The organism is Paenibacillus sp. 22594 (genome assembly GCF_052044425.1).
Classification (GTDB): domain Bacteria; phylum Bacillota; class Bacilli; order Paenibacillales; family Paenibacillaceae; genus Paenibacillus_AQ.
Genome location: NZ_JBQENA010000002.1, coordinates 861,743 through 915,129 on the forward strand (window position 1 = coordinate 861,743; position 53,387 = coordinate 915,129).

The 53,387-nt window shown below is 49.1% G+C and carries 39 protein-coding genes and 2 pseudogenes (1 of these 41 cut by a window edge); 31 read left to right on the top strand and 10 right to left on the bottom strand.

Features of this window, described 5'->3' with window-relative positions; all coding sequences use genetic code 11:
- From map to ACTJKB_RS10690, 8 genes are all read left to right on the top strand, one after another.
- Positions 1 to 30, top strand: the 3' portion of a protein-coding gene (gene map / locus ACTJKB_RS10655) for a type I methionyl aminopeptidase (protein WP_074087755.1). 717 nt of this gene lie to the left of the window's left edge; the window shows 30 of its 747 coding nt (coding positions 718-747); the start codon falls outside the window, past its left edge; it ends in the stop codon at positions 28 to 30.
- Between the two features lie 231 nt (positions 31 to 261).
- Positions 262 to 1,422: a type III polyketide synthase gene (locus tag ACTJKB_RS10660; protein WP_440833793.1), complete on the top strand. Its 1,161-nt coding sequence runs from the start codon at positions 262 to 264 to the stop codon at positions 1,420 to 1,422.
- Entirely contained in the window at positions 1,409 to 2,137 is a 729-nt protein-coding gene (locus tag ACTJKB_RS10665; protein ID WP_440833795.1) for a methyltransferase domain-containing protein, read from the top strand. The genes ACTJKB_RS10660 and ACTJKB_RS10665 overlap by 14 nt, the downstream gene beginning before the upstream one ends.
- A complete protein-coding gene (locus ACTJKB_RS10670; protein WP_440833797.1) occupies positions 2,131 to 3,282 on the top strand; it encodes an NAD(P)/FAD-dependent oxidoreductase in 1,152 nt (383 codons plus the stop codon). The genes ACTJKB_RS10665 and ACTJKB_RS10670 overlap by 7 nt, the downstream gene beginning before the upstream one ends.
- Positions 3,283 to 3,470: 188 nt before the next feature.
- Positions 3,471 to 4,901 carry a PP2C family protein-serine/threonine phosphatase gene (locus ACTJKB_RS10675; RefSeq protein ID WP_440833799.1) on the top strand — a complete coding sequence of 477 codons (1,431 nt, stop codon included), beginning with the start codon at positions 3,471 to 3,473 and terminating at the stop codon, positions 4,899 to 4,901.
- A gap of 15 nt (positions 4,902 to 4,916) precedes the next feature.
- Positions 4,917 to 5,309, top strand: coding sequence for an ATP-binding protein (locus ACTJKB_RS10680; protein WP_440833801.1), 393 nt, complete (start codon positions 4,917 to 4,919; stop codon positions 5,307 to 5,309).
- 21 nt (positions 5,310 to 5,330) lie between these two features.
- Entirely contained in the window at positions 5,331 to 7,340 is a 2,010-nt protein-coding gene (locus tag ACTJKB_RS10685) for a methyl-accepting chemotaxis protein (protein WP_440833803.1), read from the top strand.
- Complete coding sequence (locus ACTJKB_RS10690) at positions 7,333 to 7,620, top strand: STAS domain-containing protein (RefSeq protein ID WP_440833805.1); 288 nt, start codon at positions 7,333 to 7,335, stop codon at positions 7,618 to 7,620. Before ACTJKB_RS10685 ends, ACTJKB_RS10690 begins: the two co-directional genes overlap by 8 nt.
- Positions 7,621 to 7,708: 88 nt before the next feature.
- Here the strand turns inward: ACTJKB_RS10690 and ACTJKB_RS10695 are convergent, their stop codons facing one another.
- The gene (locus tag ACTJKB_RS10695) at positions 7,709 to 8,113 is read right to left on the bottom strand and encodes a CBS domain-containing protein (protein ID WP_440833807.1); all 405 of its coding nucleotides are present in this window, start codon (positions 8,111 to 8,113) and stop codon (positions 7,709 to 7,711) included.
- Between the two features lie 183 nt (positions 8,114 to 8,296).
- Positions 8,297 to 8,731, bottom strand: a complete 435-nt coding sequence (locus ACTJKB_RS10700; protein WP_440833809.1) for a VOC family protein — start codon at positions 8,729 to 8,731, stop codon at positions 8,297 to 8,299.
- A gap of 246 nt (positions 8,732 to 8,977) precedes the next feature.
- On the opposite strand from ACTJKB_RS10700, the gene ACTJKB_RS10705 reads away from it, so the two are divergent.
- The 11 genes and pseudogenes from ACTJKB_RS10705 (at position 8,978) to ACTJKB_RS10755 (ending at position 26,261) form a co-directional block, all read left to right on the top strand.
- Entirely contained in the window at positions 8,978 to 10,066 is a 1,089-nt protein-coding gene (locus ACTJKB_RS10705; protein ID WP_440833811.1) for a winged helix DNA-binding domain-containing protein, read from the top strand.
- Positions 10,067 to 10,076: 10 nt separating this feature from the next.
- Positions 10,077 to 10,589 carry a hypothetical protein gene (locus ACTJKB_RS10710; RefSeq protein ID WP_440833813.1) on the top strand — a complete coding sequence of 171 codons (513 nt, stop codon included), beginning with the start codon at positions 10,077 to 10,079 and terminating at the stop codon, positions 10,587 to 10,589.
- Between the two features lie 41 nt (positions 10,590 to 10,630).
- Positions 10,631 to 11,110, top strand: coding sequence for a heme-degrading domain-containing protein (locus ACTJKB_RS10715; protein ID WP_440833814.1), 480 nt, complete (start codon positions 10,631 to 10,633; stop codon positions 11,108 to 11,110).
- A 213-nt stretch (positions 11,111 to 11,323) separates the two neighbouring features.
- Positions 11,324 to 12,490 carry a small-conductance mechanosensitive channel gene (locus ACTJKB_RS10720; protein WP_440833816.1) on the top strand — a complete coding sequence of 389 codons (1,167 nt, stop codon included), beginning with the start codon at positions 11,324 to 11,326 and terminating at the stop codon, positions 12,488 to 12,490.
- A gap of 13 nt (positions 12,491 to 12,503) precedes the next feature.
- Entirely contained in the window at positions 12,504 to 17,951 is a 5,448-nt protein-coding gene (locus ACTJKB_RS10725) for a diguanylate cyclase (RefSeq protein ID WP_440833818.1), read from the top strand.
- Positions 17,952 to 18,109: 158 nt separating this feature from the next.
- Positions 18,110 to 19,498 (top strand): annotated as a pseudogene (locus tag ACTJKB_RS10730) (amino acid permease).
- A 201-nt stretch (positions 19,499 to 19,699) separates the two neighbouring features.
- A complete protein-coding gene (locus ACTJKB_RS10735) occupies positions 19,700 to 20,359 on the top strand; it encodes a hypothetical protein (RefSeq protein ID WP_440833819.1) in 660 nt (219 codons plus the stop codon).
- Positions 20,360 to 20,369: 10 nt separating this feature from the next.
- Positions 20,370 to 22,076: a GMC family oxidoreductase N-terminal domain-containing protein gene (locus tag ACTJKB_RS10740; protein ID WP_440833902.1), complete on the top strand. Its 1,707-nt coding sequence runs from the start codon at positions 20,370 to 20,372 to the stop codon at positions 22,074 to 22,076.
- Between the two features lie 342 nt (positions 22,077 to 22,418).
- Positions 22,419 to 23,936: a spore germination protein gene (locus tag ACTJKB_RS10745; RefSeq protein WP_440833821.1), complete on the top strand. Its 1,518-nt coding sequence runs from the start codon at positions 22,419 to 22,421 to the stop codon at positions 23,934 to 23,936.
- A 9-nt stretch (positions 23,937 to 23,945) separates the two neighbouring features.
- A complete protein-coding gene (locus ACTJKB_RS10750; RefSeq protein ID WP_440833823.1) occupies positions 23,946 to 25,124 on the top strand; it encodes a Ger(x)C family spore germination protein in 1,179 nt (392 codons plus the stop codon).
- Between the two features lie 27 nt (positions 25,125 to 25,151).
- The gene (locus ACTJKB_RS10755; protein WP_440833825.1) at positions 25,152 to 26,261 is read left to right on the top strand and encodes a GerAB/ArcD/ProY family transporter; all 1,110 of its coding nucleotides are present in this window, start codon (positions 25,152 to 25,154) and stop codon (positions 26,259 to 26,261) included.
- Positions 26,262 to 26,437: 176 nt separating this feature from the next.
- Here the strand turns inward: ACTJKB_RS10755 and ACTJKB_RS10760 are convergent, their stop codons facing one another.
- The gene (locus ACTJKB_RS10760) at positions 26,438 to 27,475 is read right to left on the bottom strand and encodes an asparaginase (protein WP_074114078.1); all 1,038 of its coding nucleotides are present in this window, start codon (positions 27,473 to 27,475) and stop codon (positions 26,438 to 26,440) included.
- Positions 27,476 to 27,619: 144 nt separating this feature from the next.
- Here ACTJKB_RS10760 and ACTJKB_RS10765 point away from each other — a divergent pair, with 144 nt between their 5' ends.
- Positions 27,620 to 28,465: a GNAT family N-acetyltransferase gene (locus tag ACTJKB_RS10765; protein ID WP_440833827.1), complete on the top strand. Its 846-nt coding sequence runs from the start codon at positions 27,620 to 27,622 to the stop codon at positions 28,463 to 28,465.
- 86 nt (positions 28,466 to 28,551) lie between these two features.
- On the opposite strand, the gene ACTJKB_RS10770 is transcribed toward ACTJKB_RS10765, so the two are convergent.
- Complete coding sequence (locus ACTJKB_RS10770) at positions 28,552 to 29,307, bottom strand: PIG-L deacetylase family protein (protein ID WP_440833828.1); 756 nt, start codon at positions 29,305 to 29,307, stop codon at positions 28,552 to 28,554.
- Positions 29,308 to 29,363: 56 nt separating this feature from the next.
- Positions 29,364 to 30,701 carry an MFS transporter gene (locus tag ACTJKB_RS10775; protein ID WP_440833830.1) on the bottom strand — a complete coding sequence of 446 codons (1,338 nt, stop codon included), beginning with the start codon at positions 30,699 to 30,701 and terminating at the stop codon, positions 29,364 to 29,366.
- A 200-nt stretch (positions 30,702 to 30,901) separates the two neighbouring features.
- Between ACTJKB_RS10775 and ACTJKB_RS10780 the strand changes: the two genes are divergently transcribed.
- Positions 30,902 to 31,075: a hypothetical protein gene (locus tag ACTJKB_RS10780; RefSeq protein WP_440833904.1), complete on the top strand. Its 174-nt coding sequence runs from the start codon at positions 30,902 to 30,904 to the stop codon at positions 31,073 to 31,075.
- A gap of 85 nt (positions 31,076 to 31,160) precedes the next feature.
- Here the strand turns inward: ACTJKB_RS10780 and ACTJKB_RS10785 are convergent, their stop codons facing one another.
- Complete coding sequence (locus ACTJKB_RS10785) at positions 31,161 to 31,514, bottom strand: hypothetical protein (protein WP_440833831.1); 354 nt, start codon at positions 31,512 to 31,514, stop codon at positions 31,161 to 31,163.
- A 567-nt stretch (positions 31,515 to 32,081) separates the two neighbouring features.
- On the opposite strand from ACTJKB_RS10785, the gene ACTJKB_RS10790 reads away from it, so the two are divergent.
- The 3 genes from ACTJKB_RS10790 (at position 32,082) to ACTJKB_RS10800 (ending at position 35,148) form a co-directional block, all read left to right on the top strand.
- Positions 32,082 to 33,524: a cellulase family glycosylhydrolase gene (locus ACTJKB_RS10790; protein WP_440833833.1), complete on the top strand. Its 1,443-nt coding sequence runs from the start codon at positions 32,082 to 32,084 to the stop codon at positions 33,522 to 33,524.
- Positions 33,525 to 33,686: 162 nt separating this feature from the next.
- Positions 33,687 to 34,247: a hypothetical protein gene (locus tag ACTJKB_RS10795; protein ID WP_440833834.1), complete on the top strand. Its 561-nt coding sequence runs from the start codon at positions 33,687 to 33,689 to the stop codon at positions 34,245 to 34,247.
- 139 nt (positions 34,248 to 34,386) lie between these two features.
- On the top strand, positions 34,387 to 35,148 hold the full coding sequence (locus ACTJKB_RS10800; RefSeq protein WP_440833836.1) for a CPBP family intramembrane glutamic endopeptidase: 762 nt from the start codon (positions 34,387 to 34,389) through the stop codon (positions 35,146 to 35,148).
- Positions 35,149 to 35,224: 76 nt separating this feature from the next.
- On the opposite strand, the gene ACTJKB_RS10805 is transcribed toward ACTJKB_RS10800, so the two are convergent.
- Entirely contained in the window at positions 35,225 to 36,916 is a 1,692-nt protein-coding gene (locus ACTJKB_RS10805) for a methyl-accepting chemotaxis protein (RefSeq protein WP_440833838.1), read from the bottom strand.
- Positions 36,917 to 37,872: 956 nt separating this feature from the next.
- Between ACTJKB_RS10805 and ACTJKB_RS10810 the strand changes: the two genes are divergently transcribed.
- The gene (locus ACTJKB_RS10810) at positions 37,873 to 38,391 is read left to right on the top strand and encodes a winged helix-turn-helix transcriptional regulator (protein ID WP_440833840.1); all 519 of its coding nucleotides are present in this window, start codon (positions 37,873 to 37,875) and stop codon (positions 38,389 to 38,391) included.
- Positions 38,384 to 39,484 (top strand): hypothetical protein, encoded by a 1,101-nt coding sequence (locus ACTJKB_RS10815; RefSeq protein WP_440833841.1) that lies wholly within the window; start codon positions 38,384 to 38,386, stop codon positions 39,482 to 39,484. The genes ACTJKB_RS10810 and ACTJKB_RS10815 overlap by 8 nt, the downstream gene beginning before the upstream one ends.
- On the opposite strand, the gene ACTJKB_RS10820 is transcribed toward ACTJKB_RS10815, so the two are convergent.
- The 3 genes from ACTJKB_RS10820 to ACTJKB_RS10830 all read right to left on the bottom strand — a co-directional run bounded on the left by ACTJKB_RS10820 (position 39,465) and on the right by ACTJKB_RS10830 (position 41,133).
- The gene (locus ACTJKB_RS10820) at positions 39,465 to 40,475 is read right to left on the bottom strand and encodes a serine hydrolase domain-containing protein (RefSeq protein ID WP_440833842.1); all 1,011 of its coding nucleotides are present in this window, start codon (positions 40,473 to 40,475) and stop codon (positions 39,465 to 39,467) included. The genes ACTJKB_RS10815 and ACTJKB_RS10820 overlap by 20 nt on opposite strands.
- A 65-nt stretch (positions 40,476 to 40,540) precedes the next feature.
- The gene (locus ACTJKB_RS10825; protein WP_244169865.1) at positions 40,541 to 40,669 is read right to left on the bottom strand and encodes a hypothetical protein; all 129 of its coding nucleotides are present in this window, start codon (positions 40,667 to 40,669) and stop codon (positions 40,541 to 40,543) included.
- A 29-nt stretch (positions 40,670 to 40,698) separates the two neighbouring features.
- Complete coding sequence (locus ACTJKB_RS10830; protein WP_440833845.1) at positions 40,699 to 41,133, bottom strand: sigma-70 family RNA polymerase sigma factor; 435 nt, start codon at positions 41,131 to 41,133, stop codon at positions 40,699 to 40,701.
- 205 nt (positions 41,134 to 41,338) lie between these two features.
- On the opposite strand from ACTJKB_RS10830, the gene ACTJKB_RS10835 reads away from it, so the two are divergent.
- From ACTJKB_RS10835 to ACTJKB_RS10855, 5 genes and pseudogenes are all read left to right on the top strand, one after another.
- Positions 41,339 to 41,743, top strand: coding sequence for a hypothetical protein (locus tag ACTJKB_RS10835; RefSeq protein WP_074087014.1), 405 nt, complete (start codon positions 41,339 to 41,341; stop codon positions 41,741 to 41,743).
- 93 nt (positions 41,744 to 41,836) lie between these two features.
- Positions 41,837 to 49,099 (top strand): HYR domain-containing protein, encoded by a 7,263-nt coding sequence (locus tag ACTJKB_RS10840; protein WP_440833846.1) that lies wholly within the window; start codon positions 41,837 to 41,839, stop codon positions 49,097 to 49,099.
- 121 nt (positions 49,100 to 49,220) lie between these two features.
- Positions 49,221 to 49,487: a hypothetical protein gene (locus ACTJKB_RS10845; protein ID WP_074114091.1), complete on the top strand. Its 267-nt coding sequence runs from the start codon at positions 49,221 to 49,223 to the stop codon at positions 49,485 to 49,487.
- Between the two features lie 46 nt (positions 49,488 to 49,533).
- On the top strand, positions 49,534 to 50,328 hold the full coding sequence (locus ACTJKB_RS10850; protein WP_440833848.1) for a glycoside hydrolase domain-containing protein: 795 nt from the start codon (positions 49,534 to 49,536) through the stop codon (positions 50,326 to 50,328).
- A 198-nt stretch (positions 50,329 to 50,526) separates the two neighbouring features.
- A pseudogene (locus tag ACTJKB_RS10855) lies at positions 50,527 to 53,387 on the top strand (HNH endonuclease); the annotation flags it as partial.

Consider the following 53,387-nt stretch of genomic DNA (forward strand, 5'->3'; position numbering starts at 1 on the left):
CAAGGCACAATTATCCTTACTGAACTGTAAACCGATGTACCCGAACCCCGGGCGATTCCCTTCTTCTAAGGGAACGTCCGGGTTTTTTACTATAATTAGCACCATCTGGAGAGTATAGAATACATATCCTAGTGGAAGCGGTGACCTGTGGATAATTCGGAAGACTTATGCTTCAACGAATCCGCCCAAGATTACAATGGGGTTATTAAGGGTACAAATGGGTAATCTGCGCGATACACATTCGTTACAGGAGGTTCAAATATGAAACAACCGATCAGCAGCTCCAAGACGGCTATCCTGGGGATTGGGACGGCATTGCCGGTCCATTCCATTTCACAGGCAGACGTTGCCGATTTGATTGCTTCGTCTCTGCAGGACAGCCCGGATCTGGCCCGCTTTGCCAGACGGATCTTCAGAAGCTGCGGAGTGGAGATGCGATACACCTGTGAACCCAGCTACCTGGGCTCCCCGGAGGACTGCCGTTATTTGCCCTCGGGAGACAAGTCTAACATTCCTACAACCGGGGAACGTATGAAAATATATCAGAAAGAGGCGCTGCCCCTTGGATTAGATGCTGCCCTGAAGGCTTTGAGCGATGCCCAAATGCTTCCTGAACAAATAACACATCTTATTACTGTGAGCTGTACAGGCCAATATCTCCCGGGTCTGGATGTGTTGCTGATCCGGCAGCTGGGACTGTCGCCGCGGGTCAACCGGCTCCCTCTTATCTTTCAGGGCTGCGCCGCCGGTCTAAAAGCGATTCAGATGGCTCGTGATGTAGCAGAGGGAGCGCCGGGGGCTACAGTCCTCGTGGTTTGCGTAGAGCTGTGCACTCTTCATTTTCAACCTGCCAAGGAAAAGGAAGCGCTATTCGCGGCTTCGTTTTTCGGTGATGGAGCATCTTCCTGTGTCATCGGCAAACCTGAACCCCGCCACAGCCATTATCTGAGTCTGGGTTCGGGTTACTCCGTATTGCTCCCGGAATCCACAGAGGACATGACCTGGGAAGTTGGCAACACTGGTTATGATCTGTATTTATCTCCACGAATTCCAAAGCTGCTCGGAACGCATCTGGAAGAAGAACTTCAGGTCCTGCTGGAGGGTGGACAATATCCGGAACTATGGGCTATACATCCCGGCGGACGGGGGATAGTAGATTCTGTACAGAATGTACTGCATTTGACAGATGAACAAACCAGGTACAGCCGGGAGATTTTACGGAATGCAGGTAATCTTTCCTCTGTTACGATTATGTTCGTGCTGAATGCCATGCGGCTGAATATGATATCCCAGATTAAGGCTCCCACAGAGGGAGTAGCCATGGCCTTTGGGCCGGGACTGACCGCCGAGCTTATGCGGTTTGCTTATGTTCCGGCCTATTCTCCGTCATCTGTAGAGGAGCAGCCGTATGCCGTTCTTTAGAATGCTGTCCATGCGGGCACAGGAAGATGAACTGATGGATGATTTTTCGATGGGTGGAGATGAACTGCGTGAAGCGCTCAGGCATCTGCGGCGGCTTAATACAATATTTGCAGCACCGGGTCCCACCAGAGATGGAGTGGAAAAGCTGTGGAAGGCGATGGGCAGTCCTAGAACCCTTAGTATTCTGGATGTTGGCGCAGGTTCGGGAGACGTTAACCTGAAGTTGCTGCAGTGGGCGGATCAACGGAAGGTTCAGCTTGAAATTACGCTAGTCGATATGACGCAAGAGGCCTGTAGGGAGGCGGAACAGTTATTCCGGTATGAATCCAGGGTGAAGGTCATGCAGGCGGATGTCAGGGACCTGGCTGATGATTCTGCGGATATCGTTACAGGCTCCCAGTTCGTTCATCATTTTGACGGGCAGCAACTGGTTGAGATTGTATCCCATATGCTTAGGACTTCTAAATGCGGTGTGGTGATCAATGATATTCACAGGCATCCGGTGTCCTATACGGCGGTATGGATCACGACTAGGATGATTTCCCGCAACCGCTATATCCGGCATGACGGGCCACTGTCTGTTGCCAAAGGATTCAAGAGCAGGGATTGGCGGGAATTGCAGCAAAGTCTACAATCTGAACAAATGACGTACAACTGGAAGCCATTATTCCGGTATTCTGTCGTCATTCCAAAGGCTGGTGCTCTCCCATGCTGAAGCTGGCAGACGCCGTAGTGATTGGAGCCGGAATCGCCGGAAGCAGTACTGCCCTTCAGCTTGCCAGACAAGGCTTCCTGACCGTACTTATCGACCGGCAGGGATTTCCGCGTCACAAAACCTGCGGAGAGTTCATGTCTCCGGAGACAAAAGAAATGCTGGAGTATCTGGGCGTGGATCTTCTGAGCCAGGAGGTTACTCCCAGCAGAATGAATAAAGCCAGGATCATTATGCCTCACGGTGGGGAGATTGAAGCTCCTTTTCCGGGAGAGGCGCTTGGCATCAGCCGTTATGAGCTGGACCGTCTCCTTCATCAGAAAGCTGTGGCGGCTGGCGTCGAAATCGTTACCCAAACTACAGTTACCGGCATTCACAAGCTGGATAGCAACCAGTATGAAGTGGAAGCAAAACAAGGGGACCAGCAGATCCGGTATCGGGCGAGGGCTGTTATCGGCGCTTATGGAACGAAGAAGCCGAGAGGGGTAAAGGTATCAGGCGTGAATCGGGAGGATACAGTGTATGTTGGCGTGAAATCGCATTACAGCGGGATCGCGGTTCCTTCGCAGGTCGAGCTGTATTTTTGTGATGGGGGTTATGTCGGTGTATCCCCGGTCGAAAAGGGTCTAGCGAATGTTGCCGCACTCCTGGCTTTGAATACCATACGGGGCAGCGGAAAATCAGTGGCGGATATTCTCAGTAAGGCTTCTCGCACCAATGCGAAATTGGCTGCAAGGCTTAATGAGGGAACCCCAGTCCCGGGGACCCAGGTCTCTGTGGCCCCGGTTCACTTGTCGGATGTGCCGGAACCCTGGTCTGAGTTTCCGCATGTAGGGGATGCGATGCTGATGATTCCTCCGTTGTGCGGGGACGGGATGTCCATCGCTCTGCGGTCCTCACTGTTGTGTGCGGATTCAACCGGCAAGTACCTTAAGGGAGAAGCAAGCTTCGCTGAATGGCAAAGTGAATATTCGAAGAACGCGGAATGTGAATTTACTCAGCTGCTTAGGAGAGCAAGGAGGGTCCAGAAGCTGGCTTTCGCCAAAACCAACCGTCTGTATCCGGGCATCGCACGGATTTTCCCCGGTTTGGCCTCTTATTTGGTAAAAGCTACAAGGTTATCTGAAACGGATATTCTCCATAAATAGGACAAGGGCCCCGGGATACAAACTTATCAGAAAATATGCTGGCATTCGTGTTTTTTTAATTTTCTTTGACACGGATCGAGCTTCTGATAGGTTTTTTTGCTGTGTGTGTGTCGGAATTCACGGCTGAATGAAAAATTAATGCATATAATGGTAAGGTTTCAAAGCTGAATCAGAATAGAGGACGAAGAATGGCAGTAGATAAACATTGCAAAAATCTGCACAGGGTACCCAGCCCCGAGCAGTGCATGGACCATTATGGCTGCATTTATGAAAACAACCATCTGATTACTTTGCTGGTGGATCCGGTAGACGGATCGATTACTGATGCCAACAGGGCAGCCTGTGAATTCTACGGATACCCTATTCGCATCTTTCGGAAACTTCATATTACGGATCTGCAGGCTGACCCGTATGTCAGATTGGAAGATTTCATTGCGCAAGGAATGCCCGGTGCCGAACATGGGGCTAACAGGGTCTTTATGGACAGGCATCTGCTCGCGGGGGGGCAGGTGATCGATGTAGAGATCCATACCGGCATGATGTCCATGCTCGGGAGGTCAAGCATCTACACGGTTGTTCATGACATCAGCGAGCGGGTCCGCTCGGAACAGCGGCTTCGTGAGAGTGAAGAGAGATACAGGGATCTGGTTGAGCTCTGTCCCGAAGCCATCCTGGTCTACAGCGGAGGTACTATCCTGTTTGCCAACAAGCAAACCGAAAAAATGTTCGGCAAAAAGAAACAGGAGCTGATCGGACAGAGAATTGAGTCCTTTTTTAGCGAGCAATACATAAGGAGCGCCAAATATAACAAGCTTATGACCTGGGGCTCCATCGCCAAGGAGAGATTTCGCTTTGAACAGCGGTTCATCCGGCATGACAACCGTATTTTCGATGTTGAGATCTCAGGTGTACCGATCATTTATGAGGAAGAAAAGGCGTTGCAGCTGGTGCTGAGGGACATCACGGAGAGCAAAAAGGAAGTGGAGCGGGCAGTCAAGCTGCAGGATCACCGTCATGCTGTAGTTTTTCCGCTGGAGGACAAGGCAGAACTGGAGAAGCTGTATATTCCGGCCCGGACGCTGAGCGGCGATTTCTTCATTTTTCATAAGATTGATGAGGAAAGGGTAATTGGAATGATCGGTGATGTGACAGGCAAGGGAATCACCGCCGCGTTGAACATCTCTGCCCTAAGGGTGCTGTTTGCAGATTGTATGGAGGTTACCGATGAACCGCTCCAGGTGATGAAGGAACTGAACCAGAAAGCCATACTGCATCTGGGCGAGGATTATATTGCGGGCTGCTGCTTTCGTCTGGATTTTGGAACGGGCTTGCTGGAGGCAGCGGGTGCAGGAATCAATGAATTTATCTATGTGCCAAAGAACGGGGAGGGAAAGTGCATTACCGTCAAAGGCGCGCCGCTGGGCATGTTCGGAGACAGTGAATTTGAGGAGAAATTCATATCCTTTCAATCCGGAGACCGTTTTTGCTTCTACAGCGACGGGATGGAGCTTCTCTTTGACAGCCAGGAACTGAGCGGCAGCTATGAATATATGTCCGACCGGATTGCGGGAGCTTTATTACAGGATGACTGCACCTGGCTCAGCCTATCTATTAAGTGAATGAAGGAGCGGATTATGGAAGCTGTTCAGAAGGAAATTAGAATCCATGGTTTGGAGCAGCATCAGCGAATTATTGACGGAATTATAGAAGAGCTTCATCTGGAGGCTTATGCGTTTGACATTCGGCTGATTCTGATCGAAGCCATTACCAATGCTTATTACCACGGTAATCATAGCGATGCTACCAAGCCGATTATTATCAGGTATTTGCTGAGCGGCGAGCAGCTTGAACTACAGGTGGAAGACTCCGGGGAAGGAGCGGGTACTTTGGTATTCCCGGACATGATCAGCGGTGACGAGCTGCTTGATGAAGGTGGAAGAGGTCTGTACCTGATCCGCTGCTTCTCCGATCAAGTGGACATGATTCAGAACACGATGTACATCAGCAAATGCGTAAATCCCTCGTAGTCAGAAGAAGGAGAGAATCCCGTGAAGTTAAGTCTAAAAGTTAAAATGAGTATTCTGCTGTTTTTGATTATTAGTGTGCCTTTGTCCATTTCGGGAATCATTTCTTATAATCAAGCCTCTAACGCGCTGCAAAAAACGATCGAAGAGGAATTGCGCGATACCACTGCCTCAGCTGCCCAATCTGTCGATTCGGAGCTAACGGCCGTAAGTAATTATCTTGAGATTGCTGGTCAAAATGATACGCTGGCAAGCTTTGCGGGTAATCCGGCAGGCAAGACAGCGAAAAGCTTGGCGTATTCTTATATCTCCGGCTTACACAAGGATCATTCGAAGCTGCTGGAATCTATCATCATAGCCGGCAATGACGGACAAGTATTGCTGACCAACAGTTCTGTGAATCCGGATCTTAGTGTTCAGGACCGGGATTATTTCAAGCAAGCCCTCCAGGGAAAAGAAACAGTGAGTGAAGTTCTCGTCTCTGAGGAAAGCGGTCATAATATTGTGGCTATTGCCCGCCCGCTGGAGCAGAATGGACAAATTACAGGGGTGCTGATCGGAACTGTTGTGTTCGATAACCTTACCGCTCCAGTAGCCAAGGTCAAGGTTGGAGACAGCGGATATGGATATATGATCGACCGCACTGGCCTGATTATATATCATCCCAAGAAGGAGAAGATTCTGAAGGAGACGCTTGACGGTAACAGCAATAAGGAACTGAGTGCAATCTTTGAGGTTATGAAAAACGGCAAGGCTGCCGACGGCTTCTACACCTATGAAGGTGTTCATAAGTACGTATCCTTTCAGCCTGCCGGAAACTGGATAGTGGCCACTACCGCCAATGTTCAGGATTATATGGCTCCAGCGATTAATATCCGCAACATGACTATAATTATCACTCTAGCCTGTATAGTCATCGCACTGCTTGTGGCCTATCTTTTCACCACCCGCAGTATTGTCAATCCGATTATCAAGCTGGAGAAGGCGATGTCTCTTGCGGGAGAAGGGGACCTGACTGTTCACACCTCCATCCGCACTGGAGACGAATTGCAGGAGCTGAGTGAGGCATTCAATACGATGATTGACAAACAGGATTCCATCATCGAGAAAGTAAGGGCAGGTTCGATCTCCTTGACTTCCATGTCGGAAGAAATGGCGGCCTCTTCAGAGGAGATTAGCGCATCAATTCAGGAGATCAGCTCGAGTACTCAGGAAATTGCCGCCGGTGCAGAGAATAACAATCAGTCCGTAGTCAATGCCTCCCAGGTACTTGTACAGCTCTCCAGTCTGGTGCAGCTGGCCCAGAGCAAGGCGTCTGCTACTTCCGGTAATGCAGATCTAACCAATCAGGCTGCCCAGCGCGGAAGAAAACAGGTGATGAATACGGTGGAAGCCATGAACATTATCAGCAGCAGCACACAGGAAACCGAGGATCAGCTGCAGGAGGTGAGTGAGCTCTCTGGTAAGGTTTCGTCGATTATTGGTACGATCAACGCTATCGCCGGTCAGACCAACCTGCTGGCCCTGAATGCAGCCATTGAAGCCGCCAGAGCCGGTGAAGACGGCAGGGGTTTCAGTGTGGTAGCTGAAGAAGTGCGGAAGCTCGCCGATGAAACCCACAGGCAAGCCAGTGAAATTTCAGTCCTGGTGAATGATATGGTCACACGGATTACTCAGGCAGTGGCTTCCATGAGAGGAGCTTCGGAGGCGGTTGAAGGCGGTGTTCGGGAAGTGACGGAGACGGATCACGTCTTCGTGCATATTATCAATTCCGTAGAGCTCATTACGGACAGTGTCCGCGAGATTCTGGATATTACCCGGGACGAAGTAGCTACCTCAGATCAGATTATCAAACTGATTGATTCGATGGGGACCATTTCGGAAGTGGCGGCAATCAATAGTGAGAACGTATCAAGTGCTACAGAAGAACAGGCGGCAACGGTCACAAACTTTGCGGCTTCTGCCCAAGAAGTAAGTGCCATGGCGTATGAACTGGAAACGCTCGTAGAGAAATTTATAATCAGGGGTGAATAGCTTGAGCGAGATTACAATCAAAATGCCGGAGATGTTCTCCGTGGAAGAAGCCAGCGACTTCAGGGAAAAGGTTAAAGAGTATATTGATATGGGAACCTACAGCTTTGTTCTTGATTTCAGTACATGCGCCTTTATCGACAGCACCGGGCTTGGAGTGATCGTTAGCTCCTACAAGAAATGTGTGGAGAACGGCGGCACAATCAAGCTTAAGTCACTGAATGCCAATGTGCGGAAGATATTCGAACTTACCCGTCTGACTCATGTGTTTGAGATTCTCTAAGAAAAGCTATTCACACAAGCAGCGGCTGTGCTCTCCCACCGGGACTGCACAGCCGCTGCTTGTGTATAATGGGGTACATGAATGTCTGCTAATCGGTAATATTCCTGGTGTAATATTCAATAATGTCCTTCCGGCGGATAATGCCCAGGAAGATACCCTTGTCATCGACAACCGGGACAAAATTCTGATCCGCGGCCAGCGTCAGCATATCCTCCATCTGAGCTCGAATCTCGACACTTTCGTTGTGAACATGACGCTGAATATCGCTTACGGTCACTTCCCGCATGTTCTCAAAGCTTAAACCTGCCGTATCCTTCAGCTTCCACAGCAAGTCCCCTTCGGATAAGGTCCCCACATACTTACCTTCCTCATCAATGATGGGGATGGCAGAATAATAATGATTCTCCAGTTGTACCAGGGCCTCCAGCATGGTGATGGAGGAGGTAATATACGATACCTGGTCCTTAGGCAGCAAAAAGGCGGATATTTCCATTAGTGTAGGCTCCTTTACAGAGGGATTTGCCGATAACGGTATTCTTATTAAAACACAGATTGGGATGTAAGCGCATAAAAAAATGGTATTCCGATACTTTTATACATGAAAAAAGGATACAGCTCTCCAGAATCACTCAGAGATCTATATCCTTAACAGTATTTGGATGACCGGGGTGGGAGGTTAAGCGTTGTCGCCGCCTTGGCCGCCATCATGGCTTAGCTGCCAGATGATCCCGAATTTGTCCTTCAGACTGCCGTAACATTTGCTCCAGAAGGTCTCCTGCAGTTCCATGATAACAGTACCGCCTTCTTTGAGCTTGTCGAACCATACTTTGATTTTACCGGTATCGGTATTCATCAGGGTGAGATTTATGTTATTTCCTTCAGTATAAGGCATGCCGGGGAAGACATCCGAGAACATCACTGGACTTCCGTCAATGAACATCATGGCGTGCATGACCAGATGCTTGGCTTCCTCGGGAAGAGGGTGGGAAGGGTCCGGAGGTGCCTCACCAAAAGTCATGATCTGCGGGGGCTCTGTTCCAAACACTGTTGCATAAAACTCTACAGCTTCACGTGCGTTTCCGTTAAAATTGAAGTACACATTAATCGCCACAGGCTTCACTCCTCTAAAGTGGTTAATGTAAAAGCAAACGCTTTATTTTCACATTGTATCATGTACTTGTCCATTTAGAAATATACGGTGAACCGATGGATACAGTTATCCTTGGGGCTCCTGATATTATCCCGTCTATTCAGTCATTCTTGCCGCCTTTCTGTCTTCAGATGGACAACCTGCGGATGGTTTCAATATACTGGAGGAAAGTATTGGGGCTTATGTTGTGACCTGAGGCAAAGGAGGATGGAAATCGTGTATACAGACATCGCGGGCCGGAGGCTGGCTAATCAGCTTATTCACAGCTCTGCCTCTATGGAGCCGGAGGAGGTTGTCCGGAGATTAGGGGCTCTGCAGGCCCAGGATTATCTGCAGGCTGTGTGGGCGATTGGCCTCCGGACGCCTTCCGCCACGTTGGCCCAGGTTGAACGGGCAGTAGCAGAGCGAAAGATTGCGCTGACCTGGACGCTGCGGGGAACGATTCATTTCGTGCCGCCTGAGGATGTGAAATGGCTGCTGCAGCTATGTGCTCCGCGTCTCTTCAGGCAGGCTGTGCGGAGAATGGAGCAGCTGGAGCTGGATGAGAAGACCCTGGGACGGGCCAGAAAACTCATCTATAACGCACTCAAGAATGGCGGAAGTATACGGCGCCCGGATGTGCTTGCGCTGCTTGAGGCAGAAGGTATACGCACCGAAGGGCAGCGCGGTTATCATATTTTGTGGCATAGCGCTTATAGTGGGTTGATCTGCTTTGGTCCGCGCAGCGGCAAACAGCAAACCTTTGTGCTGCTCGACCAGTGGGTGGAGTATTCCCGGGAGCTGTCCTTCGAGGAATCGCTCTCCGAGCTGGCCTTGCGCTATTTTACAGCCCATGGACCGGCTACCGTACAAGATTTTGCCTGGTGGGCCGGATTAACGCTAACCGAAGCCAGAGCCGGGCTGGACGCGGTGAAGAGCAGACTTGTGACCGATGTATTCTCAGGCACCGAGTACTGGAGTCCAGCTTCATCCGGGGGACACATGCCAACATCCTCTGAGGTTCATTTGCTTCCCGGTTTCGATGAATACATTCTTGGCTATAGTAACCGCAGTGCTGTGCTTGAACCTGAGACCGCCCCGCTTATCGTACCGGGTAATAATGGTGTGTTTTTACCGACGATTGCTGCAGGCGGGCAGATCATCGGTACATGGAAACGAACCGTCAAGACCAAAGGGGTTGACCTGAAATTCAGTCCCTTTACCAAGCTGGAACAGGACCAAAAAGAGAGGCTATTGTTGGCCGCTGAGCGGTATGCTGCTTTTCTTGGACTTCCTGTCCTTACAATAATGAGATAGAGGTGTAGTGATGAGTGAATTCAGCGAAAGCTATCATCTGCGTTCGTCAGACCGGGAAGATGTTGTGAAGCTGCTCCGGGCATCCGGAAATACAGGGTATGTTTTTCCCGAAGCCAACGGCTGGATCACCTTCGTCATTGAGGGCTCTGATTTTGATCTGAACCAGCCGCTGCTTGAACATAATCCTGCGACGCTGGTGCATTACATATACGCCGAGGATCATGGCTTCGAGGTCGGTGTACTTTGGAAGAATGAAGTTGTTTTTGAATTTGAGTGTGATTGGAACGATGACATTGAGATCAGTAAGTACACCGGAAATCTTGATGTTATTAAAGAACTGGTCCTGCTGCAAGGCAACTCCATTGCTGGTATTGAAGAATTATTCAAAGCGGAGAGCATGTTCTCCGATATTACACCTGCCTATGAGCTCGCTGAGCGGATCGGACTGGTTCATTACGCTTGGCTGTCAGCAGATTATGCAGAGACCAACGATACAGAAGCGGACATTCTGCCTGTCAAGTAGAACCAGAAGCAGGACAACCCTACGAAGAGGAAGTGTGGACCTTGGAAGAGTATACTTTATTATTAGAGCAGCTTTTGCAGCAGGAAAGGGATTTGCAGTTCAGCACATTTACCAATCAGACAGCCATCCGGCTGGGCAATGCCATTGTGGAGAGAGCAGTGGCGATGGAGAAGCTAATCGTGGTGGATATCCGCAAGAATGGGCAAGTTCTATTCCATGCCAAAATGAATGACACGGGCCCGAACAACGACCGCTGGATTACCCGCAAAATAAACACTGCCAACCATTTCGGCCACTGCACTTACTATATGCATGTACTATATAAATCATGGAACACTACGATTCAGGACAATGCCTTCGTTGATCCGATGGAGTATGCCGCCGAGGGTGGATGTTTCCCTGTATATATCAGGAACGCGGGTCAGGTCGGAACGATTTCGGTCTCGGGATTATCCGGTGAAGAGGATCATGAGATGATAGTCAGTGTGCTTGAGCCCTTCCTTAAAGCGGAGCAGGATTAATCTATTATAAAATAAATTACAGTATTTCCATACCAAACGGGCGTTCCACAGCCATATCCCTGGCCGCGTGAGCGCCTTTTGTATGTGAACTTCCGGGTTGGTACGAAAATGGTGGAAATGGCAATAAACAAAGCAGGAATAATCTGGACTGATATCGAATAGTTTCGTTCATCAACAAAATTCGACTTTTCAATTATAAGAGGGGTTATCGCCATGTTTAAAAAAAATAAAACGTTCTTCCTGATCCTGACTTTTGCTCTGATTTTTCTGCTTCCCTTGATTGGGAGCCTGGTCAAGTGGAAGGGGCTGCCGCCGGGGTATGGCGATTTTCCCGCTCAAAAAGTAGAGGCGGACCCTGGATTCAGCCTGCTGTACTTTTCCCTGGCCTGCATTGTCGCGCTGCTGATTACACTGATTCTGGTTTTTCCCCGGTGGTTTGGCTTCAAAAAGGTCCAGGAAACACCAGTACCGAAAGACGGGACCACTCCTTTTCCTGTCTGGTTCTGGTGGAGCCTGCCCGTGCTTGCCGTCAGCTGGTTTCTGATGTGGGCCCGGGTCAAGCTATTCATTTCGCTGGAATATTACACTTTTGTACCATTATGGTGGTCGTTTATATTAATTCTGGACGGATTGGTGTATAAAAGAAATAAAGGCGCTTCGATCATTTCGCGCAAACCGCATGTGATGCAACTGTTGGCTGTAGTGTCCTGCTTCAGCTGGTTTGCATTTGAATATCTTAATTTCTTTGTGCTTGAGAACTGGTATTATCCGAATAATGAGGTGTTCTCGAACTTTGGCAATGTGTTCTGGTTCTCGCTGTCGTATACGACCGTGCTTCCGGCAATCTTTGAATGGTACCTGCTGCTTAAGACTTTTAGCGCGTTCAGGAACCGCTATCGTAATGGTCCAAAATTTAACGTCTCCCGGATTTTTCTGATCATCTACTATGTGATAGGGCTGATATTGGCTTTTGGGATGGGTTATTATCCATATCTGCTGTTCTGGGTGTTGTGGGTGGCGCTTGTCCCGATGCTCTCCGCGGCAATGGCACTTGTGGGATTCTGGACGCCTTTTACTCCGGTTAAGAACGGAGACTGGTCCAGTGTGATTCTCATTGGGCTTGCTACACTATTTAATGGATTCTTCTGGGAGTTCTGGAATTTCGGCAGTGAGTGGTTCCATGATTCTCTGCCAACTAATCCCAACTACTGGAAGTACTCCGTGCCTTATTTAGACAAATTTCATATATTCTCAGAGATGCCCGTCCTGGGGTATTTCGGTTATATCTTTTTTGGGCTGAACTGCTGGATTATCTGGCTGATTGCTGCCTATATCTTTAAGTTTGATGCGGACATTGAAGTGACGGGAGAACAGAGCTAAAGGTGGAGTGGGTATGGTTGTGTTTGACCGATATGAGGTACTGGAGACGATTTCCGATCAATATATAAAATCCGTATACAGAAGTATCGATTCTGTAACGGGTGAATCGGTCATTCTGAAAGTACTTAAGCCAGAATATGCCGGAACGGAAGCTGTGATGAGGCTCAAGCAGGAGTACAAGCTGCTCAAGGAGCTGAGCGAGAACACAAGCGGTGTCATCAAGCCATACAGACTGGAGGAGCAGAATAATTCCTACATTATGGTGCTGGAGGATATTCACGGACGTTCGCTCAAAAGAATCATGGCGGAGGATCAGCCGGAGCCAGAGGTACTGATACAGCTGGCGGTTCGGATCGTAGATATTCTGGGGGCGATTCATGAGCGGAATGTCATTCACAAGGATATCAAGCCTTCCAATATCATTTGGAACAGGGATCAGGATATTGTACAAATTATTGATTTCGATCTTGCCGTGAAGCTGTCCAGGGAGAAGCGGGATTTTCAGAACAACGGTGTACTGGAAGGCAGCCTGCTGTATATTTCACCCGAGCAGACCGGCAGAATGAACCGCAATGTTGACTACCGGAGTGATTATTATTCCTTGGGCATAGTCCTCTATGAGATGATGACGGGCAAGAAGCCTTATGATGCTGGAGAGATGCTGGAGCAGATCTATTCCATTATCGCCAAGGAAGCAGTTCCTCCTTATAAGGCAACTGGGGGAAGGGTCTCAAGCAGTCTGTCAGCAGTAATTATGAAGCTATTGGAAAAGTCCTCGGAGGATCGGTACCGCAGCGCATACGGAATCAAAGCGGACTTGAAGAAATGTTTGGCTGGCCAGGAGAACTTTGTGGTCGGTGCAGAAGACCGGCTGAATATCTTTCGGATTCCGCAGCGGTTATATGGACGCGAGCAGGAGCTTGGTCGCCTCGTGGAGTCGTTCCGCAGAAGTGTCAAGGGCAATACACAACTGATGCTGGTTACCGGTGAAGCCGGGGTGGGTAAAACCGCACTGGTGCATGAGCTGCACAAGTACATAAGTCAGGAGAAGGGGATTTTTGCAGAAGGAAAGTTCGATCAGTATAACCAGAATATTCCTTACAGTGCCATTATTCAGGCGTTTCGGCGTTTGATCAGCCAGTTGATGGAAAGTCCCGATGAGAATCACAAGGCTTTTATGAAGGAGACATTGGACAAAGCTCTGGACGGAAATGGCAATCTTATTGCCGGTCTGATTCCTGAACTGGACAGCTGGATTGGCATTCAGCCGGAGATGGATACGCTGAATCCGGCAGAAGAAACCAACCGGTTCTATCTTACCTTTGCCAGGTTCATCGAAGGGATTACGCATAACGAGAAACCATTGGTGCTGTTTCTGGATGATGTGCAGTGGGCGGATTATTCCAGTCTGCAGCTGATCGAGAAGCTGCTGCTGGGTCATCAGCTGCAAAAGGTTCTTATTGTCTGTTCTTACCGGCAGAATGAAATTTATGCGGGGCATCCGCTGTTCGGTACGATCTCCGCCATTGAGAAAAGTCATGAGGTTGGAAGCATAATCCTAAACTCCTTATCTGAAGCACAGGTTGGCAGTCTGGTAGCCGATACATTGTTCACTACACCTCCCAGGGTTCAGGAGCTTACGGAAGTGATTTATAAGCGGACTAAAGGAAATGTCTTTTTTGTAAATGAAATTCTTAAGGACTTGTACAGGAATGGATATTTGTACTTTGATGAGTCGGAAGGATTATGGGCCTGGCAGACTCAGCGGATTGTCAGCTTGCCGGTGAACGAGAGCGTGGTTGATTTCCTGATGCTGAAGCAGCAGGAGCTTCCGCAGAATGTGCGGAGAATACTGATGCTTGGCGCCGCGGTGGGGAATGTATTCGATTTTGGAATATTGGCCCTGATTGCAGATGAACCGCTTGAGGTTGTTGCTCATGCCATAACCACAGCAGTGGAAGAGGAGTTCATCTTACCCGAGGATTACCGATACGTCCGGATGTCCAGCTTCCTGTCAGCACCGGAAGAAGAGGCATTGCAGAATCTGAATATCAGATTCAAATTTGCGCATGACCGGATTCAGCAGGCGTTTTACCAAATGCTTGACGGCGGGGAACGGGCTGCTCTGCATCTGGCCATCGGCCGTTTGCTGCTTGAGCGCTTGAGTCACGGGGAGATCGAAGGGATTATCGTTGATATTGCCGCGCATCTGAATAAAGGACTGGACAGGCTGTCCGGCAAGGCGGAAACCGAAAAAGTGATCAGGGTTAATCTAAGAGCCGCGCGCAAGGCCAAGGCAGCCTTCGGCTATGACTCGGCATTCCGGTTGCTGGAAGCGAATATCGGGCTAATGGGAGAGACATCCTGGGAAGAGGACGAGTCGCGTACGGCAGAGATTTACCAGCTATATGCGGAATGCGGATATCTTACTCATCAGGTTGAAGCCGCCGATTCGGCATGTGGGGTCCTGATCAAGCATACCAGAGACAGATTGGCCCTCGCCCAAATCTATGAAATGCAGGCCAATCATTACATGTATCTGGGAATGATGCAAGAGTCTATAACCTCGGGAAGGCTGGGGTTATCTACACTGGGCGTTCATATTCCTGCCCGGGTAGGCATGGCATCTGTTCTTAAGGAGCTAGTGAAGATCAAAACCGCGCTGCGGGGAAAAACGGTGGATCGTATTTTTGAAGCCGAAGAGATGAAAGACCCGGAAATGAAGCTGGTGATGCGGCTATTGATCAACTTTATTCCTCCAGCCTTTATTTCCGGAGAAACCTCGTTGTTCGGGCTGGTTGTTCTGAAGAAGGTGGGGCTTACCCTGAAGCACGGAAATGCTCCAGAGTCAGCACTCGCGTTCATCGGTTATGCGATGCTGCTGTCTGGGTTTGGAGATTCCAAGGGAGCTTTTGATTATGGCCGTCTGGGCATTCGAATCAATGACAAGTTCAACGATCTACAATGGAAAGGAGCGGCACATGTACTATATACACTGTTCTGTCATACCTGGACCGAACCTTGGGATACGCTGCATGAGTGGTACACAACCTCCATTGATGCCAGTCTGCGCACAGGAGATTTGCTCTATCTGGCCCATTCCTGCTTCTATGTGAACCTTTGGAATCCCGGGATGGATATTCCCACGAATCTGCTGGAGAGCAGCAGAATGATCGCCATGATCGAGAACACGAAATACAAAGAATCCTTAGCCACCGCACAGTTGTCCCGGCAATACCTGCTGAATCTATCGGGAGAGCTCCAGGACCGCTTATCCTTTGACAGTGCAGACTTCAGTGAAGCGGCCTATCTGGAGGAGCTGGAGGCAGCCAAATATTACTCCGGGATCGCAATCTACTATATTTATAAAATAAAACTGTTGTTCACCTATGAGAACTACAGTGAGTCTCTGACTTATATCGACAAAGCTTACCCGATCATCGGCACGCTTGCCGGATCAGCTTTTATGGAAGAGTTCGCTCTCTATACATTCTTGAATTTAGCCTATGCCTATAAAGATTTGGGCGCTAAGCGGAAGAGGCAAGCCAAATCCAGAATGCGCAAGGAGTACCGCCGCGTACTCAAATGGGCCGAACATGCGCCCGAAACCTTCCGGCAGCATGAGATGCTAATGAAGGCTGAATGGGCTAGAATGGCAGGACGTGACGATGAAGCGGGACAGTATTATGATATGGCGATCGAGGCTAGCGAGCAGGGAGGTTTTGTACGGTACAAGGCACTCAGCAATGAGCTGGCTGCCCGCTTTTATTATCATAAGGATTTCAAGGAATTCGCCGGTTACCTGCTGAGACAGTCGGAGTATTATTATTCCGTTTGGGGTGCGAAAGGCAAAATTGCCTTTCTGGGCGAAAGATACTCGGATATGATCACACGAATTCATGCTAAAGAGCTCATGTACAGTCATACGATATCGGATTACTCGGAAACCCTGGATCTGAACTCCATGATCCTGGCTTCACAGGCCATTTCCAAGGAAATCGAGCTGAACAATCTGCTGGAAGCGCTGATGCAAATCGTCATAAAGAATGCAGGAGCGCAAAGAGGCTGCATCGTGATGACCTCCAAAACTAACCTGCTCGTCGAAGGGGAATACCGTCCGGTTGATGACCGGATTACGGTAGCGGTGCATGACCGGACAAGGTATGACCATTTGCCGTATTCCATCCTGAAGCAGGTGGAGGAAAGCAGCGAGAGTGTGATCTACAATGATGCATTCTCCGAAACACCGTTCGTAAATGATCCCTATATTGTCAAACACCGCCCTAAATCGATGGTCTGTATGCCGTTGATCAACCAGAACAAGACCATTGCTGTCATTTATCTTGAAAACAACCTGATGACGGGTGTATTTACTGAGCAACGGATGAAGATTATAAATTTGCTGTCACGGGAAATGGTCTTCTCGCTGGAAAATGCCACTCTGTATTCCGAGCTTGAGCGCTCAGAGGAAAAGTACCGGGAACTGGTTTACAATTTGCAGGACGGAGTCTTTATTACCCAAGACAAAATATGCAAATACGTCAATGGGGCTTTGGCACAGATGCTCGGTTATGTGGCGGAAGAAATGGTGGGACAGCCTTTTGAGAAATTCGTGAGTCTTCCTGAACGGGATAAGGTGTTGCATTATTATGCCAGAAGGGTTGAAGGGAAACAGGTTCCATTTGAATACGAAACCAAATTGATTCACAAAGACCAGAACCGTGAGGTCATAGTGATCCACAAGGTCACACGGATCAATTATATGAACCAGCCGGCCATTCAGGGTACCGTCAAGGACATCACTGAACGGAAGAAGGCGGAGCAGGAGCTTCTAAGGCATAAAGAGCATCTGGAGGAGCTGGTAGCTGAGCGGACCAAGGAGCTGGAGCTGAATAATGAAGAGTTGAATAAGTACATTCAGCTGATTGAAAAGATATCCATCACCGATGAGCTTACAGGTCTCTATAACCGCAGATATTTTAATAAGCTCCTAGTGATTGAAGTGGAAAAAGCTGCAGCGGCTAAGCAATATCTGACTTATATGATGCTCGATATTGACTATTTCAAGAAATATAATGACACCTATGGGCATTTTGAGGGTGATACCGTATTGCGCAGAGTCGGGAGACTGCTGCAAGAGCTGTCCGAACGTGCGAGTGGATTCGCGTTTCGGCTGGGGGGGGAAGAGTTCGGTATCATAGTCAGCGGTTTCACCCCGCAGCAGTCAAGGGAATATGCCGAGAACATCAGAAGAAGCATTGCTGATCTGGGAATCGAGCATGCGCTGAGTACGGATTATGGAATCATAACCGTTTCTATTGGAGTGGCTACGATTCATGTGGACTATATTCGTGAAGGGGATCTCTATAAGCTTAGCGATGATGCGCTTTATCAGTCCAAAGCCAATGGCAGAAACTGCGTAACTCTGTTTGAGGAGCCAGAAGGAGCCGCCAATCTATAAAAGTTGCTGAAACGGTTTCCGTTCTTTTAAGGATGTCGTAGCCGTTTCTACTTGTTTCCATGGGTAAATTCCCGCATATTGCAGATACTCTCCATAAAAAGCGGGGAGGCAGCAGTATGGATCAGGATAAAAAAGGATTATCGGTGTGGGGATTGACAATGCTTGCACTGGGGACGGTGGTCGGCGGCTCTTTTTTCCTGGGATCGTCGGTGGCAATCCGTGCAGCTGGACCGTCTGTACTGCTGTCCTATGTAATTGGAGGGATTCTTGTCTATTTTATTTTGTCCGCTTTGTCGGAGATGACGGTAGCCAATCCGGTTGCGGGGTCCTTCCGAACCTATACAGAACAGGCTTTTGGCCGAGGGGCAGGATTCACGGTAGGCTGGGTCTACTGAACAGGCCTGGTGCTTGCGATGTCAAGTGAAGCCACGGCAGTGTCCATTCTGCTGCGGGGCTGGTTTCCCGCCTTGCCGCTTGCACTCCTCGGATCAGGGATTATCGTAGGGGTGACTCTGCTCAACCTGCTGGGTGCAAAACGGCTGAGCAAGCTGGAGAGCGGACTCGCCGCATTTAAGCTGCTCGCCATTGTAGCGTTTGTACTGATTGCTGTGGCTTTAATTGTGGGATTGGGTACAAGAGGTGCAGGTCCGGTAGGTCTTGGCGTTGCCCGCGGGCAGAGCTTGATGCCTGGAGGGATTGCCGGAATCGCGGGAAGCATGCTGATGGTGATGTTCACCTACGCAGGCTTTGAGGTGCTCGGTCTGGCGGCATCGGAGACGGGCAATCCGGGAATCACTATTCCACGGGCGATCCGGTATACCATCGTGCTCCTGGTCGGATTGTATTTGGCAGCAATAACCGCACTGTTCCTGCTACTGCCCCCGGCGCGGGTATCTGAGCAGATAAGCCCATTCGTATCTGCGCTAAGCCTATACGGATTGGGGTGGACCGGAACCGTAATGAATATTGTGCTGGTATCTGCCATATTGTCTACGATGCTGGCATCGGTATTCGGTCTGGGCCGGATGCTCCGTTCTCTGGCGGAGGAGGGGCATACTCCCGTATGGATGCGGGACCGTACGGACATTCCCTTCAGAGGTATCCTGATCTCTGGGGCTGCGATGCTGGCAGGACTCTGGATGGGAATGCTGCTTCCGCAAGGGGTCTATCTTTTTCTGGTCAGCTCCGGCGGCTTTTCGCTGCTGTTCTCCTACGTAATCATCATGGCCAGCCATTACCGGCTGCGCAAGCGCCATGGCAGTCCACTGACCGGGCAGCATGGGCTGCGCGGATATCCTTACACCTCATGGATTGCGATCGTAAGTCTGGTGGCGATACTGGCCAGTATGCCTTTGATCCCGGGACAGGGCGGAGGACTCGCGGCGGGTGTGATGTTTGTTGTGTTATTTTCAGGGATTTATACGTTTGGAGTCATGCGGAAGGCCAGGGAACCGGCCGGATTTCGGAGACAGCCTTTTCAGGTGCCTGCAATAAGGGCTCAGATGGAAGCGGCTGAGGAGCTGGAAGGGAAGCACAGGCAGGAATAGAAATCATACAAACGGGTACCCAACAGGAGAACCACCTGCGGATACTCGTTTTTTGTTTGAATATTGGATTGAAAGCGTTTGCTGAGTGATTCTAAGCGGATGTGTTACTTCAGCGAGTCTGAAAGATCCTCCTGATGAATAGATATAGGTGATGCGGGTTTTAGTTGAATGACTATTTCTGTCACTAAAGGGGGAATTAGTATGCATCCGTCTGCAATCTATACTGCAACAATCGATTCCCATACCTTTGCAACATTTCGAGCACTTGTTGAGGCAATCATTCCTGATTCACCAGTGTCTGCCACATATTCGCTAGAGCTGACTGCAGGAGCAGTTGAGTTGTGCATACACGAGTATATGATCTGGGAGCTGGACCACAGCCTTTCCCTTGTATTGGGATTTGGTTTGACGGATATTCCATTATCCTGTTCCACCGCAGGATTGCTTAATGCTGGTGCCGTCCAATTAGCCACTTCGGGACAGCTGCAGTATCCTCCTAATCACCTTCTCTGGGAAAGTGGGCCATTCAGCGCAATATCCCCGGCTGACCGGATTCGTGTTCTCGCCATGCTGGAGCAAGGGAATATTGACCCGGGGGTTTTGCCTCCTCCATACCGGAACGATTTGGGGTTTACCCGGTATATGATTGACTTTCTTAACCGGCAAACGATGTTTGGCAACTATTCGGAGTGGTCGGCATACGGGACGACCCGGCTAAGAACACCGACCGAACGAAGGCTGGAATATTTCCCGGTCTCATGGAAGCAGGCGGAATATCCTGGAGTTGTGCCGGGCTATCGGGCGCTCCTTGGCTACATGCTGACCATCGAACGCAAGGGAGGGGAATCCACCATTGAATAGTGCAGAGACAATGTTCGATGCGGACGTCATCGTGATCGGATCAGGCGGTGGAGGTGCCGTTGCAGCTAAGGAACTCGGGGAGGCCGGGCTCAAGGTGCTGGTGCTGGAAGCCGGACCCTGGTACGGAAACAAGCAGTGGGAGAATCCGAACAGTGAACGTGGCGGAGAGTGGAGCTCCGAGTATAAGGATTTGGATGTAGGGATATACAAGAAGATCTTCAATGCATATGAAAACAATATGAATGATTTGGTGTCCGGCGTATTCCGTTTTGGGCCTGCCGACCGCCGCCGCACACCGTGGCACCGGGTCATGCGCCAGAAAGGTGACATCTGGCAGCTATCTGGAGTAGGGGGAACGACCCAGCTGTATTGGTCGCAGTCACCGCGCGCTTTCCCCCTTGCGGTCGACAATATTTGGCCGATCAGCTATCGGGAGCTGATTCCATATTACGAAAAGGTCGAAGCCACTTTGCCGGTCCAGTTCGCGCCTACAACGCCCAAAGAAGAGCTATTTTACTACGGCGCCAAAAAAGCAGGCTGGCCGCTGATTCCGACGTTGAATGTTACGACCCCGGGTTACCGTCCCAATCCGAATGCCATTCTTCCCACCAACGAGCATCTGATGGACCAGAGTTACTCGCTTGAGCAACTGTCCAACATGGAAGGATGTACCTTGAAGGGGAATTGTGTCAATGGTTGCTCATCCGGGCCTTCTGTGGATAAAATCGCCAAAAGGAGCACCCTTGTCAGCTACGTTCCACTCGCACTCAAAACCGGAAACGTTGCAATCCGGCCGAACTCTTTCGTGATCAAGCTCTTGACGGCGCAAGATCCGAAAGAAGGACTTCGCGCAACTGGTGTGCAGTTTCGGGATACGTGGACGGGAGAAATCGGCGAGTTAACGGCTAGAACGGTTGTTATGGCCGCTGGCTGCATCGAATCTCCGCGTCTCTGGCTGAATTCGGGGCTACCCTATAACGAATGGGTGGGAAGAGGACTAACCAATCATTGCTTTGACTGGGTTGCAGGCGTTTTCGATGAAAAGGATCTGATGCGTATTATGGGACAGCCGGCGGTCTATCCGTATGTCGGCCATACTTCGGGGGCCAGGGTCGATATTCCGGGAACAGGGATTTTTCAAGTCTCTTGCCTAAGCCCTGGTCTAATGGCCTTCTTGACCTATGGGTTCAGTGAAGCGGGATATGATGCTCTTAATCCGCCGGAGCCGGGAGCGCCGTGGGATATTCACGGCCGTGTCGTTGGTCCTCAGCTCAAAGAGCTGATGATGAACTATTCCCGGACGATGAGCATGCTGATTCTTACGGATGACGAGACACTCTATCGTAACAGGGTACAGGTCGATCCACTCCTGAAAGACGAGAACGGTCCGATTCCGATCATACATTATACTCCTAGCCCGAAGACACTGAAGAGGAGGGATCAACTGGCGAGATACGCTTCAGAAACGCTGAAGCAAGCCGGTGCCAGAAAGATAATCCGTTCAGATACCCCCTTTGGCTCCATGATCCATCTCGAAAGCACGATGCGGATGGGATATGTCACAGATACGAACTGTGAGGCTTATCAAGTGGGGCGCTTGTTCATAGCCGACAACAGTGTGCACTTCAATGGCATCGGCGGCCCTAACCCTACTCTCACGACACAAGCGCTGGCTACCCGGACGGCAGAGAAGATTGTCACTAAGTATTTCAGCTAACCACCCATTGCGGTGGCATAATACAGGACGGCTCCTGATAAAGCGATAATAAGTAAAAAGGCGGCTGCTTTTCCGAGCACCTTCATTTTTCTTCCCCCTTCCATATGTGATTCATTTGTTATGCATGAAGTATGCACGGCGGCAGGGAAAATATACCTCAATGGAGCTCCCACCAAGGGACTATCTCAAAAGCTTTGGAAAAAGCTTAAGGGGTAGCCCCTTTTTCGAATATAAGAATTTATATGTTTTACAAGCCGTTTCAACTTGCCTCTCACTCATGGTATTTTATTCCGAATAATCCAATAATGGATGGGGGATGTTATATCTTGAAAGGGGTGGCATATGAAAACGAAAAAAAAAGTATCTGGTCCTTTCGAAAACAGGCTGAAAGAATTAGAAAAAACAATTGAATTGAAGATTTCCAGCAAGCTGGATGACAATGAAACGGCCCTCACTCAATTGTTTGCCAATTGCTCCGATCTTGTCGTGCGCAAACTTCATATGTTTGGCTCCATTCCCGGTATGGTAGTTTATCTGGATGTCTTAGTCGACAAACAAACTTGGGACGATGGCTTCTTGGAGCCTTTGATGCAGCCGGAGGCCGTATCCAGTGATAGTCCTCGCCAGCTCTATGAAATACTGAAATTCAAACTGGCTTCCATCGTACAACCGAGTATCGCCCCGACCATGAATGAAGTTGTGCAAAGCATCGTTAGGGGAGAAGTCGTTCTATTCGCCCAATCCTCCACGGAGGCGTTCTCCTTTGGGCTGAAAGACAAACTGCAGCGTCAGCTTGAGGAACCGGCAACGGAGGCAGTTATTCGCGGTCCGCGATACGGTTTTATCGAGAAGCTCGATATCAACATTGCCCTTATTCGCCATCGGCTCCGGACGCCCCTGCTAAAGACAGAAAAGCTCTGTGTAGGAAGACTTTCTCAGACTGACGTGATGATTGTATATATTGATAATCTGGCAGAGCAAAGCGTAGTTGAAGACGTGAAAAAACGGATATCCAGCATCGATATGGACAGCGTACTGGAATCCGGATATATCGAGGAATTGATTAGCGATCATCCTTACTCACCGTTTCCCCTGATGCAGGCAACTCAACGGCCCGATTTGGTTTCAGGTTCACTGATCGAAGGTAAAATAGCGGTCCTCATTGACGGCTCGCCGATGGTACTTGTTCTACCGATCACATTCTGGTTCGGGTTTCAGACAGCCGAGGACTATTATACGAATTTCATATACGTTACGATGCTGCGATGGCTCAGATATTTATTCGCTTTTTTAGCGATGGCGCTCCCCTCCTTATTTATTGCCGTAACGACCTTCCATCAGGAAATGATCCCGACAAGCTTGGCCCTCAGCCTTGCAGCGGCGCGGGAAGTTGTCCCCTTTCCGGCAATAGCGGAAGGATTGATCATGGAAATTACCTTTGAAGCGCTACGCGAAGCAGGAATCCGCCTTCCCCGTCCAGTAGGCCAGACGATCAGCATTGTGGGCGCACTTGTCATTGGACAGGCTGCCGTTCAGGCAGGTATTATTTCCGCTCCCCAGATCATCGTTGTATCCGTTACAGGTATTGCTTCCTTTCTCATCCCGAACCCGGGTATGAGCCAGGCGATCAGTATTATACGGTTTCCGCTTATGCTTCTCGCTGCTAGCTTCGGCCTGTATGGAGTTGGGATTGGCTTGATTTGCATCTTGATCCATCTGGTAACCCTGAAATCCTTCGGTGTTCCCTATATGACACCAATTGCACCGTTTAACCCCACAGGACTAACGGATACTTTGATCCGTGCCCCATGGAGGGTAATGCGGAGGCGTCAACAGCAAACACAGCGAAGAATGGAGTGAAAGGAGCAAATGACCAGAATACTCCGGACATTCAGGTTCCTGGTTATTTTCGTTATTTTCGGATTGACGACCGGCTGCTGGGACCGCAATGAAATGGACGATCTCGCTTTGGTCATGGCAAGCGGAATTGATCTTACAGATGACGGACAGCTCGAAATAACCCTTCAGATCGCCCTTCCAACGGGAATCCCCAGTGCCGTACAGTCCGGGGGGAGCGGCAAGAAATCAGTTATTGTCATCTCGGCCAACGGAAAAAACTCATCGGAAGTGACCGGGAAACTACAGCAGCAATTGTCTCGTACCATTTATTTCGGGCATAGAGGTGTCATCATTTTAGGAGAACAATTCGCCCGGAATGGTATCAATAAGGTGGTAGATACATTTACCAGATTCCCTGAGAGCCGCTCCAATAGCTATGTACTAACCACTTATGGAGGGACAGCTAAAGAAATTTTGAACACCCCCTATCAGCTTGAACTCATTCCGGGTATCGGCATCAATAAAATTCAATCCAGCAAATTAAGCTTTCCTGTCAAAATGGACGAATTCTTGAATGCCCTGTCCTCTCAAGACCGATCACCGGTTACCGCTGCCATTAGGGTCATTCATAAAGGCACTGATAAGGAAACGTTCACGATTGACCGGGCTGCAGTTTACCACAGAAATCAATTATCCGGGTATCTGTCATCCGATGAAGTAAAACTGTTACGTTGGTGGACAGGAGAGACACACCATTTGAGATTCACTGTGCAAATGGAACCTGAGAACGAACAATACGGAGGGACCGTAGGTGTTGAACTGCTGCATAGCAGCATGAAAATGCACTCGGAAATCAAGAATGACCTCCCCAAAGTAAAGGTCTCGTTACATGCCTCCGCCCGGGCAGTCGATAACGATTCGAAGCTGGATCTGAGCAAAGAAAAGTATATGAAACGTGTCGAAACCTTGTTGTCGAATCAAATTCAAAGCGAGGCAGAGAGCATGATAACGCATGTGCAAAAAGTGCTCCAGTCGGATATCCTCGGCATCGGAGAGAATATCCACATCGAGCATCCGTATGTCTGGAAAAAAACGGTAGATAAATGGCTTGATATTTTTCCTGAGGTTCCCGTGACTGTCGATGCCCACATCAAGATCGAACGAACGGGCAAAACGCACTCCCCTGCACATAAACAAAAAAGAGACTAATCTCAACTGGAAAAGGGGTTGCTTGCGATGAAGATGAAATTGACGGGTCTACAGGTTTTCTGGATCATCCTTATCATGGATCTCGGGATGACATTGGTCATGACGGTCACCCCAAGCCTACAGGCAAAACAGGACGCGTGGATTTCCGTTGTCGTTGCCGGAGGTATCGCTTCGCTGATCGCACTCTTGGCGACGCAAGCCGCGAAGCTTTACCCTGGACAGACTTTTTTCGAATACAGTCATATGATTCTTGGGAAATGGATCGGCAAAGCTGTAATCGTAATATACTTGGTTCAATGGTATACAATCACCCCAATTATTCTCCGTCAATTCTCCGATTTGGTCCAAGTCATGCTGCTTCACGGAACACCGAAAGAAGCAGTCATGCTTCTGATGATCTTCGTGATTGTCTATGCAACCTATGCCGGCGGAATTGAAGGCATTGCCCGCTGTGGCGAGGTTCTGGGGCCGATCATCTTGCTCATGATCAGCCTTGTCCTGATCGCTAGCGCCAACAATATTCAATGGAGGAACATCCTCCCGGTCTATGCGGATAGCGGAATGACGGGAATACTGGGTGGAGCGCTGGCACCAGCCTCCTACCTCGGTCATTCTGTTGAATACCTTATGTTTGCCGCATTTTTGACCCAGCCGCGTAAGGGGGCGTTGTACGCGTTCGGGGCCGTCTTGACCTCGGTATTCTTTGTACTGATAACAACGCTGATGGTGATCTTCACTTTAGGGGTCAATCTTTCCTCTAACACATGGTACCCTTTTTTCGAAATGACCAAAAAAATATCACTGTTCGGCTTTATCGATAATTTCGATGCGATTCCGGTTGTCGTATGGCTTGCCAGCGTATTTGTCAAATTTGCTGTGATGCTCTTTCTTATGAGCTATGGTACCGCCCAATTTTTGCATGTCCGCAACTGGAGGAACCTGATTTGGTTCATTGCCCCGGTTATGTTTGTATTTGCGTTAATTCCCCAAGATGTAACGGAGGCGACTTCAAATTATTTGCAGCGTTACTGGGTGCCGTTTGCCATGCCGGTGAATATGCTCGGCCTGCCCTTGCTCTTGCTTGTAGTAGGTAAATGGAGACAAAGGAAACGGCCGGCTGCTGCGGATCATGCTTAAGACCGGATGTTCAGAGGGGATTTGGCAGGACCGCCGTACAAATTATATGTATAGCCTAAAGACAGTTCATCGGCAGGGTATAGGAAGTAGAATCAATACTCGGTGCAAAGGTTATAGATAAAAAACAGCCCGTGAGCATTCACGGGCTGTTGGACTAATTGCTTTGTAATTATAGCTTAGTATTCGTTGAACATTGCAGCGATTTCCTCGTAACCCGTTGTTTGGGTCAACGCCAGCGACAACAGAATCCGTGCCTTCTGCGGCACCAGACTGTTGCAGGGAATCGAATTGGCGGACAGGTCGATATAGGAATCCTTTAGCGTAATGCCGCTGGATATCCGCGAGCATCTGACGACGGGAATATTGTTGTTTTTGAGCTCACCGACCTTATCGATCCAGGGCTTGCTGTAGATGCCTCCGCCGGCTCCGGCAATAACAATGCCTTTGGAGATGGTAGCCAGGTAATCCAGAATGCCCGGATTGGCATCTACATGGAAGTAGGCCACGGATACTTCCGGCAGCTCTGACAATGCAGATACGTCGAACTGGGCGGCGGTAGTATGTTTTTTTAGCGATCTCGTATAGAAAAAAGCCTGGCTGTCCCGCATATAGCCGAGACACCCGAAATCCCGCTCATCGAAGGCATTGGCCTTAAAGGTGTTGACCTTCTGCACATCCCGGCCGCTGTAAATCCCTTCAGCAAAAACCACCATGACTCCCTGACCGGAAGCCTCCGGGTTGGCCGCCAAAGCCACTGACTGATACAGATTCAGCGGGCCATCCGCACTGATTGCCGTAGCCGGACGCATAGAGCCGGTAATAACGACCGGTTTGTCGGTTTTGATTACGAGATTGAGGAAATATGAGGTTTCATCCAGGGTATCCGTACCATGTGTAATGACAAAACCATGAACATCTTCACGAAGGGCGAGTGTGTTGATTAGAGTGGCCAAGGTCAGCCAGTGTTCGCTGGTGATATCGGCGCTGCACAGATTGCTGACCTGCACACCCGCACAATTCGCTACCCGTTCCAGGTGGGGAACACTATCCAGCAAATCCTGTATCGGCAGAGCGCCGGGCTCATAATTTAAGGTTTTATGCGCTTCTCCGCTGCCGGCAATCGTACCGCCGGTGGCGAGAATGACCACATTTTTCAGAATGGGATTATAAAAAGGTGAAGCTGTAAAATTCACTTCCGGAGCTGGAATGATCATCGTTTAGTTCCTTTCAGATTATTCATAAATCCATTAAATTAAGGATGAATGTATTATAACATACGATTTATGAGGTTAAGGGTGTTTTTAGTCAGAACATAGTATACTGAGGGAAATTACCAATCTATAGGGAGGGGCTGGAAGATGATTGAATTGGAGGTTCAAGACTATTACAAGGGTTTGCCGGCGCTGGATCAAGTGAAAATAAACACACTCTTTGCGAGGGTGGTGCTGGAGCAGCGAATTCCGGGCAAAGTCTATACTGACAGCAAAGAGATGCCGCGAGCGTTCTATGTCGTCCATCCATACGGGATGTCATTGGTTTATGGTGATTCCTCGAATAGCAGCTTTAATCGCGGGCTGTCTGATTACATAAAGGACAGAGCGGGAATCCGTCTGCATGCGGAATGGCTGCAGGGAGACCCGGCTGGAGAATGGAGTGAATGGATCGATGCGATAGCGGCTGTACATAACAGTGAATTGCCGGTAAGGGGCGGGTTGCTTGAAGAGGACGATCACCGATCCATTCAGAGAAATACCCGAGTGAACTTCAGTATAGATCGTGAAGCCTATTTTGCAGCCAGAGCACAGTTCTTTAAGCAGGACGCAGCCCTTGTACGAACGGGAAAAGAACAATATGCTGCTCTCACCGGCTCTGTGGTCCCCAAATACTTTTGGCGTGATGAAGAGCATTTCCTTGCAGAAGGTGTAGGCTTCAGTATTATGGAGGGGGACGAGATGGCTTCTACGGCGTTTGCCTCCTGCTCGACAGCGGGCCAGCTGGAAATTGGAATTGAAACTTCGGAAGCCTTCCGGGGCAGGGGATATGCATTTACCGTAAGCTCGGCATTGATCGATTATTGTCTTGACCATCAATTGGAACCGGTGTGGGCTTGCCGCCTGGAGAATCAGGGGTCGTACTATCTCGCACAGAAACTGGGATTCAAACCGTCATTGACACTGCCGTATTACCGGCTGTCACATCGATAAATTTCGATTATGAAAAAAGGCACTGCCCCGTGGACTCCGGGGGAGGGTGCCTTTTTTGTACGGTAAATGGTATTGAAAAGGACAGCCTATACCCGTCCGGCATCTACGAAACAATGCAGATGAAGCGGTGACAGCACCTTAAGTCCTTCCCCGAGCTCAAAATCCTTTCCTTCCGCCAGTTCTAGCCCCTTCTTCTTGAAATACAAATGGTAGAGTGCCAGTGTCTCCTCGCTAAATTGGCTGCTGTGCAGTGCCATGGCAGCGAACTTCCGTTCGAAGAAGGGGGTGATATCGATCACGGTATTGGGTTCAGCCGTTAAATAGAATCCCAACGCTTTCGGCTGCCAGGGTTGTGTGCGGGTTCCCCGGGGATACAGCGGCAGTCCTGCGGACAAAAAGGCCTGGGCGGCTGCCCGTCCGGTGACAATATGATCATAGTGGGCTTCATAGGGAAGCCATGGATCGGGACAGAATACCGCATCCGGCTGAACGGTACGGATGATTTCGGCAATCTCTGCCGCCAGAGCCGGAATATGCTCAAGTGTGCCGTCTCCATGCGGCAATTGGTGGAACACCGTGGCTCCAAGCGAACGTCCCGCCGCTTGAAGCTCCTGCGAGCGGACCCTGGCGATCTCGGCATGGGACAGCAGGCCGTCACTACTCCCCAAATCTCCATTCGTCACCGTTAAGTAATGAACCTCACAACCCTTTTCCGCTAAAGCGGCAATCGTTCCGCCCATGCCCACTTCATTATCGTCGGGATGGGGCTGAATGCACAATATTCTCCGGCAATCCGTAAGATCGGGAGGAGCCATAAGGCTGTAGAGGATGGATGAATCCATTTTGAATCGCTCCTTCTTTTGTTAAAAGTATGGGTCTGTAGATTATGCTGTTCTGGCTACATCGCCCTGTGGTTCTCCAAATCAATCAGTATCTGTATCCGCTGCTTATCGCTTATCGAATAGAACAGAATGGGAATAATGGCCCCAAGGAAACAAATGGCGGGCAGTAAAAACATCACAAAGCTCAGTCCCTGCTGGAGCCCCGGCGTAGCAGGCTGATTCTCCACGTAGTTCAGAAGCCCAAGACTTGCCCCGATAATCAACCTGGACACTGCTCCGCTGAATTTGGTGATAAAGGTATTCGTAGAGAATACAATCCCTTCCCCCCGAAAGCCCAGCTTCCACTCTGAATAATCAATGGTATCCAGCAGCATCGATGTGCTGACAATAATGGTTATACCCGAGAAAAAGAAGCTGATCCCAAAGAATACTAGCGTAAACAGAACATTCTGATCACCGAACAGATAAGGAACCACACAGGAGAGGCTGCCCAGGATACATGAGGAGATAAATACACTTTTCTTGGAAAAGGCACCCAATAGCTTGGGTGCTGCGGTCATACCGAGCAGCATACCGACCACCAGGCTGATTCCGACCTGTGTCCCATAGCTGGCATCTCCCCAGACATAAACCACATAGTAGAGTTGAATGCTCTGTCTTATGCCGGTCACGAGATTGATAATCAGCAGGGAAGCCAGCAGTGTGAGGAGAGGTTTATTCTTATATATGGTTTGCAGATTTTTGCGGAAGGGAATCCGTTCAACCGATGGGGCCACCCTTTCTTTGGAAAGGATCCCTGTCAGCCAAATGGCCAGCGCAGCAATGACCGATACGATAATTGCAGAGTAGAGATAGGCTCCGGTACTTCTTTCACCACCGAAAGCAAGCAGGAGCTGTATGCCGCCTATGGTGATGATGACTGCACCTAGGGTTCCGCCGATTTTGCCAAGTGTCACGACCAGTGTCCGTTCCGCCGGATCAGTGGAGATTACAGAGGATAACGCCCAAAGTGGGGTGTCGCAGACCGTGTATAGCATTCCCCACAGCAAATAAGAAACCGTTGCTATGGCTACGGTCAGTGTGGAGGAAGTGCCGAAATCCATGAAGCACAGCACCGTAGCGGCAGCGATCAGGAATGGCGCAAACAGCAAATAAGGTCTGAATTTCCCCCACTTGGAACGTGTTTTGTCCGTGATCATCCCCATTACCGGGTCCAGGCAAGCGTCAAAAATACTTGCAGTGACCAAGATGACACTGGCTGTCGTTGCGGGAATGCCAAGTAAGTCTGTATAAAAGAATAAAATGTACATCGACATGAAGCTGTAGAGCATATTTTGGCCCAGTAGTCCGCCGGAAAACACCACTTTTTCTGCCAAAGTTACTTTTGTTGTCAATCGGCTGCCCTCTTTTCTGCGAAAGATTTGGAGAATCCGTTTCTTCGTAATTATGTCTATTTATAACTTATCTGCACATATTGTCAAGGGTGTGCTGCATATAGAGCTGCTAAATCATGAATACGGTGCTTCGGAAAGGTATAGAGATGCTAGGAATTGAGAAAAATGTGGTAAGTAACAACCGGAAAGGGGTGGGAATGTTGGAAATTACACTAGGATCAGAAGAGGTCATCAGCCGAATAAGACAGCTTCAATCAAACGGTGGAACCATTAACAAAAAACAAGTCAAACAGCATGATCCGGAACTGATGCGAAGTGCTCTGCATTATTTTCCAAGCTGGGAGCATGCCGTCAAGAACGCAGGGCTTCTATAAAGTTAACAAGCAAATAGCCGGAAGGACACAGCCCAATGCTGTGAAGTCCTTCCGGCTATTTGTTGGATTAACTGATCTTACAGGTTCATGCCTCTGGTAAATTTGACTTCGCTGGGGGGCCTGAATTAAGATGTTCGATCGCTCTTTGGTTGAGCTGCAGCTCATTCATATAGGTGTTAACCTTAGATTGAAGGCTTTGCAGAATCTTAATATGCATTTCGCCCACTTGCTCTTCGATGCAAAATGCAGAACACGTCAAAATGCCATTTGTATAGGATTTGGTTTCATCTACAACAGTGTTGAGCTTCTCTTTATAGATTCTTTTCACTGGCCCGTTCTCCGGCTTGATCTCATAATAACGGTTTGTCTCCAAAAGCAACCGCCAGTGGCTGACCTTGATCTCATATTCGTCCTTTTCTATTTCTGCGGATACTTTCACAATGCGAATGTGACTGTTCGTGATGATATGACCCTCCTGAACCCTTATGTCTTAAGGGGTTGAATTCTCCTAAATGGCTTAAGAGATTATATCATGCCTGTCTCTCTATTCTCAATGCTGCGCTACAGTAAAGTACTGGCAGATGACTTGTTTGAATGAAACAGTGCTTTAGTTTTTTTGGGGAATTTGATGTATTTTTTGGTTGTAAAAACCGTTTAATGATTGTATAGTATAACATAATATGTAAGCTTTTACTATGTATGTGGTTTCATGAGAATGTTCCATATGTTATGTGTCTTAATCCTATCCGCTATGCTTGAACAATAAATCTTCTTAGATCTGATGATCTAACCGCCTCCATATGCAAATGCACCTCCATAATTCCTATTGGCTACACACTAACGATTAGTTAACTACCATCCCTTATAAGACTGTCACTTCACCTTTTTGTTTCTTAATGAAACACCAAGACATACCCCATAGATTTACAAGTTTAGTGAAGGGGGGATATTCTCGGAAAATAGCGTACGGAAATGTGAAGCAAACCATTTGAGGAGGTAGCTTTATATGTTCAAAAAAATGATTGCGGTTTTTTGTGCATTAATTATCACCTTCATGACCGTATCTTTCGTCCCCCCGCAAAAGGTGAATGCCGAAGCGAATTCGGTCGTAGCCCAAAATGGCCAACTGCGAGTTTCCGGGAACCAGTTAGTGAATCAGGCGGGAGAAGCGATCCAATTAAAGGGGATGAGTTCCCATGGTGTGCAATGGTTTGGCCAGTACGTGAACTATGATAGCATGAAATGGATGAGAGACAATTGGGGCATAACTGTATTTCGGGTAGCTATGTATACGCAAGATGGCGGCTATATCAATGATCCATCGCAAAAAAATAAGGTGAAAGAAGCTGTACAGGCTGCAATTGATCTGGGAATCTATGTGATTATTGATTGGCATGTGCTGGGTGAAAAGGATCCGAATATTTATAAACAACAGGCAAAAGGTTTCTTTGCAGAAATGGCCAATTTGTATAAGGACTATCCGAATGTGATCTATGAAATTGCCAATGAGCCTAACGGGTATGCTACGTGGAACGGCCACATTAAGCCATATGCAGAGGAAATGATCCCGGTCATCCGATCCATTGATACGAATGGAATCATTATCGTAGGAACCGGAACGTGGAGCCAGGATGTACATGATGCCGCCAACAACCCCATCGCCCAAAGCAACATTATGTATACAACTCATTTCTATGCTGGAACTCATGGTTCATGGCTGAGAGATCGTATTGATTATGCGAGGAGTAAAGGTATAGCCGTATTCGTCACTGAGTGGGGAACGAGTGACGCTTCCGGAGACGGGGGTCCTTTCCTTGCCGAATCTAAAGTATGGACGGATTTTATGAAAGACAGAAAACTGAGTTGGACCAACTGGTCGTTATGTGATAAAACGGAAGTCTCTGCTGCATTGGCGCCTGGCGCAAGCCCTTATGGAGGCTGGTCTGATTCGCAGTTGACGGCATCCGGTAAATTTGTCAGAGATCAGATAAAGTCAGCAACGCCTCCAATTGATGGTATCGTGTCTGGTAAAACCTACAAAATGGTTAACGTAGGCAGCGGTAAAGCATTGGACGCAGCTGCAGCAGGTACTGCAAACGGCACAAATGTACAAATCTGGGATGATAACGGAACGGGCGCTCAACAGTGGATCATCACAGATGTTGGCGGAGGCTTGTATAAGGTTATTAATGCCAATAGCAATACAGGTCTGGATGTAGCTGAGATGGGGACTGCTAATGGATCGAATGTGCAATTATGGAGTTATGGCGGCGGTTCTAATCAGAAGTGGAGCATTGTTAAAGTTGGAAGTGCTTACAAATTGATTGCCAGTAATAGCGGGAAAGCTCTGGATGTCGCCGCTGCTGGTACTGAAAATGGAACCAACGTTCAAATTTGGGATGACAATGGAACAAATGCGCAAAAATGGAATCTGTACCAATTAAACTAACTTAAAACCATAAAATTCAACAGAGCAGCGATTCCTGAACTTTGAGGACCGCTGCTCTACGTTTTTGGTCATTTGCAGCTTGCTGGATGCCCTTCTTCTGTACCAGATCCAGTATTATTGGAGCTTAGAATCCGCTGAAAATTCAGAAAGGGGGCATTCAACATGCCGGAAACCACTAATCCTATGCGTAAAAAATGGTTCCGTAACTATGTCATTGTAATGACTGCCGCCATTGCCATTCTGCTTGTATTATTGTTTGCCAAGGAACCGGCGGATACCCCCAAAGAAACGGTAGAAGCTGAAGGGATTCCAGCGAATACTGTGACAGCTGATATATCAGCTAAAACCGGATTAAGGGAAACTGCAGGTGAGGCGCTGGAGATGGTCAGCGAAGCCGATACACTTTCGCAAGATGGCGTTTTTTTTATTAGAGATAGTAGATCGCGGGGAAAGGGGGGCTTCGAGAGTACCTTAACTTGTGTCCCTGAATATGGTAAGGAATTAAATATACGGATTAAAAACAACGGCAGTTCGGGCATCATTATCGTAAATGTAACCCGTGGCTCGCATGAGTATGGATTTGTGGATGTGAAAGCGGGACAATCCATAACAAGAACCTTCCACATGGCTGATGGCAGCGGAGTTTCCGGAGACTGGAAGGTTTATCTTACCACCCAGGATGGGCATGAGACCGACTTCAACATTGCAGCAGAACAACACTAAGTAAAGTAAAGAAACGGGGGAATTGCCTGGTACTTTACTTTTTATGAATAGAAAATTTTCAAGGAAAGTATTACAATAAATCCATTATTGACCTCGTAGGTTAATGAGAACTGTAATTGATTAATAAAGGAGACGAGCTATGAAAGAACACAACGCAAAAAAAGGACATCCGGTTTTATTTTCACTAATGCTGGGCATTGTGCTAACCCTGTTGGTATCCGTTGCCTCAGCTGCTGCAAGCATTATGGAGCTTGACGACACGGGAATCCGGTTTGCCCAGGCTTGCGCCTTTTTGCTCATGGCCGTGATCATCACGGTGTATATGACCAGGAGTAAGCAGCCATTTGGCAGCTATGGATTCCAAAAACGAATTGGGGCGAAGGACAAGCAGGCGCTGTATTACATTCCATTACTGATCATCGCGCTGCTTCAGCCGGCTATGAGCGGAATCAATTTCAAACTTTCGGGAATCGAGATCGTGAGTATTCTGCTGTTAACGGTTTTTGTCGGATTTACAGAGGAAACGATTTTCCGGGGAATTATCCGGGAGAAGCTTCGTCACAAAGGGCCAGCGTTTTATATTGTTTTTTCTTCCGTCTTTTTTGGCATTCTGCATATGGCCAATGCGCTAAACGGAACCGAATTTATACATATTATTCTTCAGGTTATCAATGCGCTGCTGCTGGGCTTTATTCTGGCGCTCTTAATTGAAACTACAGACAATATTATTCCCTTAATCGCTTTTCATTTTATCTATGATGCGCTTGCCATGGTCAGCAATGAGAATTTGGATCAGGAAATTCTGATAGTTTCCCTGCTGAATATTCTGTATTTGCTCTATGGAATTTACCTATATGTGGTATTGACGCGTAGAAATAAATCGAATAGCCTATCAATGTAAACAACAAACCGGCCCGCAAGCAGGAGCAAATCCTGCTTCAGGCCGGTTTGTTTGTGCAGCATAAGGATTTGTCCTTCTATGCCACATCCGGTTCCTCATTGGAATCCGTATCATTTTCGGTGTCGGCTGCTGCCTGTACCTCTAACTGGAATTGGTTGACCAGATTATCCAACTCCTCTGCTAATTGGGTCAGACTACGGGTAGAATCCATCATTTCCTGCATCGCCGACATAGATCTGACGGTGGCTTGTGCCGCATGGGCTGCTTTTTCGCTGGACAGCTCTGCGTTATTGGAAATGAGCTGGATCGTAGCTGCGATCTCTTCTGAGCTTGAGGAGATCTCTTCAACAATGGCAGAAACATTGATGATCTGGCTATTCACCGAATCTACCTTTTCAGTAATATGTTCAAACGCTTCGCCGGCTTTCTGGACTGCATTTAGACCTTGTACCGTTTTCTCGGAGCTAAGGTTGATCTGTTGCACGACGGCCTCCGTTTCGCTCTGAATGGAGCGGATCATTGCGGATACTTGGTCTGAAGCGGTTTTGGATTTCTCCGCAAGCTTCTTCACTTCATTCGCCACGACGGCAAATCCTTTTCCTTGTTCGCCCGCACGGGCCGCTTCTATAGATGCGTTCAAGGCTAACAGATTCGTTTGGGAAGATATCTGCGAGATGAGCTCAATGATTCCATCAATTTCTTTCGTTTTTTCCCCCAGTCGTTCAATAACTGCTACAGACTCACTTGAATCGAGAACAAGGTTCTCGATCATTTGCTGCGTTTCATGAATAATTATCTGGCCCTGCTCAGCCTGTGCGAGAGAGGAAGCTGATGCATGGGCGACATCCTCTGTACTCATGGAGATCTGCTCGATGCCCTTGGCCACTTCATCGATTCCCAGAGAGCTCTCTACAATGGAAGCGGATTGTTCCTTGGAGTTCTCCGCGATCTCATTTATGGAAGCGGCGATGCTTTTCTCTGTTCTGCTTGCCATGATGGAAATTAATGATATCTGATTGGCATTATCTGCTAACCGGCTGGAGGAATGTGAGATATGTTCCAGTGTATGCTTCAGGTTAAAGACCATTTGGTAGAAGGAACGGGACAATAAACCGATCTCGTCCTTGCGGCCATTATTTAGCACTTCAATATCGGCGCGGAGATCACCGGCAGCTATTTGCTCAGAGAACCGTACAAAGACATTTAGAGGTTTGGTGAAAAACCGGCGGACCAAGAGCCAAAAAACCAGCATCACCAGAACAAGCAAAATTAAAGATACTATGATGATGTAATACACTAAATCTACGGAAGCCTCCAGTTCATCTGCAATGTCAAACTGAACACCGGCAACATATGTAATCTTTCCGTCCGTATGTAAGGGAGTGGTTAGGTCCACAAGGTTCTTATTCAACAGGGTCACCGTGCGGTTCTCCTTGGCTGCCGCAATATCTTCCTTATCGGCAGGTTTGCCAATGGAAGCTGTATCCAAAGAGGCTATCGCTTTGGGCTGGCTATCCAGGCTGTAAATATTAAAGTCTACAATTTCAAGGTCAGCCGACTTTAGTTTATCCAGTGAAGCTTGAAGCTCCGCTGCCGATTCCTTTCCGGATAGAGTGGAGTCAAAGGCTTTGATAACGACTAGAGCTTTTTCTTCTCCAGAGCTGATGGCGGCTTTCCTGCTCTGAGAGTAGAAAACAGAACAAATTACGAGTGTAACAACGATCAGAGAAATACTAGCCATAATGATAATCTTGTTAGCAACTTTCAACGAAATCCACCTCATTATTTATTTGTAATCCTGAGAAAGTAAATTGCGTACAATATACTTTTATCAAGTATAACATAGAACATGTGAAATTATATACAATTCACCCGCAACTTACTAAAAGTAAAAAAGCCTAGCGGGGCAGGCTGCAGTGCCGGTGCTTAAGCTCAAAGTTCAGTTTGTGAGAAAACGCTTACAAAACTGCGGAATATGCAGCTTTACTTAGATTTAGGAAGACCAGGAATGGAAATCACCGTATATCGGGAAATAGGCGAATAAATTCAATTCTATGAAGTTTTAAATTTCACCTATAATGAGCTAGAATAGAGACATCACCACAGGAACCACAAAAGCAAACGTAAGTGGTTACCAGGGTGACTGTCTCATTCCTAAATTTAGCAATGAATGTAGGAGAGGAGAGAATCCAATGTACTAAGTTAGCGAAGCATGCCGGAATCGGCTGCAGGTAGAAAGGTGGATGTGACAACATCTTTCGGCAGACCGTGGGGATGCGGGAAACCACAGCAAATCTTTATTGAAGGAAAAAGCTATTCATTCAAGCAAGAGTGATCTTGCGGAAGAAAGAGCGTGATTCCACCAGAAAAGGTTAGCGAAGCGTACTGATACGATGTTCACAGCAGGGAAAACGCCGGTGAAAACGTTTTTCGTGAAATCGTGTACGTGGGAATTCACCCCATATGCAGGACATGGATTATAACTCCGGACAGGAGAGAACGGGTAATACGGTAATTTGAATATGAGAACAATCACCATGTCAGGGATATGGCTTGTTACTTGGAGGAAATGATAGAAGTGCATACAGGAGTTAAAACATAAGTCCCCGTTACCTTGCAATAAGGTGAACGGGGATTTGTGCGTTTGAGTTGCTATTGTTCGAAGTATGGGTTAATATTATCAAAAATGATAATAAATAAAAGGGGGTGATATCTCTGAACCAGATGGATTATGACACTCTGCTCCACCCTCACCGCTTTGCAGTTGCAGCTGCCCTATCCAAAGGCAACGCGACGGTGGAGCAGCTCCGTTCACAGTTGCCACATATTTCTCAGGCGAGCCTGTATCGGGCGATTCAAAAGTTGGAGCAATCCCGAATGATTACCAAAGTCAAGGAACGTCAGATCCGTGGGACGGTCGAGGTTACCTATGGCATGGGATTTTCGCTCAGCCAAATGACGATGCCGGACCATGCAGGTGTGGAGCAATTTAAACAAAGTGCACATGTGATTTTTTATCATTACGTGATGAGGAATCTTGAGAGGCATCAGGAAGAAGAAGCTCAGCAGCTACAAAAGGCGAGATTCAACGCCGTTCCCTTAACACTGCCTGAGGAGCAGTACGATGCTTTTATCGTCGATGTGAGGAATTTAATCGCGAAGTATATGAACAAAGGCCAGAATTCGAGCGGAGCATCCTATCAGCTAACAACCTTTTTAGTTCCGGATAAGGGAGATGATTGATATAAAAATCATTCCGGCATTGCTGTTTGCCAGACAATTACCCCGCCGAACACGTGGGAAAATGTTCAACTACCGAGCCGTGCTTGACCACTGTGATTTATTTACCCGGCTGGATGTAAGCTTCACTGCGGTCAACGAAGAAACGCTAAAACTGCTGCCATACGTTGAAAACCTGGACAAAATCAAAAAACTGCTGCCGCTGCCAAATATCCTGCTGAAACCTCTGCTGAAGCTGCAAACAGGATATATGCAGATAAAGGATCCGCCTTCTTTTACAACGGATCGGATCGTATTTTATTTGCACGGGGCGGAGGGGCTTTCCGAAGAGAATACGATTTTACATCAACTGCTTATTGAAGCCGGATACACCATAATTCGTGTGAGCTATCATATGGATTATGAGAAGTATGGATTAACCCAGCCCAAAAAAATGGAGGATATGCCTTCTTTTCTCGATCAATTGTACAGCAGGATAGCTCCGCAGCTTTCGGATGAACTTGAGAAAGTTATAGAGTTCGTGCATCAGGAGCTAGGACTCACTGTGGAGAATAAGGAGATTATTATGATTGGCCATTCTTTGGGAGCCGGTGTTCTTCTCAACTACTCGGTAACCCACCCCGACTTTCGAGTGAATAAATTTATTAATCTGGACGGTACAATGATTGCTCCAGCCCTGGTTATAGGGGCCACCTTTCCACAGCTTCATCTCAGCCAGTCGCAGCAGTTCGATGCGAGCTGGCTGAAAGAAGAAGAGACTGGAAGCCTCGCTCATGAGCTTGGGAAGGATTATGGAATGAGAATTCATAAGCTGCTGGAAGCCTCCGGTTCTGAGTACAGATGGATTCAGATCGCTGAATCGACACACTTCACCTTCACCGATTTCCCCTATCTGCTGAAGCCATATAAGTTCGTCAGTAAAATAGCCGGCTCCAGAGCCGCTTCGGACCGGATCAGAAATTATGTGCTTTCTTTTATCGAAGGAGGGCCTTCTTCCATAGCTGTAGATCCTCGAGATAAGGAAATAATTATGGATTGTCTGAACGAATCAAAGAGCGTTGAATTGTCGTCCGACGCTAAAGTCCGCTTGGACTAACAAGCAGAGGAGCTATATGTTCACGGAATACATCAACAAGCGGGTTGTTTTTGCCGCGTTTGTTCTCTTGGGTCAGAACCACGACAGCCTCAATCTCCGGAAGTACATATACATACTGCCCAGCATATCCCCGGGCATAAAAATAATCCGTGGCAGTTGGCAGATGTCCGTCCTTAGCAGTTAGCGGAAAAGAATCCGTCCACCAATGCCAGCCATACCCGCCGCGGCGGGGAGGTTCGGCAAGGATTGCAGGTGCCGTTGAACGCGCCACCCCTTTACGAGAAATAATCTGCTTCTTCTCCCGTACTCCCCCATGTAAAAAAAGCTCTCCAAATTTCAGCAAATCGCTGGGCCGTAGCTGAAGCCCGAAACCCCCGGTGTGGATGCCTTGAGGATCCGTTTCCCAGTGATACTTCTCAATGCCAAGAGGTCCGAACAGAAATTGCTCGGCAAACTCTGCCGTTGATATTCCTGAGGCTTGGACCAGAATGGCTGATAACATTTGCGAGATTCCAGAATTGTATTCCATGTGTGTGCCCGGATCATGGGCGAGCGGCTGCTCCAGTACATACTTTACCCAGTTTGGGGAGCGGGTCATTTTCGGAAAGGAATTCTGTCCGCCAAATTCAGTCCAGCGAAAACCTGCAGACAAGGTTAACAAATGTTCAATCGTGATCTCCTGTTTGCGCTTATCTGTATCCCGGCCCAGCTGCGGGAAAAATTCAGCTGCCTTCGATGAAGCCTCCGGCAGCAGGCCTTGGTCCATTGCGATGCAGATTAGCGAAGAGAGTACACTTTTGGTACAAGAATTGATCTTGGCAATCTCTGAAGCTGTGCGGTCATTTCTATAATATTCAAATTTCAATTCGCCCTGGAGGCTGATCAGGCAGCTTCTCAAATGCAAAGGGGCAATTGCTGCAGATAATGTCATCAGGTTCATACCGTTCACCCTTTCAGGGATATCATACCACCAGTTGATATAATACCCCAATAGGGCTGCGGACAATCTGCAACAACGAAAAAGCTGCCCGGATTGCTCTGGACAGCTTTTTATATTTATAAATCCTGATATACGATATTAATAAGTTCGATCTTCAAGGTCTGGATAGCCTCTTCGCGGGGCAGCATGATGAACTTAGACAAATATTCGATATCTACCGAGAACAGGCTAAGAATATCCTCCATGGATGCTTTGTCTCCGTTTTGTGCTTTTTTTACAGTTTCGACGAATTGATGAGATATTCCCTCAGGATTTCTAGTCCCTTCCGCTTCCATTTGCTTACCCCCTGTTGAGTCATATGTAGTTCGATCGCAACCTCGTGTTCCGGCATACCGTCAATCACTGTTTTTTTAATGATATACCTGCATTTTTCCCAAGGAATCATTTCCAGAAGCTCGTCAACAAACAGCTCCGAAATCACCAGACTCTCAAAGCTGTTGTCATAGAGCTGATTGTCATACAGCGGTTTGCTTTCTCTTATCAGTTGAATGCGGGTTTTATACTGGATTCTCCAAGCTGAGCGTTTTAACAGTTTTCTGCAGGTTTCAACTAACTCGTCTTCACAGGTACTCATGACTACTCCCCCATGTTCAGTTTTGCACAAAAGATTAACCAGCACAGCCTGTTCCCCCAGGCCCGATCCCTCCATTTGTTAAGCATAGGATAGATCAGCTGATTTATCTCCTCATATAACAAGTAGAATATTCCATAGATTCCACAACTATCAAAAACATAAATTTACATGATTACTATTTTTATTAGCAAAGTTGTAATAATAGTCTCTGATTTACCTTTCTTTATGAGGAAAAACTAGGTTGGATATGTCGAAATTACACTTTTTGGAGGCGATACCGATGAAAGACTATTTTACACCGGAGATCATCAATACCATTCTTACCGTGCTGGTTATTCCGCTGCTGGGTCTAATGGCGAAATCTATTATTGCGTATACCAAACGGGAAATTGCCCACTTGGAAGATAGGATAGGCGACGAGGCTGTGAACAAGCTTCTGAACCGGGCTTCAGATGCCATTGAATCCGCAGTGATTGCGGTGAACCAGACGTTCGTGGAAGGGCTGAAACAGCAGGGCTCATTCGACGCAGCGGCGATGGAGAAATCGTTCAATCTTGCCAAAGAGAGGGCTGTAGCCATATTGGGGGAAGCCGCCAAAGAGGAGCTGAGTCTTGCAATCGGTGATCTCGAAGCGTGGATCGAAACGAAAATAGAAGTTTATGTGAACCGCAATAAACAGTTGTAAAAACCTGCCCTGATTTCCCTTTGTTAAGTAAAGGAGGAGCAAGATTTCGCCATGATCGATACGCTTATCACAAAAAAAGTTAGGGGATGCATGATGAAACATTCGAAAAGAAGAGGAAAGCATGTAGAGCAAAGAAGGCTAGGCATCATCACTAAATGGTTATGCCTCACGCTCCTGATCCTGATGCTGGCTCCCGGCGCAGTGTTTGGATCGGAGAAAATGTTCTCCGCTAGCCCGCAGGATGCGGGAGCAGGTAAAGCATATGCGGCAGTGTATGGTACAGAATCTCCCGCTGAGCAGACAGGTCAAGTCTTGACAGTCAGAGATTCCGTCTACCAATCCGTATATGATTCGGTGTATGGGCTAGACCCTACACTCGGGGTCATCTTGCATCACGGAGCCTATCAGATGAGCCTGCTCGCTGTAGGCAATGTGGAAGGGACGATGACCGCAGCATCACCACTGCTGCAGCAAATGAAGCTGTCGCAGGCTTCGGGTGTCATTCCCGGCGGACGCGGATTCATGCTGCCTCAGGTTGTCGCGGTCAAGGATCTAGCCGGTAATCCGCTTGCCGGGGTTCCGGTTACCTTCACTGCCTCTGAAGACAGTACGATCACCGCGGTAATGCGCGGACTGAACAGTACTGGAATCACGGTTGTTACGGATGCGAATGGGTATGCTTCTGCGGCTAACACTTACACAAGTTACGTGGGAGAAGGATACCAGGTCTATTCCAAGAGCACCGGGGTGATCAAGACGATGGAGGTTAAAGCCACGGTTCCAGGCCTTCAACCGGTCACCTTCCGCGTGGAGGTCGGGGCTGTGGGGTCAAACCTGATCGACACCACACCGCCGGCGATTACGGCATCTGCACTAACCGATGCGGGAGCGCCTTACATTGCCGGAACATGGACTCATCATTCGGTTACCGTTCACTACACGGCAATCGATACGCTGTCCGCGATCAGATCACTGACCTCGGACCAGAATTTTACCGCTGAAGGTGCGGGTCAGATGGCTACCGGTAAGGCGGTCGACAGCTCAGCTTCCAGTGATGAGGATAAGAGCCATTATTCCATCGCCACTTTTGGTCCCATTAACATTGATAAAACAGCTCCGGTTACGACCGTAACTGCAGCAGGTACGGAATCCGGCAGCTGGAGCCATGATAAGGTCACACTTCACTTCACCGCAGAAGATCTATATTCTGGTGTCGATTCCATCTACTATAAGCTGGGTGAGAATGATGCGGTGAAAACGGCGGGCCTAAGTGCAGATACTGAGATCAGCAAGGAAGGAACAACTACAGTCACCTATTGGGCTGTGGACAGAACCGGGAATGCCGAGGCTGCCAAAACTGTAACTGTCAAAATTGACAAAAGCGGTCCGGTGATTGCCAGCATAATAAGCCCTGAGCCGAATCCAAAAGGCTGGAACAGCGCCAATGTCACAGTCGCTCTCACCGCCTCCGATGTGAGCTCAGGGGTCAAGGAAATTCATTATGCTCTGGGTGCATCCGGAGAAGAGAAGGTTGTAGCCGGAACAACGGCAACTTTTGCCGTTCAGACTGAGGGCGTCACACCGCTCGCGTTCTGGGCTGTAGACCAGGCGGGGAATAGTACTCCCGTGCAGAAAACTGAAGTGAAAATAGACAAAACGATTCCGGTGCTTACCGTACCGGCAGATATCAATATGGAGGCAACGGCAGTCCGTACGCCTGTCGAGATTGGTAAAGCCTCCGTACAGGATGTATCCATCCCGGATGTCGTCGTGACGAACGATGCTTCGGCCGATTTTCCCATCGGAACGACAACCGTGAAATGGACCGCTGTGGACCCGGTAGGGAACACCTCTTCACAGGTGCAGAAAGTAACGGTAAAGGACACAACCAAACCTGTACTCACTGTACAAGGGGATATCGTAGTTGAAGCAACCGCTGTGCAGACACCGGTTATTGTCAGCGGTGCATCGGCCAAGGATATTTTCCCGGTCATCGTGGTTAACAATGCTCCAAAGGAATTTCCCATGGGTACGACCAAGGTCACATGGACCGCTACGGATGCGAACAGCAACGTGATTACCGCGGCACAAAATGTTATCGTGGTTGACACGATCAAGCCGGTGCTTACCGTACCTGCAAACATTACCAAAGAAGCTTCGGGTAGAAGAACTCCGCTTTCTGTGGGTACGGCAACAGCGGAAGACATTTTTAAAGTGAATATTACAAATAATGCGCCAGCGGATTTCCCGGTGGGGACCACCAAGGTGATCTGGAGAGCAGAGGACGAGAATGGGAATGTCACGACAGCGGAACAGCTGATTACGATAACAGACACAACCAAGCCTGTATTGACGATTCCGCAGGATATCCGTATTGAAGCAACCGACACGCGGATGAAGCTGGAGGTTGGAGCGGCTAAAGCCACAGATTTGTTCGATGTGCTGTTAATCAATGATGCCCCTGAATATTTTACGGTAGGGGTTACCAAGGTCACCTGGACAGCTACAGATGAGCATGGCAATGTAACGAAAGCCGTTCAGAACGTAACGGTTACCGATACCACCGTTCCGGTGCTGACGGTACCCAAGGATATCTCAGCAGAAGCCACCGGAATCAAGACACCGGTAGCGCTCGGGCAGGCGTCTGCCACGGATATTTTCAAAGTCGTGATTACCAGCAATGCCCCGGATAGCTATACTGTCGGTAAAACGCTGGTCACCTGGACAGCTACCGATGAGAATGGCAACAGCAACAAGGGGACACAGACGGTTACGATCACAGATACCACCAAACCGCTAGTTACGCTGCCAGGTGATAAGACAGCAGAAGCGGCCGGAGAAAGAACGAAGGTAGACATCGGCGAGCCGATAATTACCGAGATTTTCCCGGTAACTATCACCAATAATGCACCCGTTGATTTCCCGCTGGGAACGACTGAAGTTACCTGGACAGTTACCGATGAGCACGGTAATGCAACCGTAGGCACTCAAAAGATTAAGGTCGTGGATACGACCAAACCTGTTCTAGGTGTACCGGCAGATCTTACAGTTGAGGCGACGGCGGTCAGATCGATAGTCTCCCTCGGTCAGCCCACTGTAACTGATTTATTCAAAACTACTGTGATTAACGATGCGCCCGTTGATTTTGCGGTAGGCACCACCAAGGTGACCTGGATGGCTACGGATGCGAGCGGTAATGTGGCCATAGGCACACAGAATGTAATAGTTATTGATACTACCCATCCAGAACTCCATATCCCTGCAGATGTCCGGGTTGAAGCCACAGCAGTAAGATCACAGGTTCAGACTGGCATCGCCACAGCCACAGATATTTTTCCGGTTACGGTTACCAGCAATGCTCCGGCAGATTATCCAGTGGGTACTACCGAGGTCACTTGGACTGCCAAGGATACCCACGGAAACATAACTACAGGCAAACAAAAAGTGACGGTAGAAGATACAACACTTCCTGTTCTGAAAGCACCCGCGGATATCAGCAAAGAGGCTACAGCGGTAAATACACCAGTCAACATTGGACTAGCGACGGCAACGGATTTGTTTGCGGTAGAGATCGTAAGCAATGCTCCGGCAAGCTATCCGCTGGGCAAAACCATTGTGACCTGGAAAGCCACCGATGCGAATGGCAATATCAGCAGTGGAACACAGACTATAACCATCGTAGATACAACCGTACCTTCCATTGCCGCAGCAGCGGATCTGACGGTAGAAGCAATCAGCCGGGAAACTGAGGTTCAACTGGTAGTGCCGGCAGTGACAGATATTTTTGGAATAGCATCGGTTACCCATAACGCTCCGTCTGCATTTCCTATTGGAGTTACCGAGGTAATCTGGACGGCCAAGGATAAGAACGGCAATCTGTCCACCCGTAAACAAAAGGTTACGGTAGTGGATACAACGAAGCCGGTGCTCAGCGTGCCTAAGGAGGTTCAGGCAGAGGCTTCGGCATTGCAGACACCTGTGGAGATCGGGATGGCAACAGCTACAGATATTTTTAACGTTACTGTCAAAAGCAATGCCCCGGCGACCTTTCCTATTGGTATAACAGAAGTCACCTGGACGGCTACGGATGAGCATGGCAATCTGTCCACCGGGGTGCAGAAGATTACAGTGGTAGATACCACGAAACCGGTACTGAGTGTGCCGGAAGATCTGACGGTGGAAGCCACTGCAGTGAAAACCCCTGTTGAGATTGGGCAGGCGACAGGGACGGACATCTATAAAGTTACGATAACCAGTAACGCACCTGATTCCTATCCATTAGGCGCAACTGAGGTTATTTGGACCGCTACAGATGCAAACGGCAATGTAACCACGAAGGTGCAGAAGATCACCGTGGTGGATACGAGCAGTCCGGTACTCAGCACACCTGAGGATCAGATTGTGGAAGCCACGGCAGTGAAGACACCTGTGGAGATCGGGCAGGCAACGGCGTCAGATATTTTCAAATATACGATTGTGAGCAATGCCCCGGCAGACTATCGTCTGGGTACCACCGAGGTTACCTGGACCGTAACCGATGAGAACGGCAATATAGCCACGAAGGTGCAGAAGATCACGGTAGTAGATACGAGCAGACCGGTGCTCATTGTACCTAAGGATCAAACCGTGGAAGCCACGGCGGTGAAGACACCTGTGGAGATCGGGCAGGCAACGGCGTCAGATATTTTCAAATATACGATTGTAAACAATGCCCCGGCAGACTATCCGCTGGGTACCACCAACGTGACCTGGACTGCCACGGATGCGAACGGCAATGTGTCCACTGGTGTCCAAAAGATTACCGTAGTAGACACGACGAAGCCGACGCTCAGCGTACCTGAGGATCAGACGGTAGAGGCGACAGCGATTCGAACCACCGTCGAAATAGGGCAGGCTGCGGCAAAAGATATTTTCCCCGTAACCGTGGCATCGGATGCTCCGGCAGATTACCCGCTGGGCACTACGACAGTCACCTGGACGGCCAAGGACAAGAACGGCAATGAAATCAGAGGCGTGCAGAAAATAACCGTTGTGGATACTACGCAACCCGTGCTGAAATTCAAAGGATCTTTGCATCTGACCAAGGAAGCGACTGCGCTGGCAACGCCGGTGGAACTGGAAGTGCCTGAGGTACTGGAGCTGTTTCCGGTCGTTTTAACTACGGATGCCCCGGGGTTTGGCAGTCAGGACCCGATCACTTCAGGGGAGAGCATTACTGCGAAATTCCCTCTGGGAACCACTAAAGTAACATGGACCGCAAAGGATGCAAACGGAAATGCAATGATCGGGATTGTCACAGTAACCATCACGGATACGGTCAAACCCGTACTCAAACTGCCGGCAGACATTACTTTGGAAGCTACTGCGGTTCGAACTCCGGTTGAGATTGGACTGGCTACGGCAACGGATATCTATGATGTGACCGTGAACAGTAACGCTCCTGCGGATTACCCGCTGGGAACAACAGAAGTCACCTGGACCGCAAAAGATGCGAACGGCAATGTGACCACAGGTATACAGAAGATTACGGTAGTGGATACAACCAAACCGGATCTGATCTTGCCTGTCGACAAGACTGTCGAAGCGACTGCTCTGAAGACCCCGATAGACATTGGTCAGGCAAAGGGCACAGATATTTACAAAGTAACCGTGATTTCGGATGCCCCTGCGGATTATGCACTTGGCGTAACTGAAGTGAAATGGACCGCTACAGACGAGAACGGCAATGTAACTATGGGTGTACAGAAGATTACGGTGGTGGATACGACGAAGCCTGTTCTGAATCTGCCAGCCGACAAAACAGTTGAAGCAACTGCGCTGAAGACTCCGGTAGAGATCGGACAAGCGACAGGCACGGATATTTACAAGGTGAACGTAATATCGGATGCCCCATTGGATTATGCATTGGGCACGACTGAAGTGAAATGGACGGCAACGGATGAGAACGGCAATGTAACTACGGGTGTGCAGAAGATTACCGTGGTGGATACGACGAAGCCTGTTCTGAAGCTGCCAGCCGACAAAACAGTTGAAGCAACTGCGCTGAAGACTCCGGTCGAGATCGGACAAGCGACAGGCACGGATATTTACAAAGTGAGTGTAATATCGGATGCCCCAACGGATTATGCACTGGGCACGACTGAAGTGAAATGGACGGCAACGGACGAGAACGGCAATGTAACTACCGGTGTGCAAAAGATTACCGTGATAGATACGACGAAGCCTGCTCTGAAGCTGCCGGCTGATAAGACAGTCGAAGCAACTGCGCTGAAGACGCCGGTAGAGATCGGACTAGCGACAGGCACGGATATTTACAAAGTGAATGTAATATCGGATGCCCCAACGGATTATGCACTGGGCACGACTGAAGTGAAATGGACGGCAACGGACGAGAACGGCAATGTAACTACCGGTGTGCAAAAGATTACCGTGGTAGATACGACGAAGCCTACTCTGAAACTGCCAGACGACAAGACAGTCGAAGCGACCGCATTGAAGACGCCGGTAGAGATCGGACTAGCGACAGGCACAGATATTTACAAGGTGAGTGTAATGTCGGATGCCCCAACGGATTATGCGCTGGGCACGACTGAAGTGAAATGGACGGCAACGGATGAGAACGGCAATGTAACTACTGGTATACAAAAGATTACCGTGGTGGATACGACGAAGCCTGTGCTGAAAGCACCAGCAGATGTTTCCGTCAGGGCTACAGGCGTCAAAACACAAGTGACTCTGGGCCAGGCTACAGTGAATGATATTTTCGGATACACGTTGAAGAATGATGCCCCTGCGGATGGATTTCCGGTAGGCAAGACAGCTGTCACCTGGACCGCTACCGATGCGAACGGGAATGTATCCACAGCAGTCCAGTATGTAACCGTTACTCAGTTATTTAAAGTCCAATCGTACAACGGTACTAGAACAAGCATCACGAATACGATTGCTCCGAGAATATCCTTTGAGAACACTAGCAGCAGCACCATTCAGCTCTCAAACATTAAGCTTAGATACTACTACACCATTGATGGAGAGAAGCCTCAGGGTTTCTATGCCGATTACTCCCGGGTATCTAGCTCCAGCAGCAGCATTCAGTCCTATATCATAGGAAGCTTCCAAAAGACCACTAGCAAGACCGGTAGCGATTATTACCTGGAGATCAGCTTCTCCAGCGGTGCGGGAAGTCTGAAGCCGGGTGAAAAAGTAGAAATCCAATGCAGGTTCTGGAAATCTAATTTTTCCAACTATACCCAGACTAATGACTATTCATTCAATGCACCGGCAACAGATTATACAGATACCAACAAAATTACGGTTTATTCTTCCGGCAATCTGATTGCAGGCATGGAACCGTAAGAAAGCATGAATTACATTGTAACAGCGTAACAGCTTCCAGGCTGCATTCCTGTAAGATTGGCTGCAGCCTGGAGCCTATATTCTTAATGAGAGATCAAGCAGCTCCATCCGGGGGTACGATATGCCAGACGACATGAATGAAATTCTGCAAAGGTTGACCCGCGTAGAAACGAAGCTCGATATTATGAACAGCGCAAGGGATATTGCGCTAGAGGCTATGCAGAACAGCAAATCGGCACATCTGCGTATGGATGAAATACGGGATGAGCTGGCCAGATTGAAGGTCAGGCAAGGAGAAAGCCAGCGGTGGCTGGTGGGCACCATCATCAGCAGTGCAGGGTTGTTCATAGCGGCCGTGGGTCTTCTGATGAAGCTGTTGATCGGGTAGCAGAAATATCAGGGGCAGATGATGGATGAGGAAGGAGGATACGGCAATGGCCAAGGGATTTGATTGTGCGGCACCGCTGACGAAGACGTTAGCGAAGCGGTTCCGGGAGGACGGTTATGAATTCGTATGCCGGTACCTGGTACCTTCTGGCTGGAAAAGACTTACCAGGGCTGAAGCGGCAGCTATCAGCGCTGCCGGCCTGCAAATTGTCTCTGTATATGAGACAACAGCCAGCCGTGCGCTGGGAGGACGCGCCGCAGGTCTTGCTGACGGGGCGGCTGCAGCGCAAACGGCGATAGCTGTCGGGCAGCCGGAGGGAAGCCGGATTTACTTTGCGGTAGATTTCGATGCCTCAGCAAGCCAGATGGCTTCGGTAATCCAGTATATCAAGGCTGCAGGTGAGGCTTCACCGAAGTTCCGAACGGGTGTATACGGGAGCGCAGCAGTCGTTGAAGCAGCGATGGCAGCCAAGGCCTGCACAGGCTTTTGGCAGACCTATGCCTGGAGCAAAGGACGGAAAGCAGAAGGAATACACCTCTATCAGTACGATAATGGCCCCAAAGGGCTCGGGCAGCCGATCCACGGCGTAAATGTGGATATTAATCTGTCCAGCGGAGATGCGGGATGGTGGAACACGGTGGAAGCGGTCCCTTCACCGCCAAACAATTCGGGCGGGGAGGTGAAGGAATATATGCTGAACCAAGAGGACGCGAATAAGATCATAGCCTTCATTCAAGCCGCCTATATGGCGGCAGGTAGCCCGGAATCCCGAGAGGAATTCCACCGCCTGGCAGATGAGATACGCAAAGCATCGGGTCAACCGGTGGACGGGGAGAAGTAGGACCACAGACAAAATAAAATTAACTTGGCAAAAATGCTGTAAACGGCCACCTTCGGGTGGCTTTTTGTTTTTAATTTAGAGGGGGAATGAGAGGTGAATGGTTGCAATAAATAGATTTATTTTTCCATCCGGCTGTAAAAAGCGCTATGGATTTTACTTTATCTATAGGAGCAATTTTTTTACAGAGGGGGAATCCGTTTGCAGACCCATGCAACCGTAAGCAAGGACAAAGAGAACACTTCGGGCAGCCATCAACCATATAGCAAACCATCGAATTTCGTGAAGCCGGCAACGGCCAAGCAGCCAGACCCGGTGGAGATCATCCGGCGTATCCGGCAGAATCCGGCATCCTTAAGCCGGGAAGACAAGTTCGCGCTTCAGCGTACCCTGGGCAACCGGGCCGTGGTTCAGTTGTTATCCAGTTTAAAGGATAGTAAGGAAGGTAGTCAGACAAGCGAGGCAGCAGGTGCGAAGCAGGGTGAGCAAGGGCAGGAGATCGCGGGGGATTCCCGGACGGAGCAGGAGCCTGCTTCTCCGGAAACGGATCCATTGGTACCTTCAGCCACTACGGATCCGTCTGCAAGTAAGCAGCAGCCTCAGGTGCAAGAACCTGCACTAACGGCACAACCAGTGAGTACTCAGACTGAGCCGAAGGACGAGCAGAATGAAAAGTCCGGCATTCGAGCAAAGACTGCCACTACCCTCAAAACGTGGGTGAAATCCTTGGCGGGAACTTCTCCTTCCAGCAAAGAAGGTAGCAAGGGGAAAGCAGATGTAGGGCAGCTGGCCGGTAAAGAGAAGGTAGAAGCTCATCATACAGCTGAAGAAGAGGCGACGGGTTTAAAAAGGCAGATGGGAAAAGAACAGCCGGTGGAAGGTAAGGATGCAAAGGATCCTAAAGAAGCTAAGGAAGGGCAAGAGTCCAAGGTAGGCAAAGAGGCCGAAGCAGATAAGGAATTGAAGCCAGGAAAAGAAGCGAAGGAAGCGCCACTGGAACCTGCACCTAAGGGGGCCGCGAAGGAGCCTTCGCTCGGAGATGCGTTGGGCGCTTTGGCCGGAGACGGAAAGGAAGAGCCGGCCAAGGTCAATAAAGTGAACATCCACGGGGAGGATCCCGGACAGATCCTCGATCAGCTGACCCGGGTTCAGCCGACAGAGATGGGGGACGCTTACGCCCAGGCGGTGGATGTTTCTGCTGGGGCTTTCGCGAAGCAGAAGCAGAAGACCCGGCAGGGGTTGCCGGCCATTCCAGCCCCGACAGGGCTGAAAGGCAAAGTCTTTCAAGCCCGGAAAAAGCCAGCGCCACTGAAACACTCCGTACCGGAGGGGTACAGAAGCGAGCGCACCGGCGGGACTGCGACTACGGGCAACCTGGAGCGAATGAACATCGGATCTTCCGGCTCCGAAGGTAATCCTGAAGCCATGTTGGGTGAAATCCGGTCCGCTGCGGCGCAGCCTCCGGGCATCAGCATGACCGGTGAGGCGGACCCTTCACAGCTTGAAGGCTTCAATCAGGAGGCCTCCCAGCAGGTAGGGGCATCCAAGCAGGCGGAGATGGGCCAGATCCACACTCCGTTTGGTGAAAATGACATCTATCCCGAACCGGACGGCTCCACACTGAAGGCATCCGCAGAGCTGCAGGGCGGGAATGCCCCCGGAGCCAAGAAGCTCCCTGCACTGGGAGTGCCTGCGGACATGACGGCCGGACTCAATCGCAGCCTTGCTCCAGAAATGAAGAAGCAGCTTGGCGCGAAGCAGGCTGAATATAGCAAGGAAAAAGCGAAATTCGACAGCAAGGTGCTGATCTCCAAAGCAGACAGCCACGCGCAAATCCAGCAGGCGGAGGCCGATGCCAAGAACAAGCAGCTCAGCCAGCAGGCCGGGGCTAAGGCTGAAGTCGACAACCTGCGCGGCGAATGGAAAAACGAGCTGGATGCAGCCGAAGCCGACTATGCCGGACAGGCAGGAGCGGCTGCGCAGCAGAAAAAGGGCGAGATCAACAGCGTCCGGACCGAAAAAGAACGGGAAGCGCAGAAAAAGCAGTCTGAAGCGGAGCGGGAAGCCACTCAGGCCTACAGCAAAGCTAAGAAGGATGCCGACGGCAAGCATGCAGAAGAGAAAGCAAAGGAAGAGAAAAAAGGCGGCTTCCTCGGCTGGGTGAAGGACAAACTCGAAGCCGTGGTCGATCTTGTCAAAAAAGCGGTCAACTTTATTTTTGAGGGTCTCCGCAAAGCGGTGAAGTTTATTTTTGAAAAAGCCAAACAAGCCGTGCTGGGCATTATCGAACTGGGCCGCAAGCTGATCACCAACCTGATCAAAGGCCTGGGCACGCTGCTCAAAAAGCTGGTGTCCGTGGTATTTGCCAAATTCCCGGGCATCGCCGCCAAAATATGCAGCAAAATTGACGGCGTCGTCAACAAGGCCGTGAAGGCCGTCAACCAGCTGGCACAGAAGCTCAAAACCAAAGTCACACAGGTCATGGACTTCCTGGCTGCCAAGGTAGATCAGGCGCTGGCTGCGGTACAGAACTTCTATACCAAGTTAATCTCAACCCTGGGTAACCTGCTCATTGCTACATTTCTGGATGTGCTGGCCCGGATGGGGGCGCTCGGCAAGGCGGCGAAGCGTTCACTCAGCCACCTGGAAGGCAAGATGTGGGAGTATCTGCTGGGAGTAGATATCTCCAAGCCCATGGGAGCAGGGGCGGCAGAAGGCGCAGCAGCGGAGCAGGCACAGGACACCGGTCAGCCTCAAGCGGACGAGAAGCTTACGGCAGACGACATCGAAATGGAGTCGGTCGAAGTGGGTGAGATGGATCCTGCACTGGTGCAGGAAGCGAACCTCAAGGACGGGGAGAGCAAGCAGCTCTCCGGCAGCCGCGATCCGGCCACCAAGGACAGCATCATGGCGGAATTCGATACTGGAAAAGCAGATCAAAGCCTGGGCAGCAAAATAGAGGGCGGCGCGAAACTCCGTGCGAGTAATGCGAAAATGCTGTTTGACCAGATTAAATCATATGTAATAAAATGGATGAAGAGTAATGGATTGAAGCTTTTGGC

What these genes read in the sequence shown, in the direction of transcription:
- ACTJKB_RS10765 (WP_440833827.1), top strand. Translation starts at nt 27,620, where the DNA reads ATGATTGAATTGGAGGTTCAAGACTATTACAAGGGTTTGCCGGCGCTG.
- ACTJKB_RS10705 (WP_440833811.1), top strand. Translation starts at nt 8,978, where the DNA reads ATGGAAATCGTGTATACAGACATCGCGGGCCGGAGGCTGGCTAATCAG.
- ACTJKB_RS10665 (WP_440833795.1), top strand. Translation starts at nt 1,409, where the DNA reads ATGCCGTTCTTTAGAATGCTGTCCATGCGGGCACAGGAAGATGAACTG.
- ACTJKB_RS10795 (WP_440833834.1), top strand. Translation starts at nt 33,687, where the DNA reads ATGCCGGAAACCACTAATCCTATGCGTAAAAAATGGTTCCGTAACTAT.
- ACTJKB_RS10825 (WP_244169865.1), bottom strand. Translation starts at nt 40,669, where the DNA reads ATGGAGGATATTCTTAGCCTGTTCTCGGTAGATATCGAATATTTGTCT.
- ACTJKB_RS10680 (WP_440833801.1), top strand. Translation starts at nt 4,917, where the DNA reads ATGGAAGCTGTTCAGAAGGAAATTAGAATCCATGGTTTGGAGCAGCAT.
- ACTJKB_RS10720 (WP_440833816.1), top strand. Translation starts at nt 11,324, where the DNA reads ATGTTTAAAAAAAATAAAACGTTCTTCCTGATCCTGACTTTTGCTCTG.
- ACTJKB_RS10800 (WP_440833836.1), top strand. Translation starts at nt 34,387, where the DNA reads ATGAAAGAACACAACGCAAAAAAAGGACATCCGGTTTTATTTTCACTA.
- ACTJKB_RS10850 (WP_440833848.1), top strand. Translation starts at nt 49,534, where the DNA reads ATGGCCAAGGGATTTGATTGTGCGGCACCGCTGACGAAGACGTTAGCG.
- ACTJKB_RS10835 (WP_074087014.1), top strand. Translation starts at nt 41,339, where the DNA reads ATGAAAGACTATTTTACACCGGAGATCATCAATACCATTCTTACCGTG.
- ACTJKB_RS10830 (WP_440833845.1), bottom strand. Translation starts at nt 41,133, where the DNA reads ATGGAGGGATCGGGCCTGGGGGAACAGGCTGTGCTGGTTAATCTTTTG.
- ACTJKB_RS10710 (WP_440833813.1), top strand. Translation starts at nt 10,077, where the DNA reads ATGAGTGAATTCAGCGAAAGCTATCATCTGCGTTCGTCAGACCGGGAA.
- ACTJKB_RS10790 (WP_440833833.1), top strand. Translation starts at nt 32,082, where the DNA reads ATGTTCAAAAAAATGATTGCGGTTTTTTGTGCATTAATTATCACCTTC.
- ACTJKB_RS10750 (WP_440833823.1), top strand. Translation starts at nt 23,946, where the DNA reads ATGACCAGAATACTCCGGACATTCAGGTTCCTGGTTATTTTCGTTATT.
- ACTJKB_RS10845 (WP_074114091.1), top strand. Translation starts at nt 49,221, where the DNA reads ATGCCAGACGACATGAATGAAATTCTGCAAAGGTTGACCCGCGTAGAA.
- ACTJKB_RS10745 (WP_440833821.1), top strand. Translation starts at nt 22,419, where the DNA reads ATGAAAACGAAAAAAAAAGTATCTGGTCCTTTCGAAAACAGGCTGAAA.
- ACTJKB_RS10760 (WP_074114078.1), bottom strand. Translation starts at nt 27,475, where the DNA reads ATGATCATTCCAGCTCCGGAAGTGAATTTTACAGCTTCACCTTTTTAT.
- ACTJKB_RS10695 (WP_440833807.1), bottom strand. Translation starts at nt 8,113, where the DNA reads ATGGAAATATCCGCCTTTTTGCTGCCTAAGGACCAGGTATCGTATATT.
- ACTJKB_RS10755 (WP_440833825.1), top strand. Translation starts at nt 25,152, where the DNA reads ATGAAGATGAAATTGACGGGTCTACAGGTTTTCTGGATCATCCTTATC.
- ACTJKB_RS10810 (WP_440833840.1), top strand. Translation starts at nt 37,873, where the DNA reads ATGGATTATGACACTCTGCTCCACCCTCACCGCTTTGCAGTTGCAGCT.
- ACTJKB_RS10815 (WP_440833841.1), top strand. Translation starts at nt 38,384, where the DNA reads ATGATTGATATAAAAATCATTCCGGCATTGCTGTTTGCCAGACAATTA.
- ACTJKB_RS10675 (WP_440833799.1), top strand. Translation starts at nt 3,471, where the DNA reads ATGGCAGTAGATAAACATTGCAAAAATCTGCACAGGGTACCCAGCCCC.
- ACTJKB_RS10770 (WP_440833828.1), bottom strand. Translation starts at nt 29,307, where the DNA reads ATGGATTCATCCATCCTCTACAGCCTTATGGCTCCTCCCGATCTTACG.
- ACTJKB_RS10660 (WP_440833793.1), top strand. Translation starts at nt 262, where the DNA reads ATGAAACAACCGATCAGCAGCTCCAAGACGGCTATCCTGGGGATTGGG.
- ACTJKB_RS10670 (WP_440833797.1), top strand. Translation starts at nt 2,131, where the DNA reads ATGCTGAAGCTGGCAGACGCCGTAGTGATTGGAGCCGGAATCGCCGGA.
- ACTJKB_RS10840 (WP_440833846.1), top strand. Translation starts at nt 41,837, where the DNA reads ATGAAACATTCGAAAAGAAGAGGAAAGCATGTAGAGCAAAGAAGGCTA.
- ACTJKB_RS10735 (WP_440833819.1), top strand. Translation starts at nt 19,700, where the DNA reads ATGCATCCGTCTGCAATCTATACTGCAACAATCGATTCCCATACCTTT.
- ACTJKB_RS10725 (WP_440833818.1), top strand. Translation starts at nt 12,504, where the DNA reads ATGGTTGTGTTTGACCGATATGAGGTACTGGAGACGATTTCCGATCAA.
- ACTJKB_RS10740 (WP_440833902.1), top strand. Translation starts at nt 20,370, where the DNA reads ATGTTCGATGCGGACGTCATCGTGATCGGATCAGGCGGTGGAGGTGCC.